This window comes from Bradyrhizobium sp. TM102 (assembly GCF_009176685.1).
GTDB classification, from domain to species: Bacteria; Pseudomonadota; Alphaproteobacteria; order Rhizobiales; family Xanthobacteraceae; genus Bradyrhizobium; species Bradyrhizobium ottawaense.
Genome location: NZ_AP021855.1, coordinates 114,682 through 170,141 on the forward strand (window position 1 = coordinate 114,682; position 55,460 = coordinate 170,141).

Annotated in this window: 53 protein-coding genes (2 of these 53 only partly in view); 27 read left to right on the top strand and 26 right to left on the bottom strand. The window is 65.0% G+C overall.

Features of this window, described 5'->3' with window-relative positions; genetic code table 11:
- Window positions 1–63, bottom strand: the 5' end (the start) of a protein-coding gene (locus tag GDN70_RS00540) for a hypothetical protein (RefSeq protein ID WP_152102029.1). 684 nt of this gene lie to the left of the window's left edge; the window shows 63 of its 747 coding nt (coding positions 1–63); its start codon is at window positions 61–63; its stop codon lies off the left edge, out of view.
- Between the two features lie 194 nt (window positions 64–257).
- On the opposite strand from GDN70_RS00540, the gene GDN70_RS00545 reads away from it, so the two are divergent.
- Entirely contained in the window at window positions 258–1,409 is a 1,152-nt protein-coding gene (locus GDN70_RS00545) for an acyl-CoA dehydrogenase family protein (protein ID WP_152102030.1), read from the top strand.
- A gap of 59 nt (window positions 1,410–1,468) precedes the next feature.
- Here the strand turns inward: GDN70_RS00545 and GDN70_RS00550 are convergent, their stop codons facing one another.
- Window positions 1,469–3,637 (bottom strand): bifunctional diguanylate cyclase/phosphodiesterase, encoded by a 2,169-nt coding sequence (locus tag GDN70_RS00550; RefSeq protein ID WP_038950708.1) that lies wholly within the window; start codon window positions 3,635–3,637, stop codon window positions 1,469–1,471.
- Between the two features lie 559 nt (window positions 3,638–4,196).
- On the opposite strand from GDN70_RS00550, the gene mepA reads away from it, so the two are divergent.
- The 5 genes from mepA to modC all read left to right on the top strand — a co-directional run bounded on the left by mepA (window position 4,197) and on the right by modC (window position 8,305).
- Window positions 4,197–5,141: a penicillin-insensitive murein endopeptidase gene (gene mepA / locus GDN70_RS00555; RefSeq protein ID WP_028139795.1), complete on the top strand. Its 945-nt coding sequence runs from the start codon at window positions 4,197–4,199 to the stop codon at window positions 5,139–5,141.
- 306 nt (window positions 5,142–5,447) lie between these two features.
- Entirely contained in the window at window positions 5,448–5,951 is a 504-nt protein-coding gene (locus tag GDN70_RS00560) for a hypothetical protein (RefSeq protein WP_244625848.1), read from the top strand.
- Between the two features lie 194 nt (window positions 5,952–6,145).
- Window positions 6,146–6,931 carry a molybdate ABC transporter substrate-binding protein gene (gene modA / locus GDN70_RS00565; RefSeq protein ID WP_038950706.1) on the top strand — a complete coding sequence of 262 codons (786 nt, stop codon included), beginning with the start codon at window positions 6,146–6,148 and terminating at the stop codon, window positions 6,929–6,931.
- Between the two features lie 13 nt (window positions 6,932–6,944).
- Window positions 6,945–7,640, top strand: a complete 696-nt coding sequence (modB, locus tag GDN70_RS00570; RefSeq protein ID WP_028139792.1) for a molybdate ABC transporter permease subunit — start codon at window positions 6,945–6,947, stop codon at window positions 7,638–7,640.
- A gap of 2 nt (window positions 7,641–7,642) precedes the next feature.
- On the top strand, window positions 7,643–8,305 hold the full coding sequence (modC, locus tag GDN70_RS00575; RefSeq protein WP_028139791.1) for a molybdenum ABC transporter ATP-binding protein: 663 nt from the start codon (window positions 7,643–7,645) through the stop codon (window positions 8,303–8,305).
- 219 nt (window positions 8,306–8,524) lie between these two features.
- Here the strand turns inward: modC and GDN70_RS00580 are convergent, their stop codons facing one another.
- Window positions 8,525–10,318, bottom strand: a complete 1,794-nt coding sequence (locus GDN70_RS00580; RefSeq protein ID WP_028139790.1) for a potassium/proton antiporter — start codon at window positions 10,316–10,318, stop codon at window positions 8,525–8,527.
- Window positions 10,319–10,524: 206 nt separating this feature from the next.
- On the opposite strand from GDN70_RS00580, the gene GDN70_RS00585 reads away from it, so the two are divergent.
- The 3 genes from GDN70_RS00585 to radC all read left to right on the top strand — a co-directional run bounded on the left by GDN70_RS00585 (window position 10,525) and on the right by radC (window position 13,657).
- Window positions 10,525–11,841, top strand: a complete 1,317-nt coding sequence (locus GDN70_RS00585; protein ID WP_038950705.1) for a mechanosensitive ion channel family protein — start codon at window positions 10,525–10,527, stop codon at window positions 11,839–11,841.
- Window positions 11,842–12,028: 187 nt separating this feature from the next.
- On the top strand, window positions 12,029–12,847 hold the full coding sequence (gene map, locus GDN70_RS00590) for a type I methionyl aminopeptidase (RefSeq protein ID WP_028144405.1): 819 nt from the start codon (window positions 12,029–12,031) through the stop codon (window positions 12,845–12,847).
- Window positions 12,848–12,943: 96 nt separating this feature from the next.
- Window positions 12,944–13,657 carry a DNA repair protein RadC gene (gene radC / locus GDN70_RS00595; protein ID WP_097668968.1) on the top strand — a complete coding sequence of 238 codons (714 nt, stop codon included), beginning with the start codon at window positions 12,944–12,946 and terminating at the stop codon, window positions 13,655–13,657.
- Between the two features lie 34 nt (window positions 13,658–13,691).
- Here the strand turns inward: radC and GDN70_RS00600 are convergent, their stop codons facing one another.
- A complete protein-coding gene (locus GDN70_RS00600; RefSeq protein ID WP_152036322.1) occupies window positions 13,692–14,804 on the bottom strand; it encodes a hypothetical protein in 1,113 nt (370 codons plus the stop codon).
- A 294-nt stretch (window positions 14,805–15,098) separates the two neighbouring features.
- Between GDN70_RS00600 and GDN70_RS00605 the strand changes: the two genes are divergently transcribed.
- Window positions 15,099–16,073 carry an AraC family transcriptional regulator gene (locus GDN70_RS00605; protein WP_173015729.1) on the top strand — a complete coding sequence of 325 codons (975 nt, stop codon included), beginning with the start codon at window positions 15,099–15,101 and terminating at the stop codon, window positions 16,071–16,073.
- Window positions 16,074–16,088: 15 nt separating this feature from the next.
- Here GDN70_RS00605 and GDN70_RS00610 read toward each other — a convergent pair whose 3' ends face one another.
- The 7 genes from GDN70_RS00610 to GDN70_RS00640 all read right to left on the bottom strand — a co-directional run bounded on the left by GDN70_RS00610 (window position 16,089) and on the right by GDN70_RS00640 (window position 21,428).
- Complete coding sequence (locus GDN70_RS00610; protein WP_038947424.1) at window positions 16,089–16,409, bottom strand: hypothetical protein; 321 nt, start codon at window positions 16,407–16,409, stop codon at window positions 16,089–16,091.
- A gap of 152 nt (window positions 16,410–16,561) precedes the next feature.
- A complete protein-coding gene (locus GDN70_RS00615) occupies window positions 16,562–16,936 on the bottom strand; it encodes a hypothetical protein (protein ID WP_038947423.1) in 375 nt (124 codons plus the stop codon).
- 102 nt (window positions 16,937–17,038) lie between these two features.
- Entirely contained in the window at window positions 17,039–17,776 is a 738-nt protein-coding gene (locus GDN70_RS00620; RefSeq protein ID WP_152102032.1) for an AprI/Inh family metalloprotease inhibitor, read from the bottom strand.
- The gene (locus GDN70_RS00625) at window positions 17,776–18,765 is read right to left on the bottom strand and encodes a 2-hydroxyacid dehydrogenase (RefSeq protein WP_028143812.1); all 990 of its coding nucleotides are present in this window, start codon (window positions 18,763–18,765) and stop codon (window positions 17,776–17,778) included. The genes GDN70_RS00620 and GDN70_RS00625 overlap by 1 nt, the downstream gene beginning before the upstream one ends.
- On the bottom strand, window positions 18,765–19,583 hold the full coding sequence (locus GDN70_RS00630) for an ABC transporter permease (protein WP_152102033.1): 819 nt from the start codon (window positions 19,581–19,583) through the stop codon (window positions 18,765–18,767). The genes GDN70_RS00625 and GDN70_RS00630 overlap by 1 nt, the downstream gene beginning before the upstream one ends.
- A complete protein-coding gene (locus tag GDN70_RS00635; protein ID WP_028143814.1) occupies window positions 19,580–20,395 on the bottom strand; it encodes an ABC transporter ATP-binding protein in 816 nt (271 codons plus the stop codon). Before GDN70_RS00635 ends, GDN70_RS00630 begins: the two co-directional genes overlap by 4 nt.
- Before the next feature lie 10 nt (window positions 20,396–20,405).
- Window positions 20,406–21,428 (bottom strand): ABC transporter substrate-binding protein, encoded by a 1,023-nt coding sequence (locus tag GDN70_RS00640; RefSeq protein WP_152102034.1) that lies wholly within the window; start codon window positions 21,426–21,428, stop codon window positions 20,406–20,408.
- Window positions 21,429–21,593: 165 nt separating this feature from the next.
- Between GDN70_RS00640 and GDN70_RS00645 the strand changes: the two genes are divergently transcribed.
- From GDN70_RS00645 to GDN70_RS00655, 3 genes are all read left to right on the top strand, one after another.
- Window positions 21,594–22,400, top strand: a complete 807-nt coding sequence (locus GDN70_RS00645; RefSeq protein ID WP_038973022.1) for a creatininase family protein — start codon at window positions 21,594–21,596, stop codon at window positions 22,398–22,400.
- 140 nt (window positions 22,401–22,540) lie between these two features.
- Window positions 22,541–22,804, top strand: a complete 264-nt coding sequence (locus GDN70_RS00650; protein ID WP_028143817.1) for a hypothetical protein — start codon at window positions 22,541–22,543, stop codon at window positions 22,802–22,804.
- 393 nt (window positions 22,805–23,197) lie between these two features.
- Entirely contained in the window at window positions 23,198–25,168 is a 1,971-nt protein-coding gene (locus tag GDN70_RS00655) for a carbohydrate porin (protein WP_038947416.1), read from the top strand.
- A gap of 214 nt (window positions 25,169–25,382) precedes the next feature.
- Here the strand turns inward: GDN70_RS00655 and GDN70_RS00660 are convergent, their stop codons facing one another.
- Window positions 25,383–27,458 carry a methyl-accepting chemotaxis protein gene (locus GDN70_RS00660; protein ID WP_152102035.1) on the bottom strand — a complete coding sequence of 692 codons (2,076 nt, stop codon included), beginning with the start codon at window positions 27,456–27,458 and terminating at the stop codon, window positions 25,383–25,385.
- Window positions 27,459–27,698: 240 nt separating this feature from the next.
- On the opposite strand from GDN70_RS00660, the gene GDN70_RS00665 reads away from it, so the two are divergent.
- Entirely contained in the window at window positions 27,699–28,994 is a 1,296-nt protein-coding gene (locus GDN70_RS00665) for a hemolysin family protein (protein ID WP_028143820.1), read from the top strand.
- A 224-nt stretch (window positions 28,995–29,218) separates the two neighbouring features.
- On the opposite strand, the gene GDN70_RS00670 is transcribed toward GDN70_RS00665, so the two are convergent.
- From GDN70_RS00670 to GDN70_RS00680, 3 genes are all read right to left on the bottom strand, one after another.
- Complete coding sequence (locus tag GDN70_RS00670) at window positions 29,219–29,458, bottom strand: PilZ domain-containing protein (RefSeq protein WP_018316424.1); 240 nt, start codon at window positions 29,456–29,458, stop codon at window positions 29,219–29,221.
- A 103-nt stretch (window positions 29,459–29,561) separates the two neighbouring features.
- Window positions 29,562–31,274: an FMN-binding glutamate synthase family protein gene (locus GDN70_RS00675; protein ID WP_173015730.1), complete on the bottom strand. Its 1,713-nt coding sequence runs from the start codon at window positions 31,272–31,274 to the stop codon at window positions 29,562–29,564.
- 408 nt (window positions 31,275–31,682) lie between these two features.
- Window positions 31,683–32,456 (bottom strand): ferredoxin--NADP reductase, encoded by a 774-nt coding sequence (locus tag GDN70_RS00680; RefSeq protein ID WP_152102036.1) that lies wholly within the window; start codon window positions 32,454–32,456, stop codon window positions 31,683–31,685.
- 384 nt (window positions 32,457–32,840) lie between these two features.
- On the opposite strand from GDN70_RS00680, the gene GDN70_RS00685 reads away from it, so the two are divergent.
- On the top strand, window positions 32,841–33,656 hold the full coding sequence (locus tag GDN70_RS00685; RefSeq protein WP_152102037.1) for a RimK family alpha-L-glutamate ligase: 816 nt from the start codon (window positions 32,841–32,843) through the stop codon (window positions 33,654–33,656).
- A gap of 186 nt (window positions 33,657–33,842) precedes the next feature.
- Here the strand turns inward: GDN70_RS00685 and GDN70_RS00690 are convergent, their stop codons facing one another.
- Together GDN70_RS00690 and GDN70_RS00695 are read right to left on the bottom strand one after the other, a co-directional pair.
- Window positions 33,843–34,784, bottom strand: a complete 942-nt coding sequence (locus GDN70_RS00690; protein WP_152102038.1) for an amino acid ABC transporter substrate-binding protein — start codon at window positions 34,782–34,784, stop codon at window positions 33,843–33,845.
- A 9-nt stretch (window positions 34,785–34,793) separates the two neighbouring features.
- The gene (locus tag GDN70_RS00695; RefSeq protein ID WP_028143825.1) at window positions 34,794–36,092 is read right to left on the bottom strand and encodes a dicarboxylate/amino acid:cation symporter; all 1,299 of its coding nucleotides are present in this window, start codon (window positions 36,090–36,092) and stop codon (window positions 34,794–34,796) included.
- A 212-nt stretch (window positions 36,093–36,304) separates the two neighbouring features.
- On the opposite strand from GDN70_RS00695, the gene GDN70_RS00700 reads away from it, so the two are divergent.
- The 5 genes from GDN70_RS00700 (at window position 36,305) to GDN70_RS00720 (ending at window position 41,570) form a co-directional block, all read left to right on the top strand.
- Window positions 36,305–37,306, top strand: a complete 1,002-nt coding sequence (locus GDN70_RS00700) for an NADP-dependent oxidoreductase (RefSeq protein ID WP_152102039.1) — start codon at window positions 36,305–36,307, stop codon at window positions 37,304–37,306.
- Between the two features lie 144 nt (window positions 37,307–37,450).
- Entirely contained in the window at window positions 37,451–38,296 is an 846-nt protein-coding gene (locus tag GDN70_RS00705; protein WP_152102040.1) for a cysteine rich repeat-containing protein, read from the top strand.
- Window positions 38,297–38,415: 119 nt separating this feature from the next.
- The gene (locus GDN70_RS00710) at window positions 38,416–38,631 is read left to right on the top strand and encodes a hypothetical protein (protein ID WP_028143828.1); all 216 of its coding nucleotides are present in this window, start codon (window positions 38,416–38,418) and stop codon (window positions 38,629–38,631) included.
- A gap of 189 nt (window positions 38,632–38,820) precedes the next feature.
- Window positions 38,821–39,960, top strand: coding sequence for an FAD-dependent monooxygenase (locus GDN70_RS00715; protein WP_028143829.1), 1,140 nt, complete (start codon window positions 38,821–38,823; stop codon window positions 39,958–39,960).
- The gene (locus GDN70_RS00720; RefSeq protein ID WP_152102041.1) at window positions 39,957–41,570 is read left to right on the top strand and encodes a benzoate-CoA ligase family protein; all 1,614 of its coding nucleotides are present in this window, start codon (window positions 39,957–39,959) and stop codon (window positions 41,568–41,570) included. Before GDN70_RS00715 ends, GDN70_RS00720 begins: the two co-directional genes overlap by 4 nt.
- 196 nt (window positions 41,571–41,766) lie before the next feature.
- Here GDN70_RS00720 and GDN70_RS00725 read toward each other — a convergent pair whose 3' ends face one another.
- Window positions 41,767–42,279: a MarR family winged helix-turn-helix transcriptional regulator gene (locus GDN70_RS00725; protein ID WP_028143831.1), complete on the bottom strand. Its 513-nt coding sequence runs from the start codon at window positions 42,277–42,279 to the stop codon at window positions 41,767–41,769.
- The gene (gene maiA / locus GDN70_RS00730; RefSeq protein ID WP_038947404.1) at window positions 42,269–42,901 is read right to left on the bottom strand and encodes a maleylacetoacetate isomerase; all 633 of its coding nucleotides are present in this window, start codon (window positions 42,899–42,901) and stop codon (window positions 42,269–42,271) included. The genes GDN70_RS00725 and maiA overlap by 11 nt, the downstream gene beginning before the upstream one ends.
- Window positions 42,902–43,108: 207 nt before the next feature.
- On the opposite strand from maiA, the gene gtdA reads away from it, so the two are divergent.
- Entirely contained in the window at window positions 43,109–44,149 is a 1,041-nt protein-coding gene (gene gtdA, locus GDN70_RS00735) for a gentisate 1,2-dioxygenase (RefSeq protein WP_038947403.1), read from the top strand.
- Between the two features lie 208 nt (window positions 44,150–44,357).
- Here gtdA and GDN70_RS00740 read toward each other — a convergent pair whose 3' ends face one another.
- The 4 genes from GDN70_RS00740 to GDN70_RS00755 form a co-directional block, all read right to left on the bottom strand.
- A complete protein-coding gene (locus tag GDN70_RS00740) occupies window positions 44,358–45,179 on the bottom strand; it encodes an ABC transporter permease (protein WP_028143834.1) in 822 nt (273 codons plus the stop codon).
- Complete coding sequence (locus GDN70_RS00745; RefSeq protein WP_038947402.1) at window positions 45,172–45,945, bottom strand: ABC transporter ATP-binding protein; 774 nt, start codon at window positions 45,943–45,945, stop codon at window positions 45,172–45,174. The genes GDN70_RS00740 and GDN70_RS00745 overlap by 8 nt, the downstream gene beginning before the upstream one ends.
- A 154-nt stretch (window positions 45,946–46,099) precedes the next feature.
- Window positions 46,100–47,104, bottom strand: a complete 1,005-nt coding sequence (locus tag GDN70_RS00750; protein ID WP_028143836.1) for an ABC transporter substrate-binding protein — start codon at window positions 47,102–47,104, stop codon at window positions 46,100–46,102.
- Window positions 47,105–47,138: 34 nt separating this feature from the next.
- Complete coding sequence (locus GDN70_RS00755; RefSeq protein ID WP_028143837.1) at window positions 47,139–48,506, bottom strand: FAD-dependent oxidoreductase; 1,368 nt, start codon at window positions 48,504–48,506, stop codon at window positions 47,139–47,141.
- A 109-nt stretch (window positions 48,507–48,615) separates the two neighbouring features.
- On the opposite strand from GDN70_RS00755, the gene GDN70_RS00760 reads away from it, so the two are divergent.
- Both GDN70_RS00760 and GDN70_RS00765 read left to right on the top strand, forming a co-directional pair.
- Window positions 48,616–49,500, top strand: coding sequence for a LysR family transcriptional regulator (locus GDN70_RS00760; protein ID WP_038947399.1), 885 nt, complete (start codon window positions 48,616–48,618; stop codon window positions 49,498–49,500).
- A 66-nt stretch (window positions 49,501–49,566) separates the two neighbouring features.
- Window positions 49,567–49,839: a hypothetical protein gene (locus tag GDN70_RS00765; protein WP_038974703.1), complete on the top strand. Its 273-nt coding sequence runs from the start codon at window positions 49,567–49,569 to the stop codon at window positions 49,837–49,839.
- A gap of 3 nt (window positions 49,840–49,842) precedes the next feature.
- On the opposite strand, the gene GDN70_RS00770 is transcribed toward GDN70_RS00765, so the two are convergent.
- Window positions 49,843–50,646: an enoyl-CoA hydratase-related protein gene (locus GDN70_RS00770; RefSeq protein ID WP_152102042.1), complete on the bottom strand. Its 804-nt coding sequence runs from the start codon at window positions 50,644–50,646 to the stop codon at window positions 49,843–49,845.
- Window positions 50,647–50,800: 154 nt separating this feature from the next.
- Between GDN70_RS00770 and GDN70_RS00775 the strand changes: the two genes are divergently transcribed.
- Complete coding sequence (locus GDN70_RS00775) at window positions 50,801–51,775, top strand: ketopantoate reductase family protein (RefSeq protein ID WP_038947396.1); 975 nt, start codon at window positions 50,801–50,803, stop codon at window positions 51,773–51,775.
- 3 nt (window positions 51,776–51,778) lie between these two features.
- Here the strand turns inward: GDN70_RS00775 and GDN70_RS00780 are convergent, their stop codons facing one another.
- Window positions 51,779–52,456 carry an alpha/beta family hydrolase gene (locus GDN70_RS00780; protein ID WP_173015731.1) on the bottom strand — a complete coding sequence of 226 codons (678 nt, stop codon included), beginning with the start codon at window positions 52,454–52,456 and terminating at the stop codon, window positions 51,779–51,781.
- Window positions 52,457–52,582: 126 nt separating this feature from the next.
- On the opposite strand from GDN70_RS00780, the gene GDN70_RS00785 reads away from it, so the two are divergent.
- The gene (locus GDN70_RS00785; RefSeq protein WP_028143843.1) at window positions 52,583–53,728 is read left to right on the top strand and encodes an acyl-CoA dehydrogenase family protein; all 1,146 of its coding nucleotides are present in this window, start codon (window positions 52,583–52,585) and stop codon (window positions 53,726–53,728) included.
- A gap of 18 nt (window positions 53,729–53,746) precedes the next feature.
- On the opposite strand, the gene GDN70_RS00790 is transcribed toward GDN70_RS00785, so the two are convergent.
- Window positions 53,747–54,631: a LysR family transcriptional regulator gene (locus GDN70_RS00790; RefSeq protein ID WP_028143844.1), complete on the bottom strand. Its 885-nt coding sequence runs from the start codon at window positions 54,629–54,631 to the stop codon at window positions 53,747–53,749.
- A 103-nt stretch (window positions 54,632–54,734) separates the two neighbouring features.
- Here GDN70_RS00790 and GDN70_RS00795 point away from each other — a divergent pair, with 103 nt between their 5' ends.
- Window positions 54,735–55,163 (top strand): DoxX family protein, encoded by a 429-nt coding sequence (locus GDN70_RS00795; protein WP_038947392.1) that lies wholly within the window; start codon window positions 54,735–54,737, stop codon window positions 55,161–55,163.
- A gap of 19 nt (window positions 55,164–55,182) precedes the next feature.
- Window positions 55,183–55,460: the 5' portion of a DsrE family protein gene (locus tag GDN70_RS00800; RefSeq protein ID WP_028143846.1), read on the top strand. Its footprint extends 184 nt past the window's final position; 278 of the gene's 462 nt are visible here — the first part of the coding sequence; it begins with the start codon at window positions 55,183–55,185; its stop codon lies off the right edge, out of view.

Below are 55,460 nucleotides of genomic sequence, written 5' to 3' on the forward strand. Positions count from 1 at the left end.
ATCCTGCGCCAACGCCGGCGAAGCGAGCGCGAGCAGGACGATGAGGATTCTGACGATCGGCATGGGCAACCTCATCCGGCAAGATACGCGGTGCCGTTCGCGGCGATGGCGGTTGTTGGTCGCGAGGCGCGCCGCTGAGGTTCACAGCCGGGCCTTCTTGCGGCGGCGCGCGGGGATGGCCGCAGCTTGATCCTCCCCGTCAAATAGACCACCATCCCGTCCTCACCGCTCACGACAGAAGGGGCGAGGACACGCGAATGTCGGAGCTTCCCGGACCTGATCTCGTCGAACGTGCCCGCGCCATCGCGCCGCTGATCGCGCGCGAAGCGGACGAGATCGAGCGGACACGGCGGCTGACGCCTGTCGTCGTCTCTTCGTTGATCGAGAACGGGCTCTATCGCGCTCTTCTCCCGCAAAGCCTGGACGGAGCGGAAGTCCCCATCGAGATCTTCATGCAGATGCTGGAGGAGATCGCCAAGGCCGATGCCTCCACCGCATGGTGTCTCGGCCAGTGCAGCGTCTGCGCGATGATCGCGGCCTCGCTCGATCGCGATACCGCGCAGGAGATCTTCAACACCGCGCCTGGAATCCTGGCGTGGGGCGCGATCGCGCACGAGGCGCGTGCAGTCGCGGGCGGCTATCGCGTCACGGCGCGGTGGGATTTTGCCTCCGGCTCCCGGCAGGCGAGCTGGCTGGGGGCGCATGTGCGCATCCTCAGCGCTGACGGGGCGTCGCGCAAAAATGCCGATGGCTCGCCGGAGGTGCGGACCATTCTGTTTCCTGCCGCAAGCGCGACGCTGCACGACGTCTGGCAGGCGATCGGGCTCGCCGGCACCGGCACCGATTCCTACGAGGTGAGCGACCTCTTCATCCCCGAGCGCTTCACCGCGTTCCGCGACGTGCCGTCAGGCTTGCGCGAGACGGGGCCGCTCTACAGGATCGGCACCGGTTCTGCCTTCAGCCTCGGCTTTGCCGCGGTATCGCTCGGCGTGGCACGCGCGACGCTGGATGCAGCGATCGCACTGGCGCGCGAAAAGCGCCCCTCGCTGACGGCCGGCGCGATGCGCGACAACGGGGCGGTGCAGGGCCTGATCGGCCGCACCGAGGGCGATTTGCGCGCCGCGCGCGCCTATCTCTATGCGACCGCGACTGCGATGTGGCGCGACCTCTGTGCGACCGGCGAGTTCGGCGCAGCACACCGCAGCGCGGTGCGGCTCGCCGCGACCTGGACCATCCATCAATCAACAAAGGTGGTCGACACCGCCTATCACATGGCCGGCGCGACCGCGGTGTTTCGCAGCAACCCGTTCGAGCGCCGGTTTCGCGACATGCACGCCATCGCCCAGCAGATCCAGGCGCGCGATAGCCATTACGAGGATGTGGGAAAGGCGATCGTGGCGGGAGGTTGAAGGCCAATCGCAACGACGGTGAGCTCCCTCGCCCCGCCCTTCGCGGGGAGAGGTTAAGTTCACGCCACCAGCGCGGCATCCTCGTCTGCGCCATCGATGCCGCGCTGCGCGGCCAGCAGGCTGATGATCTCGGCGTTGGGCCGGGCCTTGCTGAACAGGAAGCCCTGGCCTTCGTCGCAGCCCTCGGTGCGCAGGCAGCTGAGCTCGGCTTCGGTCTCGACGCCCTCGGCCGTGATGGTGACCCCGAGGCCCTTGCCGAGGCTGACGATGGAGCGGATGATCGCCTGGGCCTCGCGGTTGGCCCCTAAATCGCGCACGAAGGACTGGTCGATCTTGATCTTGTCGAACGGAAAGCTGCGCAGATAGCTGAGGCTGGAATAGCCGGTGCCGAAATCATCCATCGAGATGCGCACCCCGAGCGCGCGCAAGGCATGCAGCGTCGCCAGCACCTGCGCGCTCTTCTCCAGCAGCAGCGTCTCGGTGATCTCGAGCTCGAGGCGGCGCGGCGGCAGGCCGGAATGCTTCAGCGCGTCCGTCACGATCGAAAGCAGATTACCGCTGCGGAACTGCAGCGGCGACAGATTGACCGCGACGCGGACGTCGTCCGGCCAGGTCGCGGCGTCCAGGCACGCCCGGCGCAGCATCAGCCCGCCGAGCGGATTGATCAGGCCGGTGTCCTCGGCGACCGGAATGAATTCGGCCGGCGAGATCATGCCGCGCTCGGCATGCGGCCAGCGCACCAGCGCCTCGAAGCCGGTGATGCGGCCGCTCTGCAGGTCGATCAGCGGCTGATAATAGGGGCGCAGCACGTCGTTCTGGATCGCATCGCGCAGCTCGACCTCGATCTTGCGGCGGCTCTGCGCTTTCGCGTCGAGCGCGGCCTCGAAGAAGGCGAAGGTGCCGCGCGCGTCCAGCTTGGCGCGCGACAGCGCCATGTCGGCGCTCTTGAGCAGCTTTTCGGAATCATCGCCGTCGCCCGGCGCCATCGCGATGCCGATCGAGGCGCCGATCACCACGGAATGGCCGTCGAGCAGATAGGGATCGGCGATCGCCGCAAGCAGACGTTTTGCCAGCATCACCGCGTCCTCGGGACGCGCCAGGCCGCTCTGCACGATCGCGAACTCGTCGGAATTGAGCCGCGCCAGCGCGTCTTCCTCGCGCAGCGTCGAGCGCAGCCGCTTGGCGACGCCGCGCAGGAGCTTGTCGCCGACAGCATGTCCGAGCGTGTCGTTGACCGACTTGAAACTGTCGAGCCCCAGCATCAGCAGCGCGACCTTGTCGGTGCTGCGCCGCGTGTGCAGCAGCATCTCGTCGACCTGCTGGCGCAACAGGCTGCGGTTGGGCAGGCCGGTCAACCCGTCGTGCTGGGCCATGAAGGCGAGCCGCGCCTCGGCGCGCTTGCGTTCGGTGATGTCCATCAGCGCGAGCAGCACCGCCGGCCGCTCGGCATAGGTCAATTCCCGGGAATAGATCGCAAGGTCGATCAGCGCACCGTCGGCCTTGACGTGCTTCCAGGTGCGGCCGGCCTGCTCCTCGCCGGTCGGGTCGGCGGTCCAGGGCGGCTCGCTGTCGAAGGCCTGCAGGGAGCGGATCTTCAGTCGCTCGAACTCGGCGCGGCTGTAGCCGTAATGCGCGACCGCTGCGTCGTTGACGCCGAGGATGCACTCGTCGTCCAGCGCGCAGACGATCATGGGCACGGGATTGCCGTCGAACAGCAGGCGGAACGAGGCCTCGCGCTGCTTCAGCTCGGTGATGTCGACGCGCAGGCCGACGACGCCGCCATCGTCGGTCAGGCGCTCGTCGATCAGGATGACGCGGCCGTCCGACAGCTTCTGCTCGTGGCGCGCGCCGGGCTGATAGAGCCTTTGCAGCCGCTCGGCGATCCACTCGTCCTCATGGCCGATGGCCTCGGGGTAATCGCCGCGGGCAACGCCGATGCGCAGCGTGTCTTCGAGACGCGCGCCCTCTTCGAACAGATCGGCGGTCTTGCTGTAGATCTCGGCGTATTTCTTGTTCCAGAGGACGTAGCGGCCCTCGGCATCGAGAAACACGATGCCCTGCGGCAGGATGTCGACGGCCTGGCGCAGACGCTCATGGGATTTGCGCGCGTCCGCGATCGCAGCTTCCGCCTCGGCGCGGCTGCGCAGGACTTCATCGCGTTCCGAAAGAGCTCGCGGCGCGCGCGCGAAGCGTGGCTTGCGCGGCGATTGGCCAGCCCGGGCAAGCACGCTTTGCTTTCGTTTCCTTGTTTTTCGAGACCCCAAACCCAACTTCACTCGTCCCAGTCGCGCCCTGTGGCCGCAAGTCTTTGGGCACAAGTCTTGGGGCAAGTGTCTGAAAAAAAAGTAATCTTGGGTGCCCGCGCCAGCCAAGGCTCCGACTTGCGAGCACCGAGAGCCCGGCTCTGGTGCCTGTTTACGAGGCGCAAGCAGGCCGAGTGGCGCACCAGACCTGCGTCTTGGTCGCAATCGAAGAGAGCGATGGTGCAAAAACGCGCGCTCTCCATGAATCAATTCCGGGCGCGGGTCCGATTGCATACGGGATGGAAACGAACTCGGTTCCGCGCACGAATTTTGGTCAATGCAGGATACGGTTATTGCACCATTAAGAATCCGGCTGGCCCCGCGAAAAAACTACGACTTTTGGACAACCTTGTTGGATATGACATCGTCATGCCCGGACGCGCCTTCGCGCGGGGGCTGCGGCCGTCAAGACGCCGTGAGGTCGTCCGCCGCAGCACAGCCCGATTCTTACCCCCGACGCCGTGTTGGGTTATAAGGGCTGCGCATGAGTCCCCGCCGCTTCGCCCCTCTCCTGCTCGTCATGACGCTCCTGGCCGCCGGCGGCGCGCTGGCCCAGGACAAGGGCAGCGTCAACCCGAAGCCGCTGCCGCCGCTCGCCAATCCCAACGACCCCGATCTCGCCGCCAAGGAGCTGTTCGCGCGCAAGCTGCTGCCGGCGAAGGGGGCGGCCCATGTCATCGGCTCCTACACCAAGGGCTGCATCGGCGGCGCGGAGCAGATGCCGCTCAACGGCGACAATTGGCAGGTGATGCGGCTGTCGCGCAACCGCAGCTATGGCCACCCCGAGATGATCGCGCTGATCAAGCGGCTCGCGGCCAAAGCGCGCAAGGACGCGGGATGGCCGGGCATCCTGGTCGGCGACATCGCCCAGCCGCGCGGCGGCCCGGCACTGTCGGGCCATGCCAGCCACCAGATCGGTCTCGATGCCGACATCTGGCTGACGCCGATGCCGGACCGCCGCCTCTCGCGCGAGGAGCGCGAGGACATGTCGGCTGTGATGATGGTGCGCCACGACCGGCTCGACGTCGATCCAAAAGTGTTCACACCTGGCCATGTGCTGGTGCTGCGCGACGCGGCGCGGGAGCCGGCGGTGCAGCGCATCTTCGTCAACGCCGCGATCAAGAAGGCGCTGTGCCGCGAGGCCAAGGGCGACCGCGCCTGGCTGTCGAAGATCCGGCCCTGGTGGGGCCACGACTACCACTTCCACATCCGCATGCACTGCCCGCCAGGCGCCGGCGAATGCGAGGGCCAGCCGTCACAGGCCGAGGACGAAGGCTGCAAGCCCGCCGATCTCGCTTATTGGTTCTCCGACGCGGTGCTGCACCCCAAGCCGCCGCCGGAGCCGCCAAAGCCGAAACCGCCGATGACGCTGGCGCAGATGCCGGCGGCGTGCAAAGCGGTGCTGCACGCGGCGGATGCGAAGCCGTAAGGTACGCTGTCGCCCCACCCACCACTGTCGTCCCGGGGCGCGAAGCGAGCCCGGGATCCATAACCACAGGCCGTAAGATTGTCACTCCGAGTCTTCGCCAAATGCAATCCTGTGGCTATGGATCCCGGGCTCGCGCTACGCGCGCCCCGGGATGACGAACTCGTTGGTTGGTTCGTGTCGCGACAATGCGCTACGGTCGCCTCGCCGCTCAGCCGTAAGCCGCGGCATCCCGGGACGCGCCTCCCTTATCAACAAGACCTGACCGCAAGCCTCGCACTGGTCGCGTGGCCAATGATGGGATTTCACATGCGCGTCCTCGCCTTCCTCGCTGCGCTCTCGTTCAGCGCAACCTCCGCCCTCGCCGCTGAAGAGCCCAGCGGCTGCGACAAGTTCAAATGGCCGATCGAGCGGGAGCGCACTGCGCTCACCGCGCCGGACCGCGCGACGCTCGCATCGGGCAGCGAGCAGGCGAGCTTGCCGTCCTCGGCCATCACGCTGGGGCTGGCGGCCTCAAGCGAGGCAAAACTGCCGACGCCGCCGGAGCGAGCGCCCAAGGACGGCACTTTTGCCGGCTTCACGAGCATCAAGTCCGCCAAGCCCGGGCTCTACACGATCAGCCTGTCCACCGGTGCCTGGATCGACGTGGTCCAGGATGGGCATGTCCTGAAGCCCTTGGCCTTCAGCGGCGCGACCGATTGCGGCGGCATTCGCAAGACCGTGAAATACGAGCTGTCGGCGCAGCCTTTCGTGCTCCAAATCAGCGGCGCCAAGGAGGATGCGGTCGCGATCGCGATCCTCCCGGTTCAATAGCGCTGTTTGCCGGACAAACGGCCACCCTTTGACCTGCGGCGCCAGCCTGCTATCTTCGCAATTGCGATATCCCTGCCGGCCGTAAGCCGCAGCCGGGCCCCGTGGAGCAGCGCTTCCACCCGTCGCGACCTGACCCACCAACGCCAGACCTGTGCGTGCATCTTGCGCGCGCGGACTCGCACGGAGCGCTCCCCATGTTACGTATTTCGGGGTTTTTCACCGCCCTCGTGATCCTCGCAAGCGCGAGCCTTTCGCCGGCCGCCGCCGAGGACAAGACCATCACCGTGTTCGCCGCGGCCTCGATGAAGAACGCGCTCGACGAGATCGACGCCGCCTACACCGCCAAGACCGGCGTCAAGTTCTCGGTCAGCTATGCCGCAAGCTCGGTGCTGGCGCGGCAGATCGAGCAGGGCGCGCCGGCCGATGTGTTCGTCTCCGCCGACACCGACTGGATGGATTACGCGATCTCCAGGAAGACCATCAACGAGCCCTCCAGAGTCAATCTGCTCGGCAACAGCATCGTGCTGATCGCACCGAAGGATTCCAAGATCGACAACGTCACCATCGCGCAAGGTTTCGACCTCGCCAAGCTCGCCGGCGACGGCAGGATCGCGACCGGCGACGTCAAGTCGGTGCCGGCAGGCAAATACGCCAAGGCCGCGCTCGAGAAGCTCGGCGCATGGCAGGCCGCAGAGCCGAAATTCGCGATGGCCGAGAGCGTGCGCGCCGCGCTGACGCTGGTGGCACGCGGCGAGGCCAACCTCGGCATCGTCTATGCCACCGACGCCAAGGTTGAGCCCGGCGTCAAGATCGTCGGCACCTTCCCTGCGGAGTCGCATCCCGCGATCGTCTATCCGGTCGCCGCGACCATGACGGCGAAGGACGGGACCAGCGGCTATCTCACCTTCCTGCGCTCCTCGGCCGCCAAGACCATTCTGGAAAAATACGGCTTCAAGTTCCTCGTCAGCCCGACAATCTGATATTCACCATTTGATGTTCGACATCTCTCCCGCCGAATGGACCGCGATCCTGCTCTCGCTCAGGGTCGCGATCATCGCAACGCTGGTCGCGACGCCATTCGGCGTCGCGCTGGCGTGGCTGCTGGCGCGGCGCGACTTCTGGGGCAAGTCGATGCTCGACGCGGTGGTGCACCTGCCGCTGGTGCTGCCGCCTGTCGTCACCGGCTATCTGCTCTTGCTGACGTTCGGCCGCCGCGGCCTCGTCGGCGGCTTCCTCGCCGAACATCTCGGCATCGTCTTCTCGTTCCGCTGGACCGGCGCGGCGCTGGCCTGCGGCGTGATGTCGTTTCCGCTGCTGGTGCGGCCGATGCGCCTGTCGATCGAGGCGATCGATCGCCGGCTCGAGCAGGCCGCCGAGACGCTCGGCGCCGCGCCCTGGAAAGTGTTCTTCACGGTGACGCTGCCGCTGGCCCTGCCGGGCGTGCTCGCCGGCATGGTGCTCGGCTTTGCCAAGGCGATCGGCGAGTTCGGCGCCACCATCACCTTCGTCTCCAACATTCCCGGCGAGACCCAGACGATTTCCTCGGCGATCTATTCGCTGATCCAGACGCCGGACGGTGACGCCGCGGCCGGCCGGCTCGTGATCGTCTCGATCGTGCTGGCGCTGGGCGCACTGATCGCCGCCGAATGGTTCGCTCGCCGCGCTACGCAGCGCCTGCACGGGAATTGACCATGCTGCGCGTCGATGTCGAAAAACAACTCGGTGAATTCTCGCTCTCCGCATCCTTCACCGGCGAAGGCCGCGTCATCGGCCTGTTCGGCGCCTCGGGCGCCGGCAAGACGTCACTGGTCAACATGATCGCGGGGCTGCTGCGGCCCGACCGCGGCACCATCGTGCTCGACGGCGAAACCGTCGACGACACCGCGGCCGGCATCCATGTCCCGGCCTGGCGCCGCCGCATCGGCTATGTGTTCCAGGATGCGCGGCTGTTCCCGCATCTCAACGTCGCGCAGAATCTCGACTATGGACGGCAGATGAACCGCTTGGCGCCGGATCCGGCGCAGCACAAGCGCGTCATCGACCTGCTCGATATCGGCACCCTGCTCGGCCGCCGCCCTGGAAAGCTCTCCGGCGGTGAGCGCCAGCGCGTCGCGCTCGGACGCGCGCTGCTCTCAAGGCCGCGCCTGCTGCTGCTCGACGAGCCGCTCGGCGCGCTCGACGAGGGCCGCAAGCTCGAGATCCTGCCCTATCTGGTGCGGCTGCGCGACGAGGCCAACGTGCCGATGGTCTATGTCAGCCACGACGCCGCCGAGCTGCGCCAGCTCGCGACGCAGATCGTGATGCTGAAACAGGGGCGGGTCACGAGTTTTGGCGGGGTGAAGGTGCTGGCATGAGGGGCATGCAGCGCTTGTTTGGGCTACGCTGGCGCAACACCCACCGCCGTCGTCCCGGCGAACGCCGGGACCCATACCGCGTGATCTGCCGAAGGATTGTGGTGCAAATACCGGCGAAGAAAGAGTAACTGCGAGCCTTCGCCAAATTCCTCCCTGTGGTTATGGGTCCCGGCGTTCGCCGGGACGACACGGGAGATTGTTGATCCGCCGGCAGCTCGCTTAGACCCCTGCCACCGACGTCCATACCTCCGCGAGCTTCTTTCGCAGCGCCTGTGCGCGCGTCAGCGGCGGTGGCGTCTCGTCTTCTTCCGGCAGGCGCAGGCCGACGACATTGACGCGGCCGCCGGAGATGCTGCGCGCGACCAGAACGATCTCGTCCAGCGGCAGCTCGGCGCCCTCTTTCGGGGCGCGGTCGAGATGGACGTCGAAATAATCGGCCAGCGTCAGCTTGCCCTCGTCCTCGCCGACCTTGACGCCGTAGATCTCGGCGAGTTCGGCCAATGTGTGCTCGCCGGAGACCATGAAGTCGCCGAGCAGATGCGGATCGGGCGCCGAGCCCGGCTGCATGTCGACGAAGAAGCGGTCGAGCGACTCGGCCTTTTCCGGCGGCGCCAGCAAATAGATGTAATCGCCGGGCGCGATCGGGTCGGCTTCCGTCGGTGTCAAAATGTTCTCGTTGCGGATCACCAGCGTCGGCTTGGACCAGGACGGGATCAGGCCGCGGCGGAAATACAGGCTCTTGGGCCGCACCGGATAGCCGACCAGCTGCTGCTCGAGCTGCCCGGGCAGATCCAGCTCGACACGGCGCGGACCGCGCTCGGCGCGCGGCAGAGCGACATGCAGCTTGCGCGCGGCGGGTGCCAACGTCCAGCCTTGCAGCAACAGCGAGATGATGACGACGACGAAGGCGACGTCGAAATAGAGATAGGCCTTGGACAGGCCGACCAGCATCGGGATCGAGGCCAGGAAGATCGCGACGGCACCGCGCAGGCCGGTCCAGGCGATGAAGATCTTTTCGCGCCAGTTGAAGCGGAACGGCGCCAGGCACACGAATACCGCGATCGGCCGCGCCACCAGCATCAGCACGAAGGCGACCCCGACCGCCGGCAGCACGCTGGCCCCTAACCGGCTCGGCGAGACCAGGAGGCCGAGCAGCACGAACATCACGATCTGCGCCAGCCAGGTCGCCGCATCGAGGAAAGCCACTACCGAATTGTGCGCGCGGGTCGGCCGGTTGCCGATGATGATGCCGGCCAGATAGACCGCGAGGAAGCCGGAGGCGTGCATGATCTGCGAGCCGCCGAAGATCACCAGCGCAGCCGTGGTCACGAACGGCGCGTGCAGGCCCTGCGGCAGCGCGACCTTGTTGAGCGCGATGACGACGAGCCGTCCGCCGAAGACGCCGACCAGGGCGCCCAGCACCGCCTCCTGGATGAACTCCATCGCCACGTGGCTTGCGGAGCTCGATCCCAGCGAGATGTATTCGACCAGCATCAAGGTGAGGAAGATCGCGAAAGGGTCGTTGGTGCCGGATTCGGCCTCCAGCGTCGCGCCGACGCGCGGGCGCAGACGCAGGCCCTGGGTGTGCACCAGCAGGAAGACGGCGGCGGCGTCGGTCGAGGCGACCACGGCGCCGACCAGCAGCGACTCCGTCCAGTTGAGGTCGAGCGCGTATTTAGCGAACGGCGCCGTAATCAGCGCGGTCAGGAGCACGCCGACGGTCGCGAGTACCACGGACGGCGCGAGCACGGTACGGATGCTGGCAAAGCGCGTCCGCAGGCCACCGTCGAACAGGATCAGGGCCAGCGCCACAGAGCCGACCAGATAGGTGGTGCGGACGTCGTCGAACTGGAGCCGGCCGGGGCCGGAATCGCCCGCGAGCATGCCGATCACAAGGAAGACGAGCAGCAAGGGCGCTCCGAAGCGCAGCGCAAGCAGGCTCGACAGGATACCGGCCATCACGAGGACGGAGCCGAGCAATATGGCGATGCTGACGGAGTCGAGAGAGGCCATCCACCTTCCGGTTCAAAACAGCTGGAAGGGCATCCATATCGTCGCGGCCCTGGCACGCCAACCCATTTCTCCCGCTCGCGGCAATCTGCCCGCATTTTACGGCCTTAACGCCCATCACATGCCGGTGTATCGATGGCCCGGCCGCGCCCTTTGTGGGATTCTGCGGCTCCCTCGAATCAATTCCTCCCCGCTTGCCGACGAGACCGATGGACATGGACCTCAAGGACTTCATGGAGTTCGTGCAGACCACCGCGCGCAGCGTCGGGGCGGAAATCTCCTCGCCCTGGTTCTACCTGCAATTCGGTCTCATCCTGGCCGCAGCCGGTATCGCCTATGCCGCGGAGACCGCGATCCGCAACCGGGTCGACATGACCGCGCTGACGATGCGCTGGCCGCTGCCGCTCCGGCACTTCGCCCGGGTGATGCTCTCCAGCGCCTCGACGGCAGTGTTCACTTTGCTCGTGATCGTCTCGCGCGTGGTGATGTACCACGCGACCTGGCCGAGCCGCTCCTATCTGCTGATGGTCGCCGCCAAGCTGGGCTTCGCCTGGCTCGTGATCCGGCTGGTGACCTCTGTGCTGCGCAATGCCTTCATCGTCCGCCTGGTGTCGATCACGGCGTGGCTTCTCGCCGCGCTCTCGATCCTCGGCCAGCTCGATACGACGGTCGACCTGCTCGATTCCTACGCGATCGTGCTCGGTGGTCTCAGGCTGACCCCGCTGCTGGTCCTCAAGGCCGGCGCGCTCCTGCTGATCGCGCTGTGGCTCACCAACATCGCGAGCAATTTTGCCGAGAGCCGGATCAACGCAACCACCGACCTGACGCCGTCGGTGCAGGTGCTGCTGGTCAAGATCATCCGCATCGGGCTTCTTGCCATCGCAATCGTCATTGCGCTCGGCGCGGTCGGCATCGACCTGTCGGCGCTCGCGGTGTTCTCCGGCGCGGTCGGCGTCGGCATCGGTATCGGCCTGCAGAAGATCGTGGCCAACTTCATCTCGGGCATCATCCTGCTCGCCGACAAGTCGGTGAAGCCCGGCGATCTCGTCACCATCGGCGACAATACCGGCCGCATCAGCGCGATGAAGACGCGTTATATTTCCGTCGCCGCCGGCGACGGCCGCGAGTTCCTGGTGCCGAACGAGGATCTGGTGACGCAGAAGGTCGTCAACTGGACCTATACCGACAAGAACACGCTGGTGAAGATCGCCTTCGGGACCAATTACGACGCCGACCCCCGCCTGGTCACCAAGCTCGCCGCCGAGACCGCCGCGGCCCATCCGCGCGCGACCAAGGGCAAGCCGCCGAACTCCATCCTGACCGAGTTCGCGGAAGCCGGGATGAAATTCTCGCTGACCTTCTGGATTGCGGACCCCGACGGCATGGACAACGTCAAGAGCGACGTGATGCTGGCACTGTGGGACGCTTTCAAGCGCGAGGGCATCCGGGTTCCCTACCCCGTCCGCGAAATCCGCGTCCGCGGCGGCGCGCTGCCGGTGGAAACCACCGTAGAAGTCCCGAATTAGGCCCGCTTTCGGGCGCAAGAGGCGGCAAGATCCTTGTTTTGACGCGTTTTCTTCACACGAACCGGTAGCCACGTCGCTCGAAAACGCGCTCCCTTGGCTTGCACGAAGGCCCGCAATCATTAAATTGGGGCCTGAAATCAAGCCTTTCCGCCGATATCGAGATCAGCCCCGAAAAGACCTGACACGCATGAGCTACGTCGAAGCCTCCGATACCTCGCTGCGCAAGACCGGACAGATCAAGCTGCATGGGCCGAGCGCCTTTGCCGGCATGCGCAAAGCGGGCGCGCTGGTGGCGAAGTGCCTCGACGAGCTCACCGACATCGTCGGGCCCGGCGTGCCGACCGAGCGCATCGACGAATTCGTCCGCGACTTCGCCTTCAGCAACAATGCCTATCCGGCGACGCTGATGTATCGCGGCTATCGCTACTCGACCTGCACCTCGCTCAACCACGTGGTCTGCCACGGCATGCCCGGCGACCGTCCGCTGAAGGAAGGCGACATCGTCAACATCGACGTCACCTTCATCGTCGACGGCTGGTATGGCGATTCCAGCCGGATGTATGCGGTCGGCCCGATCGCCCGCAAGGCCGAGCGGCTGATCGAGGTAACCTATGAAGCGATGATGCGCGGCATCGCCGCCGTGAAGCCCGGCGCCACCACCGGCGACATCGGCTACGCCATCCAGAGCTTCGTCGAGCCGCAGGGCATGAGCGTGGTGCGCGATTTCTGCGGCCACGGTCTGGGCCGCATGTTCCATGACGAGCCGAACATCATTCATATCGGCCGGCCCGGCGAAGGCGTGCAGCTCAAGCCTGGCATGTTCTTCACCATCGAGCCGATGATCAATCTCGGCAAGCCGCATGTGAAGATCCTGTCCGACGGCTGGACTGCCGTCACCCGCGACCGCTCGCTGTCGGCACAGTTCGAGCATTCGGTCGGCGTCACCGCTGATGGCGTCGAGATCTTCACGCTGTCGGAGCGGCACGGCGAGAAGCAGATCGGGTGAGCTTTCGGGACGTGCCTGCTGGGCAATTACCGATCGGCGCGCCGGCGCGCAATTGACGGTTGCAAAAACGGAGGTCCCCGGCGATGCTGGCGGCCGATGCCCGCCAAGCCGGACCAGGACAAGAGCAAGCTTGAGGACGCGCCGCATTATCTCGGCCATCGCGAGCGGCTGCGCGAGCGCTTCTACAATGCCGGCGCGGATGCGCTGAGCGACTACGAACTCCTGGAGATGGCGCTGTTTCCGGCACTGCCGCGACGCGACACGAAACCTCTGGCCAAGGCGCTGATCAAGTCCTTCGGCTCGTTCGCCGAGGTCGTGCACGCGCCGGTGGCGCGCTTGCGCGAGGTTGACGGCATCGGCGAGGCCGCGATCAACCAGCTCAAGCTGATCGCGGCCGCCGCGAGCCGCGTAACCAAGGGCGAGGTCAACAGCCGCAACGCGCTGTCGTCCTGGAACGAGGTGATCGATTATTGCCGCTCCAGCATGGCTTTTGCCGACAAGGAGCAGTTTCGCCTGCTGTTTCTCGACAAGCGCAACCAGCTCATCGCCGACGAGGTGCAGCAGACCGGCACCGTGGACCACACCCCGGTCTATCCGCGCGAAGTGATCAAGCGCGCGCTGGAATTATCGGCGACCGCCTTGATCCTCGTGCACAACCATCCCTCCGGCGATCCCTCGCCCTCGCAGGCCGACATCCAGATGACCAAAGCGATCATCGACATCGCAAAGCCGCTGGGGATTGCCGTGCACGATCACATCATCGTTGGCAAGAGCGGGCATGCCAGCCTGCGCGGGATGCGGTTGATCTAGGGCAACGCGTGTCGGACCAGCCTTGCACCGACTCTCAAAACCTGACCGTTAATCCGCCACCCGCGTAATAGCTTGTCTCGGCCTGGTATTTGACCCCCGCTGGCGTGCTCGCGCCTCCAAAGCCGAACGGGAGCACGACAGCCGGGGCTGAAACGCCAGGGACCTTGTTATCGTAGTTGAGGCCGCCAAAGGCCCGCAACGCCCAGCTCGGCGCCAGCTTGATGTTGACGCTGGCTTCGGCATTGGCAACGAATGCGGTGGTCGTTGCACTGGACGTTGTGGCAGAGAAGGTCGGGGCGAAAAAGGGCACCCCGCCCACGAAGACGTTGACGGAGTCCGAGCCCGTCAGCGATACCCGCCGCATGGCGAGCCCGGCGTTGCCACCGGCCACAAATGTCAGCCAATCCGTCACAGGTACCGAACCAGACAGGCCGGCGCGGGCTCCCCAGTCCGTCCAATCGAGCTTGGTGTCCGCGTCATAGCGGACGGACGCAGTGCCGCCGAAAACGAGATTGGTTTCGGACAACGTCTGAGAGTTGCGGGACTTGCCGCCAAACACCGCAAGCGACGGCGTAATGGTGACGCCGCTCACTTTGAAATCTGTCGCGTACCGCCCGCTGACTTGCCAACTCGAATAGCTGGTACCGAGCGTGCTGGAAACGACACATGATGTGCCGGCGCCGCAAGCGACCGAGCCCGCGAAGTTTGTGATCCCGCCAACCTGCGGCAGCGAATATCCCGATCCCAATGTCGACACAGCCGTAGCGGCTTGCGAGGCGGTCGCGTTGACATAGGACCCGCTGAACTCGATCCGCCCATTGGTGCCGATATTCGACAGAGACACACCGGGAGGCAAAACGAAGCCCAATCCGCCGGAGATGCCATATCCGGTTGCCCGCGGGTCATATGTATTTGCCGCGGATATCCCCGATCCCGGGGCGACCGGCAACAGACGAGTGCCTATATCATAGGTCGGCAGGCGGATCGACTGCGCTGAGCCGTCAGCCCAGAAGTAGACCCCGCCAGCCGTGCTCGCGGTGGCCACCCCCGGCGCCTTGATCGGAATATCTGCGGCAAGTACAGGCGCGGAAGTTGCCGCCACCAGTCCGGTTGCGATGATCGATAGCCGAATATGCCGATAAAGCACTGAAACCCCTCAGATGAACATGCCTTCGACGCCAAGGCATCATTTCGGCAAGATTCTAGGTGAGGTGCGGCGAGACTGTCGTCGCTTATGACGAACGGTGCTGTAGCGGTTTGCGTATTCTCGCCCCTCAATATCCATGAGCTGCACTGTTGAGGCTTCCGTGCAACATAACGGCGCGACACCGCACCGAGGTGCTCTTTTACGAACGGAATTATTGCTTTTCGCGAATAGCGCTTGGCACCAAGTTCCAATATGCTCGATGTCGCCAGCCCTCACTGCGGACTCCCATGTAAAATGCAGAGAATCTCGTTTGACTCCGCCGATCTTCCCGGCGACGAGCGGCTGCGCAGAGATCGCTGGGTCGATTCACTGTCATCCGGTTACGTGCGTCTGCGCGCCGACGCCAGGCCCAACGTGCCCTTCGACGGCCAGCTCAAGATCATGCTGCTCGGCCAAGCCGCGATTGGTCGCATTTACGGGACCGTGCAGACCATTTCGCGCGGAGCCGCGGAAATCGCCATCGAGAACACCGACAATGCCGTGCTTCTGCTCAATAGCGGAACGGACGAAATGCTCGTTGAGCAAAGCGGCAAGAGCGTTGCCTGCACCGCCGGTGCTGCGGTGCTTATCGAACAGTGCGTGCCGTCGACCATCAATGTAAGTGCGCAGCATCACTGCAATTTCATGGCAATTCAATTGCCGCGCCAGCAGCTGCGTGGCCAGACGTGCAACGTCGAAGATCGATTCATGACGCCGATTCCGGCATCGGCTTCGGCGCCGGCGCTGGCATACGCTTACGTCGAGACGCTGCTGAAGCTATCCGGCGCCGCGGAGCAAGCCGATATCCCGCGTTTTGCCGCCGACCACATCGCCGATCTCGTCGTGGCTGCAGTGGCCCTCAAGACCTTGCATCAGGAGACACAGGCGCCGAGTTTGCGAGCGGCTCGGTTTGAGACCGTCCGGCGCGAGCTTGATCGCAATTTCATGATGCCCGGCTTTTCCTTGACGGCGCTCGCACGCCGCCTTCTGGTTTCGCCGCGCTATGTGCAGGCGCTCTTCTCCGAAGCCGGAACGTCGTTCACCGATGAACTGACCACTCGCCGCCTGATGCGCGCTCACGAGATGCTGGCGTCGCCGCACTACGCACATATGAATGTCATGGACGTCGCCTACGAGTGTGGATTCCCGACAGTATCGCACTTTCATCGCATTTTCCGGCGCCACTTCGATGCGACACCAGGCGAAGTGCGCGACAGAGCGATCACATAAGTCGCGCTGGCCGGCTCAGTAGCAATACCTGTGATCGACCCGGACGTAGTAGCCGTCCGGCCTCTGCATGTAGCAGCCGCGCTGATAGGCGTAGTAGCCGGAGCGGCGGCGCTCGCCTTCGGAGGCGATCGCGGCGCCCGTGCCGGCACCGACGACGGCACCGATGGCAGCCCCCCTGCCTCCGCCGAGCGCACCACCGAGGATCGCCCCGCCGACGCCGCCGATGATCGCGCCGCCGATGGCATCCTGGGCCGCCGCCTCATGCGCCGGCACCGCCATCGCAACCGTCAGACAGGCCGCGATTCCAAAACTTCCAATGCGAAGACCTCGAAGCATGCTCGCCCTCCCTGTGGTGGAGGGAGTCATAGCCCCGGGCGAGGATTCGGGCCAGACAAATTGCCGGCACGGCGGCCCGCGATGGCCGGAGGCGCAGCGCGAAGACGGCTCAAACCGCGCCGCGTACGATGCACCGGCCGGCCGATTGGACGTCAAGCATCGACCCAGCGCTGCACGGCCTCGACGGTATCGGCGGGCGTGGTGTTGAAGCAGATCGCAGCGTCCGGCGCGAGGCGATGGACGAGGTTGAGCACCTTCTCGAACAGCACGAGGCGCTCCTTCGGCTCGCGCAGGCCGGCGCCGATCACGATGCAGTCGAAACGCTCGTCGCGCAGCGCCGCCGTGACGCCGGCTTCCGCGGTGGCGTCGAGATCGATCAGGCAACTCGTGACCTCGAAGCCGAGATCGCGCAGGCGCAACAGCTGCGCATCGATGTAGGTTCGCACGAGCTCCGGCGTGAGCTGCGGGAATGCGCTGTAGTCGGCACTGCCGGGTTCGATGCCGATCGCGAGGACGCGTTTGGCCATGCCGGATCTCCCAACGAAATCGCCTCTTCCGTCAACGAGATGCCCGGTCTGCAGGTTCCGCCTTCGCGTGGCGCCATGCGGCGGCAGCGAATGTGGGCCTGCCTACTGACGCAGCATGATCAGGGGATCGGCGGTATCGGGGACGCGCCGCCACTGCGCGTTGTCGTCGGCCTCGAACTGCCAGACGTTGCCCGATTTCGACATCAGGATGATCTGGCCGCGCTCGAGCCGCCATTGCGTCGGGTTGAACTGCGCGATGGCCGGATCGCATTTCGGCTTGAGGAAGACCTGGAAATTGTCGGAGCCGGCTTCCGTGTTGGTCAGCGTCAGCCCGCAGACCGGCTGGCCGTTGCCGCGCACCATCGCCCAGTCGCCGATCATCTGGTCCATCGACTTGGCCATCGAGCGCGCGGCGGCGAGATCCTGCAGGATGTAGACGCCCTCGCCCTGGCGCAGGCCTTCGAAGATGCCGGCCTCGACCTCGGTGAAGTCGATCACGGCTTCACCGGTCGCGTCCTGCAGGCGGACGATGTCGAGGCCCCTGACGCTCCAGGCGACGATGTCCTTGGTGAAGGGCAGCGCCGCCTTGCAGGCCGGCTCCAGCTCCAGCTTGAAGCCCTGCCCCGCGGCATCGCCCTTCATCGTGACGACGCAGGTCTTGCTGCGCTCGGTGGTCGAGAGCTCCCACTGCCCGAGCATCTCTTTCTTCAGGGTCGTCGTATCCTGCGCATGCGCCGGCCTCGTCTGAGCAACGCCGATCGCGGCCAAGGAGGCCGCGACGGCGCCGATCGCGGCCAAATGGGCCGCGACGGCGGATGCAACGACCCGAAGACTTCGCATCAGCGCCCCTTGAATGGCGTTTCGGCAACCGGCGTCAGCGGCGCCTTGCCCGAGAACCATGACTTGAGGTTGTCGACCACGAGCTGGTCCATCGCGTTGCGCGTCACCACCGAGGCCGAGCCGATATGCGGCAGCAGCACGACGTTCTGCATCGCCTTGAGCTCGTCCGGCACGGTCGGCTCGGCCGCGAACACGTCGAGGCCGGCGGCGAGGATGGTGCCCGACTTGAGGGCCTGCACAAGCGCCGGCTCGTCGACCACCGAGCCGCGCGCGACGTTGACCAGCACGCCGCGCGGGCCGAGCGCCTTGAACACCTCGGCATTGATCATCTTGTTGGTCGAGGCGCCGCCGGGCACGATCACCATCAGCGTATCCACCGCCTTCGCCATCTCGATCAGATCGGGATAGTGCTTGTAGGAGACGTCCTTGGACGGATTGCGCGAGTGGTAGACCACCGGCACCAGCGAGGCGTCGAGCCGGCGCGCGATGGCCTGGCCGATCCGGCCCATGCCGACGATGCCGACCTTGCGGTCGCGCAGCGAGCCGACGCTGAGCGGATAGTTCTGCGTCTGCCAGAGGCCGGAACGCACATACCGGTCGGCCTTGATGAACTCGCGCAAGGTGGAGATCAGCAGACCCATCGCGACGTCGGCGACCTCCTCGGTCAGCACGTCGGGCGTGTTGGTGACGATGATGTTGTGCTCGGCCGCGTATTTGGCGTCGATATGGTCGTAGCCGACGCCGAAGCTCGCCACCATCTCGATCTTGGGCAGTTGCGACAGCGACTCCTTGTCGGCACGGACGGTGTGATAGGTCACGGCGACGCCGCGGATTTTTTCGCGGATCGCCGGCGTCAGCCGCTCGAGGTCGCCGCGCGTCTCGGCCTTGTGCACGACGAAATGGTCGGAAAACCCGTTCTCGAGGATCGGCCGCACCGGCCCATAGATCAGAAGGTCGATCTTCTCGGACGAAATCGAACCGGCAGCCATCAGTTTTCCTTTCCAAGCGCGCTTTCATGCCAGCGCCGTAAAACGAGGTGGGAAACTACCGCCAGCACCCCATAGATGACAATCCCGGCCAGCGATAACAAAAGCAGCGCTGCGAACATGCGGGGTATGTTCAATCGATAGCCGGACTCGGCGATCCTGTAGGCGAGCCCCGAGCCGGCACCGGCTGTTCCCGCCGCGATCTCCGCCACGACCGCGCCGATCAGCGACAGGCCGCCGGCGATGCGCAAGCCGCCGAGAATGTAGGGCAACGCCGCGGGCAGCTTGAGAAAGCGCAGCGTCTGCGGCTTTGAGGCGCCATAGAGCTGGAACAGGCCGGCAAGGTTGCGATCGACCGAATTGAGCCCAAGGGTGGTGTTGGACAGCACCGGGAAAAAGGCGACGATGAAAGCACAAACCACCACCGCGGTCTGCTGCTCCAGGTAGATCAGGAGCAGCGGCGCGACCGCGATCACCGGGGTGACCTGGAGGACGATGGCGTAGGGGAATAGCGAATATTCCACCCATTTCGACTGGTTGAACAACAGCGCCAGCGCGATGCCGCCGATGCTGGCCGCGGCAAAGCCTTCGAGCGTGGTCAGAAGCGTGGTGGCGAGCGATTGTGACAGCACCGCCCAGTCCTTGATCAGCGTCAGGACGATGACGGAGGGCGCCGGCAGCACGTAAGGCGGGATGTCCTTGATGCGGACCATGAGCTCCCAGGCGAGCATGCCGGCCGCGAACACGATGACGGGAAGCACGAAACGCATCGCGCGCTGCGCGCCTCGCGGTTTTGCAGTGACGGCCGCCTGCGCGCTCATAAGGTCGACTGCCCCGAATAAGACGGAGCCAGCGCAGCCGACACCTTCCGGCAATAATCGGAATAGGCGGCGGAGGTGCGAAACGCCTCGCCGCGCGGCTCGACCGTCTCGATGCGGATGTCGGCCTGGATGCGGCCGGGCCGCGCCGTCATGACCACTACGCGCTGCGACAGATAGACGGATTCGAACACCGAATGGGTGACGAAGATGACGGTCTTGCCGAGGCTGCGCCACAGCGCGAGCAGATCATTGTTGAGGCGGAAGCGCGTGATCTCGTCGAGCGCGGCGAACGGCTCGTCCATCAAAAGGATATCCGGATCGGTGACGAGCGCGCGCGCCAGCGACACCCGCATCTTCATGCCGCCGGAGAGCTCACGCGGAAAGGCATCGGCGAAATCGGCGAGCCCGACGCTGGCCAGCGCCGCGTCGGCACGCCCGCGCGCCTCCGCCTTCGGCACGCCCGCCAGCTTGAGCGGCAGCCGCACATTCTCGCGCACGCTGGTCCAGGGCATCAAGGTGGGCTCCTGAAACACGAAGCCGATACCGTGACCCGGCTGTACCACGCCCTCGTGATGGGCCACCCGCACGATGCCTGACGACGGCGCGCTGAGCTCCGCGATCAACCGCAGCACCGTCGACTTGCCGCAACCGGACGGGCCCAGCAGCGAGATGAACTCGCCCTTGCGGACAGTGAGGTCGAACGGGCCGAGCGCCATGACGCCATTGTCATAGGTCTTCGTCACGCCGCGCAGGCTGACGGCGAGATGCGTCAGGCCGGCGTCGGCCGCGGACGAGATTTTGCCTGATGACATCGAGCTTGCGCTACGGCTTGCTCGGGCGCAGCTCGACGCCGACGCCCTTGTTGACGAAGCGCAGCGTGTAGGATTTGCGGAAGTCGAGTTCGGGCTTCAAGACGCCGGCCTTGACCATCTTGTTGAAGAAGGAGGTGTAGCGCTCGTCGCTCATCGCGCCGATGCCGTTCTTCAGGCTGTCGCCGGAATCGACGATGCCATGCTCCTTCATCTTGGCGACGGAATAGGCGAGCAGGTCGTCGGTCATTTCCGGATTGAGCTTCTTGATCATGGCGTTGCCGGCGGAATTGTCGCGGTAGATGTAATTGTACCAGCCGATCATGGAGGCATCGACGAAACGCTGCACCAGGTCGGGCTTCTTCTCGACCACGTCGCGGCGGGTCTCGATCAAGGTCGAATAGGTGTTGAAGCCGTAATCGGCGAGCAGCAGCACGTTGGGCTTGAAGCCGGCGGCCTTCTCCACCGCGAACGGCTCGGAGGTGACGTAGCCCTGCATCGCGCTCTTGGGATTGGCGATGAAGGGTTGCGGATTGAAATTATAGGGCCGGACGTTCTTCTCGCTGAAGCCGTATTCGGACTTCAGCCACTGGAAATAGCTGCCCATGCCCTCCTTGGAGACGAACAGCGTCAGCGGCTTGAGATCCTCGATCTTGCTGACCTTGGCATCCGGCTGCGTCAGCATCACCTGCGGATCCTTCTGGAAGATCGCGGCGATGGTCACGACGGGAACGTTGTTGGCGACCGCGTCGAACGACATCAGCGTGTTCGCGGCCATGAAGAAATCGATCTTGCCGGCGATCAGCAGCATCCGGTTGTTCTCGTTCGGGCCGCCGGGAACGATGGTGACGTCGAGGCCGTATTTCTTGTAGGTGCCGTCGGCGACCGCCTGGAAGAAGCCGCCGTGCTCGGCCTCGGCGACCCAGTTGGTGCCGAAGGTGACCTTGTCCAGCGTTTCGGCCCGCGCCGGGACGCTCCAGACCAGAGCGGCCATCAGGCCCGCAGTTAGCGCTCTGCGCAGATGAGAGGGGGTCATAATGGCACTCCGTCGATCGCTTCCAGCATAATCGCGTCTAGCTCGTGGCAGGCCAACGCGATAAAACCGCATGACGTCAGGGGACACGAGCCGGCCGGGCCCGCGTCCCCTGATACCCCAAATTACGTGACAAATTCGGGCAATGAAACCTCCAAAGAAAACTCAATGATGCCATCCCGCGACTGGACCGAAATCCGCTGGGTCGATGCGCCCCCCGCGGAGACGTCGCGATGGATCGCGGTGCTGCCGCTGGCGGCGACCGAGCAGCACGGCCCGCATTTGCCGCTCACCACCGACGTGCTGATCGCGGACGCGTATCTTGCGCGCGTGCGCGAGCTTCTGCCCGACAACGTTCCGGCCAGTTTTCTTCCCGTCGAACCGGTCGGGATTTCCACCGAGCATATCGACTATCCCGGCACGCAGACGCTGCCGACTGAAACCGCGCTGAAGCGATGGACCGGGATCGGCGAGGAGGTCGCGCGGCGCGGCGTGAAGAAGCTCGTCATCATCACCAGCCATGGTGGCAACAGCGCGGCCATGATGCTGGTGGCGCAGGATCTGCGTGCGCATCAAAAACTGTTCGTGGTGACCACGTCGTGGTCGCGGCTATCAGGCGCCGACACATTGTTCCCGGCCGACGAAGTGCGCCACGGCATTCATGGCGGCGCGGTCGAGACCTCGATCATGCTGGCGCGCTATCCCGATCAGGTGCGCAAGGATGCCATTGCGGATTTTCCTGCGAGCAGCATCTCGCTGGAGCAGCAGTACCGCTGGCTGTCGACGCAGCGGCCCGCGCCGTTCGCCTGGCAGGCGCAGGATCTCAACGCCAGCGGCGCCGTCGGCAATGCGACATTGGCCGTGGCGGCCAAGGGCGAGCAACTCATCGATCAAGGCGCCCGTGCTTTTTGCGAGTTGCTGAGCGAGGTCGATAACTTCGACGTGAACAGGCTCGCCAAGGGGCCTCTCGGCTAACCAGCATCCTATTGGAATCATTCACGAAAACTCCTCACTCCGGGAGCGGATTTGCCGCATTCGAACCGGACGCGGGGAGCCTCCGTCAAACTGGGCACGCGGGCCACAACGGACCGCCTCAACCCCGGATGGAGTTTCACATGTCGATCAAGACCAAGATTGCCGCTCTCGCTCTCGCGACCCTCGCCGTCACCGGCAGCATCGTGTCCACCACCTCTTCGGCCGAAGCCAAGCAGCCCGGTTGGGTCTGGGGTGTCGGTGCCGGCATCGCCACCGCCGCCGTCGTCGGCTCCGCGATCGCCGCCAACAACGACCCCTATTACTACGGCTATCACCGCTGCGGCTGGGTCGCCCAGTACAACGCTTTCGGCCAGTACGTTGGCCGCGTTCGTAGCTGCTACTGACCTGAGTACCTGAGGCCGATCTTACGTGGATCCTGCGTCCGACACGGGCGCCTCATCCACCCCGTGTCGTGCCCCCGACCCCGCCCGGCTGTCCCCCCGGGCGGGGTCATTCTGTTTGGGCCGGGAATTGTTGCCGTCCCGTCACACAGCGGTGCGAACCATCCCGTGCGCCAATCTTCACCAGTTGCTATTGCGAATTAATCGCAATAAAGTTCGAAACAGGCTCGGGAACTTGGGGCGAAATCGCGTCGAATCGAGATCATCTCGACGACGCGAGCAACCAAGACCTGATGACAGGGCCGCCGCGAATCGGCAGGGATATCGCGACGGGTGGGACACATTCGCGTTTTGGGGGCGTGCGTTTTGACGTTGAGAAGTCACCGTTACAGATACTTGCGAACGGCCGCGGCGATTGCCTCGGGCGTGCTGGCTTTTCCCGCCGCGGGGCGCGCGGCCGATCTGCCGCTGAAGGCGCCGGCGCCGAGAGCGGTCTATGACTGGACCGGCCTCTATATCGGTGCGCATGCCGGCTATGGCCGCGGCTCGTCGCAGTTTGCGCTGAACGACGGCACAGGGATCAACGACAACGGCGTCTTCAGCGGCATGATCGGCGGCGTGCAGGCGGGCTACAACTACCGCCTCAACTCCGGCTGGCTGGTGGGTGTCGAAGGCGATTTCACGTTCCCCAACTACATCACCTCGAATTCGATCGTCTCCTTCCTGACGACACCCGCCAACACTGTCACGCAGCAATGGGACTACACCGCCAGCCTGCGCGGCCGCGTCGGCTACACCAGCGGTCCGTGGCTGGTTTACGCCACCGGCGGCTTTGCCTGGATGGGCGAGCGCTATTTCGACACGCCGGCCTCCGGCGCCGAAGTCCCAAAAATCCTGAACACGCGGCCCGGCTGGATCGCGGGTGCCGGCGTCGAATACGGCTTCGCGCCGCATTGGAGCGCACGGCTCGAATATCTCTACAGCCGCTTCGACGGCGCCAATGTCGCCTTCTCCACGGGGGCCCAATACAGCTCTTCGTCGCTCGACTTCCAGCAGGTCAGGCTCGGCCTCAACCGCAAGGTCGATTGGCCGGGCATGCCGAGCTACAATCCGAACAGCTCGCTCATCGACACCGAATCGGATCGCTGGGAGATTCACGGCCAGAGCACCTATCTGCCGCAAGGCTATCCGTCGTTCCCCGCGCTCTACAGCGGAACGAACTCTCTCTCGCCGACGAGGCAGGCCAAGGCGACCTGGAGCAACAGCCTGTTCCTGAACGCGCGGCTGTGGGACGGCGGCGAGGTCTATTACAATCCCGAGCTGCTCCAGGGATTTGGCCTGAACGACACGGTCGGCGCGGCCGGCTTCCCGAACGGCGAAGCGCAGAAGTCGAACTTCCCCTATCCGCATTACAACACCTCGCGCCTGTTCGTGCGCCAGACCTTCGGCTTCGGCGGCGAGCAGGAAGAACTCGCCAGCGGCCAGTTGCAGCTGGGGCAAAAGGTCGACGTGTCCCGCCTCACCGTGCAGGCCGGCAAGTTCGCAGTGGTCGACGTGTTCGACGGCAATGCCTACGCCAAGGACACCCGCAGGGATTTCATGAACTGGTCGATCTGGGCCCCGGGCGCCTTCGACTATTCCGCCGACAAGGTCGGCCTTACCTACGGCGTCACCGCCGAGCTCAATCAGAAGCAATGGGCCCTGCGCGGCGGCTATTTCCTGATGGTCGCGGAGCCCAATTCAAATCATTTCGACACCAAGGTCGGGGAGCGCGGCCAGTACGTGATCGAGCTCGAGACGCGCTTCTCGCTGTTCGGCCAACCCGGCAAGCTCAGGACCATGGGCTGGCTCGACAGCGCCAACATGGGCAGCTTCCGCGAGACGTTGAACAATCCCGCGCTCAATCTCGACATTGCGCAGACCCGGCGCGGCCGCACCAAGGTCGGCTATGTCGTCAACCTCGAGCAGGCGATCACCGAAGATGTCGGACTGTTCGGCCGCTGGAGCTGGAACGACGGCAAGAGCGAAACGCTCGCCTTCACCGACATCAACCGCAGCCTGTCGGCTGGCCTTTCGATCAAGGGCACGAAATGGGGCCGGCCTGACGACGTGGTCGGCGTCGGCGGCGCGATCAACGCGATTTCGCAGGACTACCGGGACTTCCTCGCCGCAGGCGGCCTCGGCGTGCTGGTCGGCGACGGTGCGCTCAACTACCGCAAGGAGCGCATCCTCGAAACCTATTACGCCTATGCGCTGAACAAGAATCTCACCCTCACCGCCGACTACCAGCTCATCGTCAACCCCGCCTACAACGCAGATCGCGGACCGGTGTCGGTCATTTCCGGGCGGCTGCACGGGGAGTTCTGAGCGCAGTACGGCCCGGATGATGCGCGCGCCTCGTCCTTCGAGACGCCCGCTTCGCGGGCTCCTCAGGATGAGGCAAGCGACACCGGAGCTCATCGAAGCGCTCCGCACACTCCATCCTGAGGAGCGCGCACTTGCGCGCGTCTCGAAGGATGGGCCGCGGGCACGTCGCTCTTCGAATGCGATTGCTTCTCCCTGCAGCAGAGGCGCAGAAGTTCTACGCAGCGCGGATCGCGTCCAGGAACTTGCCGACCTCGACCTTGAGACGGCTGCTCTCGCCGGACAGCGATCTGGCCGAGGCGAGCACGTTGGAGGAGGCAGATCCGGTCTGGCTCGCGCCGCGCTGCACGTCGACGATGCTGGCGGAGACCTGCTGGGTGCCGCGGGCCGCCTGCTGCACGTTGCGGGAAATCTCCCGCGTCGCTGCGCCCTGCTCCTCCACCGCCGCGGCGATTGCGGATGCAATCTCGGACATGCGGGAGATGGTGTCACTGATCGACCTGATGGCGCCGACGGAGTCCTCCGTCGCGGTCTGGATTCCCGTGATCTGCTGGCTGATCTCGCCGGTGGCCTTGGCGGTCTGCTCGGCCAGCGCCTTGACCTCGGAGGCGACCACCGCAAAGCCGCGGCCGGCCTCGCCGGCGCGCGCCGCCTCGATGGTGGCGTTGAGAGCCAGAAGATTGGTCTGGCCTGCGATCTGGCTGATGAGCTCGACGACGTCGCCGATCCGCCCCGCGGCCTTGGCGAGCTCGCCGACATAATCGTTGGTCCGGCCCGCCTGCTGCACCGCTTCGCCGGCGATGCGCGCGGAATCCTGCACCTGCCGGCTGATCTCGTCGACCGACGAGGCCATCTCCTCGGCCGCCGCGGCAACGGTCTGCACGTTGGTGGAGGCCTGTTCGGAAGCGGCCGCGACGGTCGCGGTGACCTTTTCCGATTGATCGGCCGTGCTCGTCAGCGTTCCCGCGGACACTTCCAGCTCCGAGGAAGCCGACGACACCGTGTTGATCACGTCGCCGATCATGGCTTCGAAATCGCGCGCGATCTGGTCCATACGCTGGCTGCGCCGGAGCTTCGCGTCGGCCTCGACCGCGGCCGCCTCATCGGCGGCCTTCTTGGCGAGCAGTGAATCCTTGAAGTGCTGCAGCGAGCCCGCCACCTGGCCGATCTCGTCATTGCGGCCCGTCGCGGGAATCTCGACGTCGTGTTGTCCGGCAGCGAGCGTTGCGATCACGTCTGCGAGCCGGCTGAGCGGCGTCACCACGCGCCTGCGCAGCATCATGGTCACGCCACCGAGAGTCCCGAGCAGCGCCAGAACCACCACGCCTGCGAGCGCGAGCATCGCCAGTGCGCCATCGCGCGAGGCCGAGGCACGCTCGGAAGCTTCGGCTAATGCGGCATCGCGCACGCCGTAGAACATCTGGATGGCCGGCACGATGACCTTCGCCAGTTCGTCGGCGTTGCTGCTGTACTTGCCGTCACTCCGGGCTGCGGGAATCTCCTTGTCGACGGCGGCCGCAGCTTTTCCGAAATACGATTCCGTTGCCGCCTTCAGCGCGGTCGCGATGCGGGGGGGATTTCCGAGTTGGTCGATGCCTGCCTCGATGCGCTCGCGGTCAGCCTCCACGCGGCCTTGCATGCGATCCATCAGCGACAATTCGGTCGCCGTGAGCGGGCGGCTCGCGGACAGCGCCGGGGACAGCGTGGCCGCTCGGCTGCCGGCCGCGACACGCAGGTCCTGGGCCGTCCGCGCCAGGCTCAACAGCGCCGCGAGCGAGGAATCGGCGTTGATGACTTTCGCTTCGAGCCGGTTCATGACCGGCTCGATGTTGCCGATGACCTCGGCAACACCGGGGAGAAAGCCCTTGATCACAGCACCATCGCGCGCCGCCAGCGGGACGCTCATCGCGCGATCTGCCGCCGCGGTGACCTCCTTCAGCCGCCGTGCGGCACGGTCGAGATTCTCGACAATCGCTCCGCCGTCATTCAGCACCAGGATCGCGCGCCTTGCAGCCTCGAAGCCGGCCTCGGCGGCTTTCGCGGCCTTCCCGGCCGCTTCGATCTGGGCTGGCGTCGCCGCCGCTTCCTGGAAGATCGGACCGATATAGGGGGCGCGAAGGCCGGCGACGTGCTGACTGACCATCAGGGTCGCACCAAAGGCATCGACAGTCTTGATCGCGTCGGAGCGGTTCGTGAAGATGCGCGTCTGGGGTATCAGCACCTCGGCGCCGAGGATGACTGCAAATACCGTCACCGTCAGCATCGACAGCGCGAAAAGCTTCCCGATCCGCATCCTGGGTCCCCCCGAATACACTTCTGCAATGTCGAAAACCTAGCCGGGGGCCACTAAGAGCCCGTTAAGCACCGGCATTCCCGTAGTTCCACGGGAGCTCGCGCAAGCGAGTCGAAGTCAGCGGCGACACGGTTCCCTCGGGGCGCCAAATGCGGCAAAATTGCCGGCATTTCTTCGCCGAATACCTATATCAAGGCGTGTGCGTCCTCTTCGGCCACACTCCCTTACCTCGGAACGTCAATGCTCTCGGTCGAACTCGTCATCGTCGTCGTCCTGATCGTCATCAACGGCCTCTTGTCCATGTCGGAGCTGGCCGTGGTCTCGTCCCGCCCGGCCCGGTTGTCGATGCTCGCCGCCAAGGGCGTGCGCGGCGCCGAGCGGGCGCTGACACTGGCAGCCAATCCCGGCAAGTTCCTCTCGACGGTGCAGATCGGCATCACGCTGGTCGGCGTGCTCTCCGGCGCGTTCTCCGGCGCGACGCTCGGACAGCGGCTGACGCAATGGCTGCTCGAGCTCGGTCTATCCGCGGGAATTGCCGACATCGTCGGCGTCGGCATCGTCGTGACGCTGATCACCTACGCCACCCTGATCGTCGGTGAGCTGGTGCCGAAACAGGTGGCGCTGCGCGACCCCGAGAGCATCGCGGTCAGGGTCGCGCCCGCCATGCACGTGCTTGCGAAAGTCTCGCTGCCGCTGGTCTTTCTGCTCGATCTCTCGGGCAGGCTGATCCTCACGCTGCTCGGCCGCGGCGGCAAGGCCGAGGAGAAGGTCTCGGAGGACGAGATCCACCACCTCGTCAGCGAGGCCGAGAGCGCGGGCGTGCTCGAGCCCGGTGAGAAGGAGATGATCGCCGGCGTGATGCGGCTCGGCGACCGGCCGGTCGGCGCGGTGATGACGCCGCGCACAGAGGTCGACGAGATCGACCTCAACGACGATCCGGCGGCCATCCGGGAGATCATCGCCAAGAGCCCGCATTCGCGCTTTCCCGTCTCCGACGGCGACCGCGACAAGCCGATCGGCGTGCTCCAGGCCAAGGACCTGCTGATCGCCTATATGAACGAACGCACGCCGGACCTGCGCGCGCTGGTGCGCGAAGCGCCCGGCATCCCGGCGTCGGCAGACGCGCGCGACGTGCTGACCATCCTGAAGGCTGCGCCGGTCCACGTCGGTTTCGTCTACGACGAATATGGCGGCTTCGAAGGCATGGTGACGGCCGCCGACATCCTCGAATCGATCGTCGGCGCCTTCCATTCGGAGGCCGGACCGCCGGAGCCCGCCTTTGTCAGGCGCGCCGACGATTCGCTGCTGATCTCGGGCTGGATGCCGGTGGACGAATTCGGCGAATTGCTCGGCGTCGAATTGCCGCCGCACCGCTACAACACGGTGGCCGGCCTGGTGCTGCAACAGTTCAACGTGCTGCCCGACACCGGCGATGCCTTCGACTTCGGCGGCTGGCACATCGAGGTGGTCGATCTCGACGGGCGGCGGATCGACAAGATCCTGGCGAGCCGGTTGAGTGAGGTCGAGACGGGGTAGTTGATAGAGCGAGCCTCAACCACAGCTGTCGTCCCGGACAAGCGCGCTTCAAGCGCGCGCCGATCCGGGACCCATACTCCCGGAAGGCCGTTTGGCGAAGATTCGGAGTTGCCAGCTCGCGCGGCGACTTCTCCCTGTGGTTATGGGTCCCGGGTTCGCGACTTTGTCGCGCCCCGGGACGACAGCGGTGTTTGCAGCGCGAACTCACCTCGCGCCAACTCACCTCACCCGAACCTCACGCCGATCCGCTTCTCCTTGCGCCAGATCACGGTGCACGACAGATGCGTTCCGTCCGCTTGGACGAACAGGGTGAAATGCTCGGGAATGCCGACCGGGCTGGTGACGTCGAGCGCAGCGCCGGTGTCGGACAGGTTGCGGACGGTGCAGTCGATCGCGCCGCCGCCGAACTCGATCGTTCCGGCCTTCAGCACGCGATGTCTCGCCTTGTCGCGCCGTTCGTCCATGGGCACAATCTACACCCAAAGTTGAACAAAATCTTGAATGCCAGCTCCGCTCGCGACGAATATGCGCGGGCCGGGCCGGTGCCGCCACCGGCCGAGCGATGCCCTATGGCGCCGGCTGGAACGTTTCCGCCTGCGCCATCCGCCAGGCGTCGCGGAAGCGCGGGTCTTCGGTGCCTTCGAGCAGCTCGCCAGGACGCAGCGCCGGATAGAGCTGCGCAAAGGATCTCACATCGGTGGTCGAGGTGCGCTGGGTGAAGTGAATGGGGCGCAGCTGCTGCGGATGCTCGAGGCCTGCCGCGGCGATCAGCTCGGTCAGCGAATGCAGCGTCGCGTGGTGATAATTGTGCACGCGGTCGATCTTGAGCGGCACGTAAAGCGCACGCGCGCGCGTCGGATCCTGGGTCGCCACCCCGGTCGGGCAGCGGTCGGTGTGGCAGCTCAGCGACTGGATGCAGCCGAGCGAGAACATGAAGCCGCGCGCCGAATTGCAATAGTCGGCGCCGATCGCCATCGCGCGCGCCATGTCGAAGGCGGTGGCGATCTTGCCGGACGCGCCGATCTTGATGCGGTCGCGCGCATTGATGCCGATCAGCGCGTTGTGGACGAAGTTGACGCCCTCGCGCATCGGCATGCCCAGATGGTCCATGAATTCCAGCGGCGCCGCACCGGTGCCGCCTTCGTTGCCGTCGACGACGATGAAATCCGGATAGATGCCGGTCTGAAGCATCGCCTTGCAGATCGCCAGGAATTCCCAGGGATGGCCGATGCACAGCTTGAAGCCGGCCGGCTTGCCGCCCGACAGGCGGCGCATCTCGGCGATGAACTGCATCATGCCGGCCGGGGTGGAGAAGGCGCGATGCGAGGCCGGCGAGATGCAGTCCTCGCCCATCGCGACGCCGCGGATCTTGGAGATCTCCTCCGAGACCTTTGCCGCCGGCAGCACGCCGCCGTGGCCGGGCTTGGCGCCCTGGCTGACCTTGAGCTCGACCATCTTGATCTGGTCGTCACCGGCGACGCGCGCGAACGCTTCGGGATCGAAGGTGCCGTCGAGATGACGGCAGCCGAAATAGCCGGAGCCGATCTCCCAGATGATGTCGCCGCCCATCTCGCGGTGATAGGGGCTGACGCCGCCCTCGCCGGTGTCGTGCGCGAAGCCGCCCTTCCTGGCGCCGGCATTGAGCGCGCGCACTGCGTTGGGGCTGAGCGCGCCAAAGCTCATCGCGGAAATGTTGAACACCGAGGCCGAATAGGGCTTCTTGCAGTCGGGGCCGCCGATGCTGATGCGGAATTTCTCCTCGGCATGCGCCTTCGGCGACACCGAGTGGTGCATCCACTCGTAGCCCTGGCGGTAGACGTCCTCCTGGGTGCCGAACGGACGCTTGTCGAGTTCCATCTTGGCGCGCTGATAGACCACCGCGCGGGTGTCGCGCGAGAACGGCATGCCGTCCTTCTCGCTCTCGAAGAAATACTGCCGCATCTCCGGGCGGATCTCTTCGAGCAGGAAGCGGATATGCGCCGAAATCGGATAGTTGCGCAGCACCGCGTGGCTCTTCTGCAGGAGATCGCGGACGCCGAGCAGCGTCAGCGCGCCGAAGATCAGGATCGGCACCAGCAGGATGTCGAAGATCTTGCGGTCGGCGATACCGATACCGATCAGGAGCGCCGTGACGACTGCGCAGATCGTCAGCACGATGAAGCGCGGCGAGAATGGCAGCAGCAGGGTCTCCATGATCCCCTCCTCCGCCAGCGGCAGGCGTTTGTGGGATGAGTGTTGGGAGGAGTCCTGCGTCTTGGTGTCGTCGGCCACGATTCCCATCCTCTCGCCAGCATTGAGGCGGTACGATACGCCCTTGCCTGTCATACGGATATGACGCGGCCCTTGTTTCAGGCTAGCGAATTCGGCCGAGATAGATCAATCAGCCGAGAGGATAGGCTTTTGCAGTGCAGCAGAGGGGTGGTGGAGGGGCGGCGGACGCTGGGCCTTAATGGCCGCGCGTGGGGTCACACTGGATTCCCCAAGCTCAGCTGTCGTCCCGGGCAAGCGTAAGCGCAGACCCGGGACCCATAACCACAAGATGTCGTGGTGAGAGAAGACTGTCACTCCGACCCTTCGCATAACCACGGCCTGTGGTTATGGGTCCCGGATCGGCGCTCCGCTTCGCTGCGCTTGTCCGGGACGACGAGTTGAGTGTGGCGCGCGATTACGCCGCTTCTTCAAAAGAGCTTAGCGCTCGACGAATGCCTTCTCGATCACGAAATGGCCAGGCTTGTTGCCGCTTCCTTCGATGAAATCACGGCCTTCGAACATCACCTTCAGCTCTTCGAGCATCCCCGGGCTGCCGCACATCATGATGCGGTCGGTGGCGATGTCGAGGGGCGATTGCCCGATATCGGTGAAGATCTGCTCGGAGTTGATGAGGTCGGTGATGCGGCCGCGGTTCTTGAACGGCTCGCGGGTCACGGTCGGGTAGTAGATCAGCTTGTCCGCGAGCAGCTCGCCGAACAGCTCGTCCTCACGCAAGGAAGCAACCAGCTTCTCGCCATAGGCCAGCTCGGAGACCTGGCGGCAGCCGTGCACCAGCACGATGGACTCGAACTGGTCATAGACCTCGGGGTCCTTGATCAGGCTCGCGAACGGCGCGAGGCCCGTTCCGGTCGAGAGCAGCATCAGCCGCTTGCCGGGAAGGAGGTTATCGGTGATCAGCGTGCCGGTCGCCTTGCGGCCGACCAGGATGGTGTCGCCCTCTTTGATCTTCTGCAGGCGCGAGGTCAGCGGGCCGTCCTGAACCTTGATCGAGAAGAACTCGAGCTCTTCCTCGTGATTGGCGCTCGCCATGCTGTAGGCGCGCAGCAGCGGACGGCCGTCGATCTCGAGGCCGATCATCGCGAACTGGCCGTTCTGGAAACGGAAGCTGGTATCGCGCGTGGCGCGGAAGCTGAACAGCGTGTCGGTCCAGTGCTGGACGGAAAGAACCTTCTCTCGGTAAAACGCGCTCATGATTTTCGATATTCCGAATAATTGCGGTTTTAGGGCAAAAGCGTTGCCCGGCCCTGAAACGGGGCGGACACCATTGCCATGGCGGAGGATTTCGCGTGTGTGATCTACGCCATTGAGACCAATAATCAACCTCGTTCCGGATGCAATTGATGCCGGTCAAACCGGCATTTGCGGCGGAATTGGCCATATTGTTAATGAATCTGCTGCCGGGCGCGCGCGGCGGGCAATTTCTTTTCCCTGCAGCGTTCGAATGCAGCACTTAATTTCCATCGCGCTCGCGAGAATTTCATTAAGAATAGCTCTGACTTTCACCCTGGTTCGGCGCCGTTTCCCGCATTTTTGCGGCTTTTGGCGCCAGGAACGTCGGAAACGCGACGGAAACACATGGCGGCAAGCGACGAGCGAATCTTCGTCCAGGCCATCAGGCGCTATTGCGCGGAGCATGGCATTGCGGTCGATGTCCGCGCCGGTGGCTGGCTGATCGCGATGCGCCGGGGCGATGAGCGGCGCTTCGCCTTCGGCTACGACATCGGCCTCAACAGCGCCATCGCCCATCGCCTCGCCAACGACAAATCGGCGACATCAGAGGCGCTGGCGCTGGAGGGCGTGCCCTGCATTTCCCATCACCTCTTCCTCAACCCGAAGCTGGGCGTGCACGTCGCCGGTGCCGATTGGCGCCAGCGGATGCTCGCGCTGCTCGCTCAGAATCCGCAAGGCGTGGTGGTGAAGCCGAACGAGGGGACATCGGGGCGCTCGGTGTTCAAGGTGACGACGGAGGCGGAACTCGACCACGCGGCCAGCGAGGTGTTTTCGATGAGCGCCGGGCTCGTGATCTCACCCTATGTCGCGATCGAGGACGAGGTCCGCGTGGTGCTGCTCGATGAGGCGCCCCTCGTCGTCTACAGCAAGCAGCGCGGCACGGATTGGCGACATAATCTCGATGCCGGCGCAAAGCCGGTGTTGCTGGGGGACAGCGAGGTTCGAACGGCCTGCGTGGAGCTGGCAATGGATGCCGCGCGCGCGATCGGCATCGCTTTTGCGTCGATCGACGTGGTCCGCGTCGACGGCGAATGGAAAGTGCTCGAGATCAATTCCGGCGTGATGATGGAAACGCTCGGCAAGCTGCAACCGCAACTAGTGCAAGCGGCGTATGATGCGGCGCTGGATCGGGTGTTCGATCGAGTGCACAGCGAACGATGACCCATCACCGCCACCCCCAGCGCAACGGCAAGGCCGTTGCGCTGGGGGTGGCAGCTTCTTCAGCGGCCCTCGAAGGGCGACGGCCCGGCTGCCAGCTCGGCCGTTCATCCTTCGAGGCCTGCTCGGCGGTGCGCTTGCACCGCCGAGCGCGCGCCTCAGGATGACGGAGAGAGAGCGAACCGCCGTCTAATTATTCGCGCTCGCTGAATCGTCCATCGCCTTGAACGCCTCTTCCAGCTGCAGCGAGATCGGCACGTTCAGACGTTCGCCGGTGGGAAGCCTTGCGGTGAACCATTTGTTGTAGAGCGGGACGAGGTCGCGGTTGGAGCCGAGCTTGCGGAAGGCGCGCTCGACCACGGCCGATAGCTGCGGCTCGCCCTTCCTGAACATGATGCCGTAGGGGTCGTAGGACAGATAATCGCCGATGACGCGGAACTTGTCCTGCGCCTTGTGGCGCGCGATCAGGCCGAAGAGCAGGATGTCGTCGGTTGCGAAGGCATCGGCCTTGCCATCGGCGAGCATCTGGTAGGATTGCTCGTGATCGGCGCCGACGGGCATGTTCAATCCCAACGAAAATTTCTTGTCCGCGGCCTGGATCGCCTGCTCGTTGGTGGTGCCCTTCGTCACCACGATGGTCTTGCCCTTCAGATCGGTGAGCGACTGGGCGCTGGATGTCTTCGGCACCATCAGCTTGGTCCCGGCGACGAACATCAGCGGCGAGAAGGCGACGCGCTTGCCGCGCTCGGCATTGGCCGTGGTCGAGCCGCATTCCAGGTCGATCTTGTTCTGCAGCACGGCGTCGATGCGGTCGTCCGAGGTGACCTTGACGTAGTCGATTCTGAGATTGGGATCGTCGACCTCAACGCCGATCTCCTCGACGATGGCCTCGCAGAGTTCGAGGCTGTAGCCGATTGGACGGCCTGACTGGTCGAGGAACGAGAACGGCGGCGAGCTCTCGCGATAGCCGAGCCGCACGGTGTGCGCCGTCTTGATGGCTGACAGCGTCGGGCTGAGCCCTTCGCCGCCGGTCTGCGCGGATGCCGAGGTCGCGAACAAGGAGGTCGCGAGCAACGATGCCGCGAGCAACAAGCCGCTTGAGGTCAGTGACCTCGCCAGTGTCTGGCCCATGGTTCGCTCCTATCCATGGCCGGCCATCGCGGGCACTTCGCCCGGCACCATGTCCTCAGGCACGACGTCGCCGGGTCCGAGCTCGTGCTCGGGCCCGAGCTCGCCTTCCCATTTGGCCACGACCGAGGTCGCGAGCGTGTTGCCGATCACGTTGGTGGCGCTGCGACCCATGTCGAGGAAGGTGTCGATGCCCATGATCATCAACAGGCCCGCTTCGGGGATGTTGAACTGCGCCAGCGTCGAGGCGATCACCACGAGCGAGGCGCGCGGCACGCCGGCGACGCCTTTCGAGGTGATCATCAGCGTCGCCAGCATCGCAAGCTGGGTGCCGAGCGGCATGTCGATGTGATAGCTCTGCGCGATGAAGACGGCCGCGAAGGTGCAGTACATCATCGTGCCGTCGAGATTGAAGGAATAGCCGAGCGGCAGCACGAAGCTCGAGATCCGCGACGACGCGCCGAAGCGGTTGAGCGCCTCGAGCGTCTTTGGATAGGCCGCCTCCGAGCTCGCGGTCGAGAAAGCGATCATCAGCGGCTCACGGACCAGCTTCAACAGATGGCTGTAGCGCGGGCCGATCACGATGAAGCCGACGATGACCAGGATGGTCCACAGGATCGCCAGCGAGAGATAGAAGCCGCCCATGAACACGACGAGCTTCCAGAGCACCGCGAGGCCGTTCTTGGCGACGGTTGCGGTGATCGCGGCCCACACCGCGAGCGGCGCGAACAGCATCACGTAGCTCGTGACCTTGAGCATGATGTGGCCGACGTCGTCGATCATCGCGAGGATCGGCTTCGAACGTTCGGGCATGGAGCCCATCGCCACCGAGAAGAACACCGCGAAGATCACGATCTGCAGGATCTCGTTCTGCGCCATAGCGTCCGCGATCGAGGTCGGGATCAGATGGGTCAGGAATTTCTCGATCGAGAATGCCGACACCGGCAGGCCGGTCGATTGCCCCGCCTGGGGCAGCGTGCCCGGGAAGTTCGCACCGGGCTGCAGCAGGTTCACCATCACGAGGCCGAGCAGCAGCGAGACGAAGGAGGCGCTGATGAACCAGCCCATGGTCTTGGCGAAGATGCGGCCGAGCTTGGAGCCCGAGCCCATATGGGCGATGCCGCCGACCAGGGTCGCGAACACCAGCGGCGCGATGATCATCTTGATCAGGCGCAGGAACATCATGGCGATCAGGTTGATGGAGGACGCCCAGTCGGCGCGCGTGTCGGGCAGGAAGTTGTAGATTGCCGACCCCATGATGATGCCGAGCACCATCGCGGCCAGAATGTATTGCGTAAACCTGTTCGACATCGCTTACCCCCACGTACACCGGCGCTTCATGATGTCGCAGTTATCACAACGACGCAACACGCTTTGCGTGTGATCGCGTTTTCAGGATGTTCCCGTTGTGAAATGGAACGCCGCGATCTAGCCTTCATGCAGCGCACAACGCATGCGGCCTGCACGTTTTGTTTGCGGCGGTTGCATCAATAATCGTCAAGACAATCAAAGAGGGAAACGCCATGAGCGGCAACATCAATCACCAGATTCTGCTGGTCGAAAAACCCAGCGGCAAGCTCGGCCCCGAACATTTCAGGATGGTGGAGAGCACGGTGCCGGAGCCGAAGGACGGCGAGGTCCTGCTGCGCGTGCGATACATTTCGCTCGACGCCGCCAACCGCGCCTGGATGCACGGCGCGACCTATCGCTCCGCCGTCGAAGCGAACAGCGTGATGGCTGGCGGTGCCATTGCCGAGGTCGTCAGCTCGAAGGCCGATGGGCTTGCGGCGGGCGACATCGTGTTCGGTGACACCGGCTGGCAGGAATTTGCCGCGGTGCCGGCAAAGCATCTCACCAAGATGCCGAAGCTCGAGCCGATGACGCACCTGCTCAGCGTGTTCGGCATCGCCGGCCTCACCGCCTATTTCGGCCTGCTGGAGATCGGCAAGCCCAGAGAGGGCGAGACCGTCGTGGTCTCCGCGGCCGCGGGCTCGGTCGGCTCGATCGTCGGACAGATCGCCAAGATCAAAGGATGCCGCGTGATCGGCATCGCCGGCGGCGCGGACAAGTGCAGCTGGCTGACCTCCGAGCTCGGCTTCGATGCCGCCGTGGACTACAAGGACGGCGCGGTCTTCAAGGCGCTGCGCGCAGCTGCACCCAAGGGCATCGACGTCTATTTCGACAATGTCGGCGGCGACATTCTGGAAGCCTGCCTGCCGCAGATGAACAATTACGGCCGCATCGCCTGCTGCGGCGCGATCTCGCAATATGACGGTGCGCCCTCCGCGCACGGCCCGCGCGGCGTGCCCGGGCTGATCGTGGTGAAGCGGCTGGTCATGCAGGGCTTCATCGTGATGGATTACATGAAGGAGAGCCCGCGCGCGCTCGCAGAGCTCCAGGGCTGGGTCAAATCCGGCAAGCTGAAGGTGCAGGAGGACATCATCGATGGCCTCAAGAACACGCCGAAGGCGCTGATCGGATTGCTTGCGGGCGAGAACCGCGGGAAGCGCATGGTCAGGCTCTGACGGCGCAATTGCACCGGCATAATTGACTTGCGGGTGACGTCAAAGCGGCGAATGATGCTGCTTGCGAGGCGTCACTCGCGAAGATTGCGATTACATCACATTTTGAAAGTCGTCGGCGTGACCGACGGGGCAGGAAATCACCAGATGTTCAACACGTTGAAACAGGCATCGACGCGCAAGGCGTTGCTGGCGGCCGCGCTCTTCGCAACTGCAACAGGCGCGTTCGCGCAAGCACCGACCGAAGCTCAGAAGAACGCCATCCGCTCCGCATGCCGTTCGGATTTCATGGCGCATTGCTCGAGCGTGACGCCCGGCGGCGTGGAAGCGTATCAATGCCTGGCGAAGAACATGTCCAGCCTGTCGGCGGGATGCCAGACCGCGGTTCGCGCTGTCGAACCGGCGAAAACCGAAGCTGCCCCCGCCGCGCCGAAGAGCGAGGCCGCGCCCAAGGCGGAAACGGCGCCAGGCGCACCGAAGGCAGATGCCGCCCCCGCGGCAAAGCCGGCTGCCGCACCCGCGCAGAAGGCCGCGGCCGCCAAGCAGCCGAGCAGCGCGCAGGTTGCGGCGGTCAAGAGCGCGTGCCGCGCCGACTATCCCAAGGTGTGCGCCAGCGTGCCGCCGGGCGGCGCGGCAGCGCTCGAATGCCTTGAAAAGAACAAGGCCAGAGTTTCACCGGCCTGCGAGAAGGCCGTGAGCGCCGCAGCCGGCGGTGGCGCGGCCGCAACGGCGGCGCCCGCGGGTGCGGCTCCCGCAGCAGCAGCCCCCGCGGCGGGAGCCGCGCCGGCGGCACCGCCAGCCGTGATCGTGTTGCGTCCCTTGCTGCCGCGCGAAGAGCTGTTCATCGCGCGCTCGGCCTGCGGCGCCGACATCCGCACGCTCTGCGCCGGCGTCGCGCCCGGAGGCGGCCGCATCATTCAATGCATTTCCAACAGGGCTGCCTCGCTGTCGCCGGCGTGCAAGGACGTGCTCGCCCCATTCGCGGCGAGGTAACACGGCGCAGGCGCCAAAGCCGCAACGACGAACGGCGTGCGCATGAATTTCCGCACGCCTGCAACGACAGATCTTTTGCAGATATCCGATTTCGATCACGGCAAGACCGGGAGGACAACATGCGTTCATTGCTGCTCGTTGCTTCTGCGCTCCTCGCCTTCGGAGCGACGATGACGTTCGAGGCCACCGACGCCAATGCGGTGGTCTGCGCCCGCGGGGTCTATCGCGCCGGCTGCGCCGGGCCGAACGCGGCCGTCGTGGTCCGCAAGCCGGTTCCAGCCGTGCGCTGTACCCGGGTGCTGGTGAACGGGGTCTACGTGAAGCGCTGCGTCTGACGGTGCGGATGGCCAAGCCGGCGCGGTTTGGCTATGATTCGGACCTGAGGTTTCGGACACGCGTAAAACGTGTGGCCGAAGTGCGCTTTGGCGCGCCTGCGCTGGCCGATAATTCCGCTGGCGCGGGACGCCGGAGCACATTAGTCTACCCCTAGATAGTAAGTATACTGTCAATTAGGGAGGCAGACGTTGCGGATCGCCGTGATTGGCGGAGGGCCCGGTGGGCTCTACTTCGCCTATCTCTGGAAGAAGCGTCACCCCGAGGATCAAGTCGACCTGTTCGAACAGAACCCGGCCGACGCGACCTGGGGCTTTGGCGTCGTGTTCTCGGACCAGGCGCTGGAATTTCTGCGTGCCGACGACCCCGAGACGGTCGATGCGATCGCGCCGCACATGGAGAGCTGGCAGAACATCACGCTGAACCTCGGCAGCGACAGCGTCGCCATCGACGGGGTCGGCTTCTCCTCGATCGGGCGGCTCGAGCTGCTGCGGTTCCTGCAGCAGCGCGCGCTCGACGCTGGCGTCACCCCGCGCTTCGACACGCAGATAAATGCGATCGACCAGCTCAACGGCCACGATCTGATCGTCGCCGCCGACGGTTTGAACTCGCAGGTGCGCCGCGCCTTCGAGGGAGATTTCGGCACCTCGCTGTCCTACTCCTCCAACAAGTTCGTCTGGTACGGCACCTCGAAGCGCTTCGACACGCTGTCGCAGACCTTCGTGAAGACCGATCGCGGTGCCTTCAACGCCCATCACTACCGCTACTCGCCCGCCATGAGCACCTTCCTGGTCGAATGCGACCACGCAACATGGCAGGCCTATGGCTTCGCCTACAAGGACGTCGAGCAGTCCAAGGGCGTCTGCGAAGAGGTGTTCGCGGACACGCTTGGCGGCCATTGCCTCGTCTCCAACAAATCGGTCTGGCGCAACTTTCCCTGGGTCTGGAACGAGCACTGGTCGTTCAAGAACATGGTGCTGATCGGCGACGCCCTGCATTCGGCGCACTTCTCGATCGGCTCGGGCACACGGCTCGCAATCGAGGACGCCATCGCGCTGGTCAAGGCGCTGGAATCGGATGCGCATCTTGCAACCGCGCTGCACCGGTACCAGGCCGCGCGAAAACCGGTGGTACAAAAGCTCGTCAACGCGGCGCGCACCAGCGCCTTCTGGTACGAGCATTTTGCCCAGCACATGCAGCAGGGTCTGATGGACTTCGCCTACAGCTACATCACCCGCTCCGGCCGCATCGACGATGCACGCCTGCGCCACATGTCGCCGGGCTTCATGGCGCGTTACGAGGCTGCCAAGAACGGCGGGGACGAGGCATGAGCAACGAGATCTTCGACCAGGTTCCCGCCGATAGCGAGGGGGCGCGCGAGATCAGCTTTGCCGTTCCTGAAATCTACAACGCCAGCCGCGTGCTGTTCGACAATCTCGCCAAGGGCCGTGGCGACAGGGTCGCGCTCATGGGTCCGGCAGGCACGCGGACTTACGCCGAGCTCTGCGACGAGACTTGCCGCTGGGGCAACGGCTTTGCATCGCTCGGCCTGAAGCGCGGCGACCGCGTGCTGCTGTTTCTCGACGACACCCCGGCCTACCCGGCCGCGTTCTTCGGCGCGGTGCGGGCCGGTTTCGTGCCGCTCCTGATCAACACGCTGACGCCGCCGGATTTGCTGCAATTCTACCTCGCCGATTCCGGCGCCAGCGTTGCGGTGGCGGACGCCGAACTCGCGCCACGCTTCAATGCCGAGGCCTGCAAGGACACGCGCCTGTGCACGCTGATTGTCGCCAATGGCGAGGCGGGCGATCACGCCGCGCCGAGCGCGCTCGCGGCGACGGACTGGCTCAGGCAATTCCCGGCCGAGCTGGCGGAAGCGGAGACGCATCGCAACGAGATGGCGTTCTGGATGTATTCGTCCGGCTCGACCGGCCGGCCCAAGGGCATCGTGCATCTCCAGCACGACATGTCCTATAGCGAGCTCGCCTTTGCGCAGAACGTGCTGAAGCTGACGCCCGACGACATCTGCTTCTCGGTGCCAAAGATCTTCTTCGCCTATGGCTTCGGCAATTCCGTCACCTTCCCGTTCTCGGCGGGCGCGGCAACGCTGCTGCTGCCGGGCCAGCCGAAGCCGGCCACGATCTTCGCGGCGATCGAGCAGCACAAGCCGACGGTCTTCTTCGGCCTGCCGACGCTCTACACGTCCCTGACCAAGGCCGAGGGCGCGCAACAGACCAACTTCTCGTCGCTGCGCATGTCGCTCTCCGCGGCCGAGGTGCTGTCGGCCGAGGTCTTCAACGGCTGGAAGACGCTCACGGGCCTGGAGATCGTCGAAGGGCTCGGCTCGACCGAGGTGCTGCACATCTATCTCTCCAACAGGCCCGAGCAGAAGAAGTTAGGGGCCGCAGGCCTGCGCGTGCCCGGCTACGAGGTCGCGCTGCGCGACAAGGACGGACGCGATGTCGCCGACAACGAGGAAGGTATCTTGTGGGTGCGCGGCGATTCCAACACGCCGCTGTACTGGAACCGGCCGGACAAATCCGCGGAGACGATTCGGCAGGGCGGCTGGATCTACACCGGCGACCGCTTCGTGCGCGATGCCGACGGCTTCCACTTCTTCCGCGGCCGCGCCGACGATCTCATCAAGATCTCGGGACAGTGGGTCTACCCGCTCGAGGTCGAGCTGTGCCTCGCCGACCATCCCGATATCCGCGAATGCGCGGTGTTCGCCGCCGAACTGCCGGACCGGCGCATGACGCTGAAGGCGGTGGTGGTGATGAACAGCCGCACGGACGACCGGGGTGACGCGACGCGGCGGCTGCAGGATTACGTCAAGGGCAAGCTGCTTCCTTACAAATATCCGCGCGAGGTGATCTTCACCGACGAGCTGCCGAAGACCGGCACGGGGAAGATCGATCGGCAGGCGTTGCTGCGGATGTGAAGACGAGACGTCGCCACACCACAGGTGTCGTCCCCGCGCAGGCGGGGACCCATAACCACAGGGAGTGGTTTGGTGCGCGACTGGTAACCGCGAGTCTTCGCCAAATTTCTCCCTGGGGTTATGGGTCCCGGGCTCGCGCTACGCGCGCCCCGGGACGACAGCGGGGATGAGGCGTGAGTATCGCCTCACACCACCCTCACCCCGCCTTCCCCAGATGCTCCAGCGCATCCTCGGCACGCAGCGGCACGCGTGAGGCCTCGTTGTTGAGATCGACGAGCTGCACCAGGAGCCCCATCAGCGTCTTGCGATCGGCGGGCTTCAGCGGCTCCAGCATCCTCGCCTGGGCGCGCTCGACGGCGGGAATGATCTCGCGCAGGATCGCGGCGCCGGATTTGGTTAGATAGAGCAGCTTGATCCGCTTGTCCTCAGGGGCCGGCTTGCGCTCGACATAGTCCTTGGCCTGCAGCCGCTCGATCACGCTGCCGAGCGTGGAGCGGTCGAAGGCGATCACCGCCGACAGCCGCGTCGCGTCGATGCCGGGATGGGTGTGGATCGCGATCAGCGCCGCATATTGCACCGGGGTCAGGTCGAACGTCTTGCACTCCTCCATGAAGATCGAGACCGCGATCTGCTGCATGCGCCGGAACAGATAGCCCGGCGCGGCATAAACCGCGTCGATCGTGATCGGAGGAGGAGGCTTACTCGGCATCGGGCTGCTTCTCCGGCGCAGCGTTGGCAAACGCGGCGAGCGCCTTTGCGGCCGCCTCTGCCGCGAGCAGACGCGGATAGGCCGACACGTCGACCCCGAAACGGCGGGCATTGGCGAGCTGCGGCACCAGGCAGAGATCGGCGAGCGTCGGCGCATCGCCGAAGCAGAACGGGCCGGGCTCGTCCTTGATCAGAGCCTCGCAAGCCGACAGCCCTTCGCGGTTGACCCAGGCCGCCCAGTCCTGGACCTTCTCCTCGGGCAGGCCGAGCTCGCGCAGCCGCGCCAGCACTTTCAGGTTCTGCACCGGATGGGTGTCGCAGGCGATCGCCATTGCGAACGCCCTCACCTTGGCGCGCCGCAGCGGATCCTTCGGCAGCAGCGGCGGGTTGGGATGGGTCTCGTCGAGCCATTCGATGATGGCGACCGATTGCGTCAGCACCGCGCCGCCATCGTTCTCCAGCGCCGGCACCAGGCCCTGCGGGTTGATGGCAAGATAGGCGGGCGCGCATTGCTCGCCCTTGCGCAAATGATGCGGCAGGTGCTCGGCACCGAGGCCCTTCAGGTTCAGCGCGATCCGCACCCGATAGGCGGCGCTGGAGCGGAAATAGCCGTGCAGCTTCATGGAGACCTCCCTGTTAGTTTTTCTCCGTCATTCCGGGGCTCGCGAAGCGAGCGCCCGGAATCCATACTCCCGATCGGGGTTATGGATTCCGGGCTCGACGCTGGCGCGTCGCCCCGGAATGACGAGGACCTTGTATGTCGTCCGCCACATTGACGCTACCTAGATCGTCAGTATACTGTCAATCAACAAAACGACGGGAGCGCCACCATGGAAGCGGTGACCAAGACGCCGGAACGCGAGGCGTTCTACAAGAAGATCGACGGCGAGAATCTCACCGCGCTTTGGACGGTGATGAGCGACCTGATCACGCCGGAGCCGAAGAGCGCCTGCCGGCCGCACCTCTGGAAATTCGAAATCATCCGCGACTACATGACGGAGGCCGGCAAGCTGATCACCGCCAAGGAAGCCGAGCGGCGCGTGCTGGTGCTGGAGAACCCCGGCCTGCGCGGCCAGTCCAAGATCACGACCTCGCTCTATGCCGGCGTGCAGATGGTGGTGCCCGGCGACGTCGCGCCGGCGCACCGGCACAGCCAGTCGGCGCTGCGCTTCGTGCTCGAAGGCAAGGGCGCCCATACCGCCGTCGACGGCGAGCGCACTGCGATGGAGCCCGGCGATTTCATCATCACGCCGTCGATGACCTGGCACGATCATTCCAACGAGACCGATCAGCCGATGTTCTGGCTGGATGGCCTCGACATTCCGCTGGTGCAGTTCTTCGATTGCTCCTTTGCGGAAGGCTCCAAGGAAGATCAGCAGAGGATCACAAAGCCGGCCGGCGACAGCTTTGCCCGCTACGGCCACAACCTGCTGCCGGTCGACGTCAAGCGGAGCTCGAAGACCTCGCCGATCTTCAGTTATCCCTACGCCTACACGCGCGAGGCGCTGGAGAAAGCCAGAACGAGCCAGGAGTGGGACGCCTGCCACGGCCTCAAGCTGAAGTTCAGCAACCCCGAGACCGGCGATTTCGCGATGCCGACCATCGGCACCTTCATCCAGCTGCTGCCAAAGGGTTTCAAGACCGCGCGCTACCGGTCGACCGATGCGACCGTGTTCTGCCCGATCGAAGGCCGCGGCCGCAGCCGGATCGGCGATGCCGTCTTCGAATGGGGCCCGCGCGATCTGTTCGTGGTGCCGAGCTGGCAATGGGTCACCCACGAGGCGGAGGACGATGCCGTGCTGTTCAGCTTCTCGGATCGTCCCGTGCAGCAGAAGCTGGATTTGTTTCGCGAGGATCGCGGGAATGCGTGAGGCCACGCTGCCGGACAAATACTCAACTGTCGTCCCGGCGAACGCCGGGACCCATAACCACAGGGAGTAGTTTGGCGAAGACTTGCAGTTATCCAGCCGGTACGAAGACCGCCCACACTCGATAGATCACGCGGTATGGGTCCCGGCGTTCGCCGGGACGACGGCGGAGGTTGTGGCTCATCTGCGCCCCGCATCATTGCGGCTGCAGCTACCGCCAGTGCAGCAGCCTTATCTCCAGCCAGCCGATCACCTTCCCCACCGCCAGCCCGAACACCGACAGGATCACCACGCCCGCGAGCAGCTGATCGGTCTGCATCAGATTGCCGGCCTGGAGCACGAAGGCGCCGATGCCGTATTGGGCGCCGATCATCTCGGCACTGACGACGAGCAACAACGCCACTGACGCCGTGATCCGGAAGCCGGCGAGGATCGCGGGCAGCGCGCCCGGCCAGACCACCTTGCGCACGATGGTGGCGAAGGGAACGTTGAAGCTCTGCGCCATGCGGATGAGGTTGCGCGGTACCGCATCGACGCCGCTATAGACCGAGATCGCGGTGGAGAAGAACACCCCCAGTGCAATGGTCGCGATCTTCGGCTCTTCGCCGATGCCGAGCCAGAGGATCAACAGCGGCAGCAGCGCGATCTTCGGGATCGGGAACAGCGCCGAGATGAAGGTGATGCCGACGCTGCGCGCGAGCCGCGACAGGCCGATGGCAAAGCCGACGGCGACGCCAGCCGCCGTCCCCAACAGCCAGCCGACGCCGATGCGCAGCAGCGATGCCGACAAATGCTGCCAGAGCGCGCCTGAGATCGCGAGCTGATAGATCGCGCGCGCGATCGCCGACGGCGCAGGCAGAAACAGGGGATTGACGAGGCCGGTGCTGCCCGCCGCCTGCCAGATCGCGATGACCAGTGCGAGAGCGATCCAGCCGCCGAAACGGCTCGACGCGGGCACGAAGCCGGCGCCACGAAAGCGGACGCGCCGCGTCGCGCTGTCCTTCGCAGTGTCAGTCGCCGCGCGATCAAGCATGCTGGACCTCGCGCTCGGCATCGATGGCTTCGTTGCGGATCAGCGACCAGATCTGGTTCTGCAGCGCCAGCAGTTTTTCGCGCGCCGCCGCTTCGCCGCGTTCAGTGCGCGTCATCGGCACGGTCACGACCTCGCGGATGCGGCCGGGCCGCCGTGACAACACCACGATGCGATCGGCCAGCCGCGCAGCCTCTTCGAGATTATGGGTGACATAGACCGCGCCCATGCCGCCATCGGCGAGCAGGCGGACGAAATCCTCCATCAGGAGTTCGCGGGTCTGCGAATCCAGCGCGGAGAGCGGCTCGTCCATCAAGAGGATCGCGGGCTTCACCGCGAGCGCGCGCGAGATGCCGACACGCTGGCGCATGCCGCCGGAGAGCTGCTTGGGATAGGTTTTGCGAAAATCAGTCAGCCCCGTGCGGCGCAAGGCATCCTCGACCAGCTCACGGCGCTGCGTGGCCGAGAGCTGAGTGTGCAGCAACGGGAATTCGACGTTCTCCTCCACGCTCGCCCAGGGCAGCAGCGCAAAATCCTGGAATACGAAGGTCAGCGGATTGAGGCTGTCCGCCGGCGGCGCGCCGCGCAGCTCGGGCTCGCCTGAGGTCGGCTGCAACAGCCCGCCGAGGATGGACAGCAGCGTGCTCTTGCCGCAGCCGGAGGGCCCGACGATCGCCACCACCTCCCCGGCGCTGACCGTGAAGGAGACGTCGTCGAGCACGGCGAGGTCGCCGAAGCGGTGGCTGATGTGGTTGGCGATCAGGTCCATCTCAAACTCCGCTCTTCAATCCGTCACCCTGAGGTGCTGGAGCGAAGCGGAGGCCTCGAAGGGCGACGGCCCCGCTGCATCCGGGCCGCGCATCCTTCGAGGCTCGCTTCGCGAGCACCTCAGGATGACGGGGAGAGAGTAGGACTCGCATCAATCAATCCGCCTTCACAAATTCCTTGGCGATGATCGCGTTGGCGTCGAAGCCCTTGTCGGCAAAGCCCTGCTCCTGCAGCCATTTGATCTGGTTGTCGACGTTCTTCACGTCGAGCTTGCCGTCGGGGTCGATATAGGCGCAATTGCCGACCACCTGCTCGACCGGGAGATTGGTGTACTTTGCGATGATCTCCAGCAGCGGCTTGGTCTTGTCGTTGATCGGGGCGACGCCGTCCTTCATCGAGGCGAGGATGACGTCGTGATATTCGCGGTCGGCCTTGGCGAGTGCGCCGAGCAGCTTCGTCACCAGCGCCTTGTTGGTCAGCGTCTTCGGCGAGGCGAACACGGCGCCCAGCTGCCACGGCGTCTCGTCGCCGACCCACCCTAAGAATTTCGCGCCGCCTTCGTCCGTGAGCTTTCGCGCGGTCGAGATCGGCAGCAGCGCCGCATCGACGGTCTCGCCCTTCAGCGCGGCAGCGGCGTTCGACAGCGATTGCAGCGGCACGATCTTCACCTCAGAGAGCTTGAAGCCGTATTTGTCGGCGAGCAGGCCGAGCGAATAATGAAAGCTCGATCCGACCTGCGTCATCGCCACGCGTTTGCCGGCGAGGTCCTTCGGCGTCTTCAATCCGGCCGCGTAGGCGTTGTTGCTGGCGAAATAGCCGATCAGGGGATAGCCGGCCTTTTCGCGGCTCATCCCGCCAATCACCTTCAGCACGCCCTTGCCGGCGAGATTGTAGAGACCGGCGGTGAAGGCGGTGATGCCGAAATCGACGTCGCCCGAGGTCGTCGCGACCGCGATCGGCTGGGCCGCGTCGAAGAATTTCAGCTCGACCTCGAGGCCGGCCTCGCGGAAATAGCCCTTGTCCTGCGCGATGAAGACCGGCGCGGAGGAGGACAGACGGAGCACGCCGATCCTGGCCTTCAGCGCGTCCTCGGCCCGCGCCGTGCCCATCGCCGTGATCGCCACCAGCCCCGCAAGCGCGAGCCGCATTATCCCGATCATCCCGTTTCCTCCGCCGTCGTTGTCTTGCAGTGCGTTACAGGCCTTCGGGCACCATCTGGTCCCGGCCGATGAAGGCGCCCTGTTGTTTCAACGTTTCCTGCAATTTTTCAATGGGGATATCACGGGGGATGCGGTTTCCGGACAGCGCCAGCGCGGCGGCGGAACCGGCCGCCTCGCCCATCACGAAACAGGCCCCCGACACCCGCGCCGCGGACTGGCCCTCATGGGTCATGGAGGCACAGCGGCCGGCGACCAGGAGGTTGTCGACGCCTTCAGGCACCAGCATGCGGTAGGGCAACTCGTTATAGCCGCGCGATTCCGGGATCGGCGGAAAAGTGAAGATCACGTCGCCGGGCACGTGGGCCTCGATCGGCCAGCCATTGACGCCGATCGAATCCTCGAAGGAGGCGCAGCCGAGCACGTCCTCGCCGCTGAGCTGGTAGCCGCCCTTGATGCGGCGGGTCTCGCGGATGCCGAGCTGCGGCGGCAAATCGACGATGTAGGATTTTTCAAAGCCCGGCACGGTGCTGCGCAGGAACTCGTAGGCGGCGAGCGCCTGCTTGCGGCCCTCGATCTCGCCGCGGGTTAGATCGTCAGGCTCGACGCCGTTGATGGCATGGCCGTCCTCGCGCGCCACTTGCGTGAAGTTCACCCGCCATTCGATGCCGGATTTCTGCGGCCGCACGATGGCGCTCTTGCGCGGAAATGTGTGGGTACCGGCGGCGAGCGCCTTCTCCATCAATTGCGGAATGGTGCGCCAGGCTTCGCCCGCCTTTGCGGGATCGATGCCGTTGAGGCGGAGCATCATCGAGGGGTACATCGGATGGCCATGCTCGTCACCGATCTCGAACGGCGCGCCGGCCCAGACGGCGAGATCACCGTCGCCGGAGCAATCGATGAAGATCTCTGATCGCACCGCCTGCCGCCCGGCCTTGGTCTCGACCATCAGCGCGTCGATGCGGCTGTCGTCACCCATCACGACGCCGGCGCCGAGCGCGTGGAAGAGGATGTGCACCTTGTGGCTCGCGAGCAACTGATCGGCCGCGATCTTGTAGGCCGCGGTGTCGTAGGCCTGCGCAAAGACCTTGTCGAGGATCAGATGCGGCGTGTTCAGGCCGTTGAGCCGATCGATCCGCGCCAGCAGCTCGGACGCCATGCCCTGCACGAGGCGATGGGCCTGGCCGTAGACATTGCCATGCAGACCGCAAAAATTTGTGACACCGGCAGCGGTGCCCATGCCGCCGAGAAAGCCATAGCGCTCGATCAGAAGCGTCTTTCGCCCCGCGCGCGCGGCTGAGGCCGCGGCAACGATGCCGGCCGGGCCGCCGCCAAGCACGACGACTTCATATTCGCCATAGAGCGGCACCTGTCGTGCCGGTTCTTCGATCGTCATGGCCCGCATGGCGCGTCCCTTCCCAGATTCTTGCTTGGGTTCGACTATGAATTAACGCGAGGCGGGCTACAATCTACCAAAATACGCGATCAGCTTTCGCGAATCGGGAAAGGTCGACATGGACATCCTGGTGAACCTGCAAGCCTTCCTGGCGACCGCCGACGCCGCCGGCTTCTCGGCCGCCGCGCGAAAGCTCGGTGTCTCGACCTCGGTGGTGGCAAAACGCGTCACGCAGCTGGAGGCGCGGATCGGCACGGCGCTGTTTCACCGCTCGACCCGGCAATTGCGACTGACCGAGGCCGGACAGCGCTATGTGCATCGCGCACGCGGCGTGGTGACCGATGCGACCGATCTGCTCTCACGCATGGGCGAGAAGGGCCACGACCTCGTCGATCATCTGCGCATCAAGGCTCCGACGTCGCTGACGGTGGCGCGGCTCGCGGATGCCTTCAGCGCATTCCAGACCCAGAACCCGAAGCTGAAGCTCGATATCATACTGATCGACCGCCCGGTCGATCCCGTCACCGAAGGTTTCGACATCGCCATCGGCGCTTTCCCGCATTCCTTCGGCGGCGTGGTCGACGAGCCGCTGTGCGCGCTGAGGCGGCTGCTCTGCGCCTCGCCCGCTTATTTGAAGAAACATGGCACGCCAAAACATCCGCGCGACCTCGTCGAGCATCGCTGCCTCAGCTTCATGCCGACCGGCCCGGAATGGATCTTCGACGGACCACGCGGCCGCATCAGCATCCAGGTCAGCCCGCTGCTCTCCACCAATGAGGGACACGTGCTGGCGCGCAGCGCGATCGCCGGCAACGGCATCGCGCTGATCTCGCATTATCTCGTCGCGGACGCCTTGCGCGACGGCACGCTCAAGCCGGTGCTGCGCGACTTTCCAATTCCGGAGCTGTGGGTGAAAGCCACGATCCCCGAGCGGCGGCGCAATGCCGCCGCGGTGCAGGCGCTGCTGACGCTGCTGAAAACGTCACTGGCGCCGTCGCTGTGAAGTGCAGTGCCGTAGCCCGCCAAAAGACGGTTGCCCGGGAATGGCGGACCTGACAGAAGTGGCCGCATGGATTCGACGCTCTTGAAATTCGCCCTGCCCGCCGTGATCGCTCTCGCGATCTCCGCCGCTCCCGCCGCAGCCGTGGAGCAAAACTGCCGCTTCATTCAGGCCAAGCCCGAGCGCGAGGCCTGCTACAAGCGGCAGGAGGACGAACTCGCCGCGAAGCGCAGGCCCGTTGCACCCGCCAACGACGGTCAGACACTCGAAACGCTGCGCCAGATGCGGCAGGACGACGACGCCGTCTATCGCAGCATCAACAACATCTGCCGCGGCTGCTGACACTCAACCTTTCCCACCGCCCCAATTCCCCGCCCGCTTCTCGGCGAACGACGCCAGCCCTTCCGCCGCTTCCGCGCTCTGGCGCTTGAGCGAATGCAGGTGGACGAGCCGCGCATACGCGGCATCGTCCACCGCCATGCCGCCGAACGAGCTTTCCAGCGCGAGCTTCTTGGTCTCGGCCATCGCCTCCGGCCCGTTGGCGAGCAACTGCTCGATGACCTTCGCGCCTGCGGCTTCGAGATCGGCGAGCGGCACCACCTCGTGGACGAGGCCGATGCGGCGGGCGTCCTCGGCGCCGAAGCGCTCGCCGGTGAGCGCGTAGCGGCGGACCTGGCGCACGCCGACGGCGTCGCAGAGCTGCGGGATGATGATCGCCGCGGTCAAGCCCCAGCGCACCTCGGTGATCGAGAACAGGGCGTTGTCCGCGGCGATCACGACGTCGCAAGCCGCGATCACGCCGGTGCCGCCACCGAAACAGCCGCCCTGCACCAGCGCCACCGTCGGGATCGGCAGCGTGTTGAGCCGCTGCACGGCTTCGAAGGTCGCGCGCGAGGCCGCCTCGTTCGCATCAGCCGATTGCGGCCGCACGCCGTTGATCCATTTCAGGTCGGCGCCGGCCTGGAAATGCTTGCCATTACCGTTGAGCACGACAACGCGAAGATTCGGCTTTTTGCCGAGATCGTCCATCGCCGCGAGCACGCCTGCGATCAGCGCGCCGTCATAGGCGTTGTTGACCTCCGGCCGGTTCAACGTGACGGTCGCAACCCCACGCTCGTCGAGGGTCCACAGCACGGGGCTGGCAGTCATCGGCGATCCTCCGGTCATTGGTTTGCCGTGCACTATGGCCGAGGCAACGCATCCCGATCCATATCTTTCCAGCGTGGGGCGGTCGCGCCCATCGCATGGCGGCTTGTGTCATGGTGGCGCCGGGCGGCAGTTTGGGACCAGGAACGGAATCATCATGCGCATCTGCATTTTCGGCGCGGGCGCCGTCGGCAGCCATATCGCGGTCCGGCTGGCGCGCGCTGGTCATGACGTTTCGTGCGTGATGCGGGGGGCGCATCTGGAGGCGGTCCGGGCGGGCGGCCTCAAACTGCGCGTCGGCGATTCCGAGGTCTCCGCCAAGGTGAACGCCTCGGGCGACCCAGCCCAGCTCGGTCCGCAGGACGTCGTGATCTCGACGTTGAAGGCCACTGCGCTCCCGGGGCTGGTCGCCAGCATCAAGCCGCTGCTTCAGGACGACACCGCCATCGTCTTTGCGCAGAACGGTATTCCCTGGTGGTACGGGATCGGCCTGCCGCCGCGGCACCCGACACCTCCGGACATTTCCTTCCTCGACCCCGGCGGACGCTTGCGCGCCTGCATCCCGAAGGAGCGGATCATCGGCGGCGTCGTCTTCTCCTCCAACGAGGTGACCGCGCCCGGCGTGGTGCACAACCTCACCCCGGACCGCAACCGCCTGCTGATCGGCGAATGCGACGACCGCAATTGCGAGCGCATCACCAAGCTGCGCGGCGTCTTCAACGACGCGCGGCTGGAATCACCGCCGGTGGCGGAAATCCGCGAGGCGATCTGGTCAAAACTGCTGACCAACATGTCGCTGTCGGTGCTGTGCCTGCTCACCGGCCAGACCGCACGCGGCGTGCGCGACGACGCCGCCTTTGCGGACGTCATCCCGCGCATGCTGAACGAGGCCAACGACATCGCGCAGCATTTCATCCCGGAGGTCAAGCGCGTGACGCGCAGTGGACCCGCCCCCAATCACAAGCCATCGCTGCTGCAGGATTACGAGCTTGGCCGCGCCATGGAGATCGACGTTCTGGTGAAGGCGCCCGCCGCCTTCGCGCGCACGGCAGGCCTGTCGACACCGACGCTCGACCTGATCGCCGCGCTCGCGATCCAGAAGGCCCGCGACAAGGGGCTTTATTCCGCCTGAGCCTCAGGCGAGCGTGTCGATCCAGGCTACGAGCGCGTTCAGTACCTCTGTAAGCGCCTCGTCATTGCTACGGCCGGATTTCTTCAGCACCGCGAACGAGTGATCGCCGCCTTCGATCTCATGCAGCGTCGCTGTCGCACCTAACGCAGCAATGACAGGTTTGAGGTAGCCGAGATCAGCAAGCCCATCGCGCGTGCCTTGCAGGAACAGCATGGGGATGGTGACGCCGGCGAGGTGCTCGGCGCGCTCGGACGACGGCTTCTTGTCGGCGTGCAGGGGAAAGCCGAGGAAGGCGAGCCCTTTGACATCAGGCAACGGCGCCTTGGACTGCGCCTGCGAGGTCATGCGTCCGCCGAATGATTTGCCGCCTGCGACGAGCGTCACCCCGGGGCACAGCCGCGCCGCCTCCGCGACGGCCGCGCGGATCGCAGCGTGCGCGACCGCCGGCTGGTCGGGACGTCCCTTCTTCTCTTCCATGTAGGGGAAATTGAAGCGAAAGGTCGCGATGCCGCGATCGGTAAGGCCGGCCGCGACCTTGTCCATGAAAGCATGCCGCATATCGGCGCCCGCGCCATGCGCCAGCACGTAACAGGCACGCGCATTGTCAGGCTGCGTCAGAATCGCCGAGACCGTGCCGATGCGCTCGATGTCGAGCTTGAGCTCTTGTGTTTTGGTCGCCAAAATCAGACATCCCGACAGACGCCGCCCCGGCCGCCTTGGTAGCGTCACCGGAGCAGCCTGAAAACACAATAATTGCCGCGGCTGACTGGCCTACCTAGCCGGAAAGCCGCATCAACCGAGGTAACCATGTCCTATCGCTCCTCCTGGATGACCGAAGAGCTCGATGTCTTCCGCGACCAGTTCCGGAAATATCTCACCAAGGATCTGGCGCCGCATGCCGAAAAATGGCGCGAGCAGAAGATGGTCGACCGCTTCGCCTGGCGCGGGCTCGGCGAGATGGGCGCGCTGCTGGCGAGCGTGCCGGAGGAATATGGCGGGCTGGGCGCCACCTTCGCCTATGACGCGGCGGTGCTGGACGATCTCGAAAGCACGGTGCCGGAGCTGACGACCGGCGTCTCCGTGCACAGCGCCATCGTCGCGCATTACATCCTCAACTACGGCTCGGAGGAGCAGAAGAAGCGCTGGCTGCCGAAGATGGCCTCGGGCGAGATGGTCGGCGCCATCGCCATGACCGAGCCCGGCACCGGCTCGGATCTGCAGGCCGTCAAGACCACGGCCAAGAAACAGGGCAATTCCTACGTCATCAACGGCCAGAAGACGTTCATCACCAACGGCCAGGCCGCTGATCTCGTCATCGTGGTCGCGCGCACCGGCGATGCTGGTGCCAAGGGCATCTCGCTGCTCGTGGTCGAAACCACGGGCGCGGACGGCTACAAGCGCGGGCGCAACCTCGACAAGATCGGCCTGCATGCCTCCGACACCTCGGAACTGTTCTTCGACAACGTGACCGTGCCGCCGGAAAACCTGCTCGGCAAGGAGGAAGGCCAGGGTTTTGTGCAACTGATGCAGCAATTGCCGCAGGAGCGGCTTGCGCTCGCGGTCGGCGCCGTCGCCGCGATGGAGCGCGCGGTCAAGCTCACCACCGACTACACCAAGGAGCGGAAGGCGTTCGGCAAGCCGCTGATGGATTTCCAGAACACCGCCTTCAAGCTGGCCGAGCGCAAGACCGAAGCGATGATCGCGCGCGTCTTCGTCGACTGGTGCATCGAGCGCCTGGTCGCCGGGGATCTCGACACCGTCACCGCGTCGATGGCGAAATACTGGTGTTCGGAGAAGCAGGTCGAGACCGCCGACGAATGCCTCCAGCTGTTCGGCGGCTACGGCTACATGCAGGAATACCCGATCTCGCGCATCTTCATCGATTCCCGGATCCAGAAGATCTATGGCGGCACCAACGAGATCATGAAGCTGCTGATCGCGAGGTCACTGTGATCCGGTTGCTGTGAGCAGCTACTTCATCCGCCTGTCGGCGGCGATGAAGTCGATGAAGGTCCTGACCTTCGCGGAGAGATATTTGCGGCTCGGATAGACCGCAAACAGCTTTCCGGCGAAGATGATGTGGCCAGGCATGACGTGCTCCAGACGACCGCTGGCGATGTCCTCGGCGACTAGCCATTTCGGCAGAAAGGCGAGGCCCATGCCTTCGATTGCTGCCATGTGCAGCAGCGTTTCGTTGCCGCTGCGCAGCACCGGGTTGAGCTTGACGGTCTCGGGGCCGTGCTCGCCCGTGAAGGAGAAGCTCTCGCCCGGGTAAAGCGCGTAGTGCAGCAGCGGCTGGCCGGCGAGATCGGCGAAGGCCGATGGACGGCCCGCGCGTTTGAGGAAGGCGGGAGCCGCCACCATGTAGAACGGGACGCTGGTGATCGGACGCGCGATCAGCGCCTCGTCCGGCGTGCCGGTCGCGCGAAGTGCAAGATCAAAACCCTCCTCGACGAGGTTGACCAGGCGGCCACTGAGATCGACGTCGAGACGGACCTCGGGATAGCGCGCCTGGTAGTCCGCCAGCACGCCCGCAAAAATCGCGTTCGCCATCCACACCGGTGCGGTCAGGCGCAGCGTGCCGTGCGGAACGACGGTGGCATTGCTGACGGCGGCCTCGACCTCGTCGAGCGAATCCAGCATCTGCCGCGCCTGCTCGAAATAGAGCGCGCCGCTTTCGCTCAGGCTGACGCGCCGGCTGGTCCGGTTCAGCAGCCGCGTGCCCAGGCGCTTCTCGAGCTGCATCACATGCTTGCTCGCCATGGCCGGGGAGATGCGCAGGCGCTGTGCCGCGGTCGCGAAGCTCTTCAGCTCGGCGACCAGGCAAAACACCCTCATGCTGACCAGAGAATCCATGAGATCATCAACATCCAGGAAATGAACTAATCCCAAAGCCGATAATGATCAAAAACGGTGAAACTATCAAATGGTGGCAACCCTCACATTCCGGAGAACCACCATGTCCACCGCCACCTTCGAGACCCCCGCCCCCGGCCGCGCCCTCCGCATCGGCCTCTGGGCCGCGCAGGTCCTCCTCGCCTTCGTCTTCATCTCGGCGGGGCTGGTAAAGCTGACCACGCCGATTCCCCAGCTGGCCGCGATGATGCCCTGGGCCGGCCAGTACTCGGAGACCTTCGTCCGCTCCATTGCCTTGGTCGACCTCGCCGGCGGCATCGGCATCCTGCTGCCGGCCCTGACGCGGATCCTGCCGCGGCTGACGGTGCTGGCCGCGCTCGGCTGCGCGGTGTTGCAGGTCATTGCGCTGGTCTTCCACCTCTCGCGCGGCGAAGCTGACGTTGCACCGCTCAACGTCGTGTTGCTTGCGCTCAGCCTGTTCGTGCTGTGGGGACGCAACGGCAAGGCGCCGATCGCGCCGCGTCAGTTCTGATCGACGGGAACGCCGCACCATGATCTCTGCCAATGGATGGTCTCGCAGGGGGCTGCTGGCGGGCGCATCGATCCTCACGGCCGCCGGCACCGCCGCGGCCAAGGAGGATCGCCTCACCGAGGGCGTCGTGATCCTGATCGACAGCAACGAGCCCTATGTCATGGGCCACGCGATCAGTTACTCGGCCAATCTCGCCAAGCACTTTGCCGACAAGGGCGCGAAAATGCTGATCGAGGTCGTGGCCAACGGCAAGGGCATCGACATCTTCCGCGCCGACAAGACGCCACTGATCGAGCC

What these genes read in the sequence shown, in the direction of transcription:
- GDN70_RS00610 (WP_038947424.1), bottom strand. Translation starts at nt 16,409, where the DNA reads ATGCTTCGAGGTCTTCGCATTGGAAGTTTTGGAATCGCGGCCTGTCTG.
- GDN70_RS00635 (WP_028143814.1), bottom strand. Translation starts at nt 20,395, where the DNA reads ATGTCATCAGGCAAAATCTCGTCCGCGGCCGACGCCGGCCTGACGCAT.
- GDN70_RS00645 (WP_038973022.1), top strand. Translation starts at nt 21,594, where the DNA reads ATGATGCCATCCCGCGACTGGACCGAAATCCGCTGGGTCGATGCGCCC.
- GDN70_RS00670 (WP_018316424.1), bottom strand. Translation starts at nt 29,458, where the DNA reads ATGGACGAACGGCGCGACAAGGCGAGACATCGCGTGCTGAAGGCCGGA.
- GDN70_RS00615 (WP_038947423.1), bottom strand. Translation starts at nt 16,936, where the DNA reads ATGGCCAAACGCGTCCTCGCGATCGGCATCGAACCCGGCAGTGCCGAC.
- gtdA (WP_038947403.1), top strand. Translation starts at nt 43,109, where the DNA reads ATGGAAGCGGTGACCAAGACGCCGGAACGCGAGGCGTTCTACAAGAAG.
- GDN70_RS00795 (WP_038947392.1), top strand. Translation starts at nt 54,735, where the DNA reads ATGTCCACCGCCACCTTCGAGACCCCCGCCCCCGGCCGCGCCCTCCGC.
- GDN70_RS00755 (WP_028143837.1), bottom strand. Translation starts at nt 48,506, where the DNA reads ATGCGGGCCATGACGATCGAAGAACCGGCACGACAGGTGCCGCTCTAT.
- GDN70_RS00790 (WP_028143844.1), bottom strand. Translation starts at nt 54,631, where the DNA reads ATGGATTCTCTGGTCAGCATGAGGGTGTTTTGCCTGGTCGCCGAGCTG.
- GDN70_RS00665 (WP_028143820.1), top strand. Translation starts at nt 27,699, where the DNA reads ATGCTCTCGGTCGAACTCGTCATCGTCGTCGTCCTGATCGTCATCAAC.
- GDN70_RS00770 (WP_152102042.1), bottom strand. Translation starts at nt 50,646, where the DNA reads ATGACTGCCAGCCCCGTGCTGTGGACCCTCGACGAGCGTGGGGTTGCG.
- GDN70_RS00620 (WP_152102032.1), bottom strand. Translation starts at nt 17,776, where the DNA reads ATGCGAAGTCTTCGGGTCGTTGCATCCGCCGTCGCGGCCCATTTGGCC.
- GDN70_RS00705 (WP_152102040.1), top strand. Translation starts at nt 37,451, where the DNA reads ATGTTCAACACGTTGAAACAGGCATCGACGCGCAAGGCGTTGCTGGCG.
- radC (WP_097668968.1), top strand. Translation starts at nt 12,944, where the DNA reads ATGCCCGCCAAGCCGGACCAGGACAAGAGCAAGCTTGAGGACGCGCCG.
- maiA (WP_038947404.1), bottom strand. Translation starts at nt 42,901, where the DNA reads ATGAAGCTGCACGGCTATTTCCGCTCCAGCGCCGCCTATCGGGTGCGG.
- GDN70_RS00720 (WP_152102041.1), top strand. Translation starts at nt 39,957, where the DNA reads ATGAGCAACGAGATCTTCGACCAGGTTCCCGCCGATAGCGAGGGGGCG.
- mepA (WP_028139795.1), top strand. Translation starts at nt 4,197, where the DNA reads ATGAGTCCCCGCCGCTTCGCCCCTCTCCTGCTCGTCATGACGCTCCTG.
- GDN70_RS00760 (WP_038947399.1), top strand. Translation starts at nt 48,616, where the DNA reads ATGGACATCCTGGTGAACCTGCAAGCCTTCCTGGCGACCGCCGACGCC.
- GDN70_RS00750 (WP_028143836.1), bottom strand. Translation starts at nt 47,104, where the DNA reads ATGATCGGGATAATGCGGCTCGCGCTTGCGGGGCTGGTGGCGATCACG.
- modC (WP_028139791.1), top strand. Translation starts at nt 7,643, where the DNA reads ATGCTGCGCGTCGATGTCGAAAAACAACTCGGTGAATTCTCGCTCTCC.
- GDN70_RS00560 (WP_244625848.1), top strand. Translation starts at nt 5,448, where the DNA reads ATGCGCGTCCTCGCCTTCCTCGCTGCGCTCTCGTTCAGCGCAACCTCC.
- GDN70_RS00580 (WP_028139790.1), bottom strand. Translation starts at nt 10,318, where the DNA reads ATGGCCTCTCTCGACTCCGTCAGCATCGCCATATTGCTCGGCTCCGTC.
- GDN70_RS00625 (WP_028143812.1), bottom strand. Translation starts at nt 18,765, where the DNA reads ATGGCTGCCGGTTCGATTTCGTCCGAGAAGATCGACCTTCTGATCTAT.
- GDN70_RS00740 (WP_028143834.1), bottom strand. Translation starts at nt 45,179, where the DNA reads ATGCTTGATCGCGCGGCGACTGACACTGCGAAGGACAGCGCGACGCGG.
- GDN70_RS00640 (WP_152102034.1), bottom strand. Translation starts at nt 21,428, where the DNA reads ATGACCCCCTCTCATCTGCGCAGAGCGCTAACTGCGGGCCTGATGGCC.
- GDN70_RS00680 (WP_152102036.1), bottom strand. Translation starts at nt 32,456, where the DNA reads ATGAGCGCGTTTTACCGAGAGAAGGTTCTTTCCGTCCAGCACTGGACC.
- GDN70_RS00785 (WP_028143843.1), top strand. Translation starts at nt 52,583, where the DNA reads ATGTCCTATCGCTCCTCCTGGATGACCGAAGAGCTCGATGTCTTCCGC.
- map (WP_028144405.1), top strand. Translation starts at nt 12,029, where the DNA reads ATGAGCTACGTCGAAGCCTCCGATACCTCGCTGCGCAAGACCGGACAG.
- GDN70_RS00650 (WP_028143817.1), top strand. Translation starts at nt 22,541, where the DNA reads ATGTCGATCAAGACCAAGATTGCCGCTCTCGCTCTCGCGACCCTCGCC.
- GDN70_RS00700 (WP_152102039.1), top strand. Translation starts at nt 36,305, where the DNA reads ATGAGCGGCAACATCAATCACCAGATTCTGCTGGTCGAAAAACCCAGC.
- GDN70_RS00695 (WP_028143825.1), bottom strand. Translation starts at nt 36,092, where the DNA reads ATGTCGAACAGGTTTACGCAATACATTCTGGCCGCGATGGTGCTCGGC.
- GDN70_RS00690 (WP_152102038.1), bottom strand. Translation starts at nt 34,784, where the DNA reads ATGGGCCAGACACTGGCGAGGTCACTGACCTCAAGCGGCTTGTTGCTC.
- modA (WP_038950706.1), top strand. Translation starts at nt 6,146, where the DNA reads ATGTTACGTATTTCGGGGTTTTTCACCGCCCTCGTGATCCTCGCAAGC.
- GDN70_RS00685 (WP_152102037.1), top strand. Translation starts at nt 32,841, where the DNA reads ATGGCGGCAAGCGACGAGCGAATCTTCGTCCAGGCCATCAGGCGCTAT.
- GDN70_RS00585 (WP_038950705.1), top strand. Translation starts at nt 10,525, where the DNA reads ATGGACATGGACCTCAAGGACTTCATGGAGTTCGTGCAGACCACCGCG.
- GDN70_RS00675 (WP_173015730.1), bottom strand. Translation starts at nt 31,274, where the DNA reads ATGGGAATCGTGGCCGACGACACCAAGACGCAGGACTCCTCCCAACAC.
- GDN70_RS00710 (WP_028143828.1), top strand. Translation starts at nt 38,416, where the DNA reads ATGCGTTCATTGCTGCTCGTTGCTTCTGCGCTCCTCGCCTTCGGAGCG.
- GDN70_RS00630 (WP_152102033.1), bottom strand. Translation starts at nt 19,583, where the DNA reads ATGAGCGCGCAGGCGGCCGTCACTGCAAAACCGCGAGGCGCGCAGCGC.
- GDN70_RS00745 (WP_038947402.1), bottom strand. Translation starts at nt 45,945, where the DNA reads ATGGACCTGATCGCCAACCACATCAGCCACCGCTTCGGCGACCTCGCC.
- GDN70_RS00660 (WP_152102035.1), bottom strand. Translation starts at nt 27,458, where the DNA reads ATGCGGATCGGGAAGCTTTTCGCGCTGTCGATGCTGACGGTGACGGTA.
- GDN70_RS00725 (WP_028143831.1), bottom strand. Translation starts at nt 42,279, where the DNA reads ATGCCGAGTAAGCCTCCTCCTCCGATCACGATCGACGCGGTTTATGCC.
- GDN70_RS00765 (WP_038974703.1), top strand. Translation starts at nt 49,567, where the DNA reads ATGGATTCGACGCTCTTGAAATTCGCCCTGCCCGCCGTGATCGCTCTC.
- GDN70_RS00605 (WP_173015729.1), top strand. Translation starts at nt 15,099, where the DNA reads ATGCAGAGAATCTCGTTTGACTCCGCCGATCTTCCCGGCGACGAGCGG.
- GDN70_RS00775 (WP_038947396.1), top strand. Translation starts at nt 50,801, where the DNA reads ATGCGCATCTGCATTTTCGGCGCGGGCGCCGTCGGCAGCCATATCGCG.
- GDN70_RS00545 (WP_152102030.1), top strand. Translation starts at nt 258, where the DNA reads ATGTCGGAGCTTCCCGGACCTGATCTCGTCGAACGTGCCCGCGCCATC.
- modB (WP_028139792.1), top strand. Translation starts at nt 6,945, where the DNA reads ATGTTCGACATCTCTCCCGCCGAATGGACCGCGATCCTGCTCTCGCTC.